The organism is Paraburkholderia sp. BGA-UO-ETr-F21, assembly GCF_059567925.1.
In genome coordinates this window covers 652,258-695,409 of record NZ_JCAQOY010000029.1, presented here as the reverse complement: position 1 = coordinate 695,409, position 43,152 = coordinate 652,258, and the positions used below count along the sequence as shown (strand labels likewise).

At 59.5% G+C, this 43,152-nt stretch carries 44 protein-coding genes and 4 pseudogenes (1 of these 48 only partly in view); 17 read left to right on the top strand and 31 right to left on the bottom strand.

Annotated elements, in window-relative coordinates; all coding sequences use genetic code 11:
- Positions 1-117: 117 nt before the first annotated feature.
- The 7 genes from AC57B1_RS19590 to AC57B1_RS19560 form a co-directional block, all read right to left on the bottom strand.
- On the bottom strand, positions 118-1,149 hold the full coding sequence (locus tag AC57B1_RS19590) for a DUF4331 family protein (RefSeq protein ID WP_007177163.1): 1,032 nt from the start codon (positions 1,147-1,149) through the stop codon (positions 118-120).
- Positions 1,150-1,465: 316 nt separating this feature from the next.
- Positions 1,466-2,749 carry an MFS transporter gene (locus AC57B1_RS19585; protein ID WP_496418349.1) on the bottom strand — a complete coding sequence of 428 codons (1,284 nt, stop codon included), beginning with the start codon at positions 2,747-2,749 and terminating at the stop codon, positions 1,466-1,468.
- Positions 2,750-2,830: 81 nt separating this feature from the next.
- On the bottom strand, positions 2,831-4,144 hold the full coding sequence (locus AC57B1_RS19580; RefSeq protein ID WP_496418348.1) for an ATP-binding protein: 1,314 nt from the start codon (positions 4,142-4,144) through the stop codon (positions 2,831-2,833).
- Between the two features lie 372 nt (positions 4,145-4,516).
- Positions 4,517-5,389, bottom strand: coding sequence for an SDR family oxidoreductase (locus AC57B1_RS19575; RefSeq protein ID WP_496418347.1), 873 nt, complete (start codon positions 5,387-5,389; stop codon positions 4,517-4,519).
- A gap of 46 nt (positions 5,390-5,435) precedes the next feature.
- Entirely contained in the window at positions 5,436-6,329 is an 894-nt protein-coding gene (locus AC57B1_RS19570) for an alpha/beta fold hydrolase (protein ID WP_496418346.1), read from the bottom strand.
- A gap of 47 nt (positions 6,330-6,376) precedes the next feature.
- Positions 6,377-7,231, bottom strand: a complete 855-nt coding sequence (locus AC57B1_RS19565) for a type 1 glutamine amidotransferase domain-containing protein (RefSeq protein ID WP_496418345.1) — start codon at positions 7,229-7,231, stop codon at positions 6,377-6,379.
- Positions 7,232-7,362: 131 nt separating this feature from the next.
- On the bottom strand, positions 7,363-7,551 hold the full coding sequence (locus AC57B1_RS19560) for a hypothetical protein (RefSeq protein WP_496418344.1): 189 nt from the start codon (positions 7,549-7,551) through the stop codon (positions 7,363-7,365).
- Between the two features lie 30 nt (positions 7,552-7,581).
- Here AC57B1_RS19560 and AC57B1_RS19555 point away from each other — a divergent pair, with 30 nt between their 5' ends.
- Positions 7,582-8,169, top strand: coding sequence for a TetR/AcrR family transcriptional regulator (locus AC57B1_RS19555; RefSeq protein ID WP_496418343.1), 588 nt, complete (start codon positions 7,582-7,584; stop codon positions 8,167-8,169).
- 595 nt (positions 8,170-8,764) lie between these two features.
- Here AC57B1_RS19555 and AC57B1_RS19550 read toward each other — a convergent pair.
- Positions 8,765-9,295, bottom strand: coding sequence for a hypothetical protein (locus AC57B1_RS19550; RefSeq protein WP_496418342.1), 531 nt, complete (start codon positions 9,293-9,295; stop codon positions 8,765-8,767).
- 136 nt (positions 9,296-9,431) lie between these two features.
- On the opposite strand from AC57B1_RS19550, the pseudogene AC57B1_RS19545 reads away from it, so the two are divergent.
- Together AC57B1_RS19545 and AC57B1_RS19540 are read left to right on the top strand one after the other, a co-directional pair.
- Positions 9,432-9,689, top strand: a pseudogene (locus tag AC57B1_RS19545) (DUF4158 domain-containing protein); the annotation flags it as partial.
- A gap of 79 nt (positions 9,690-9,768) precedes the next feature.
- Positions 9,769-10,455 carry an IS6 family transposase gene (locus AC57B1_RS19540; RefSeq protein WP_496418356.1) on the top strand — a complete coding sequence of 229 codons (687 nt, stop codon included), beginning with the start codon at positions 9,769-9,771 and terminating at the stop codon, positions 10,453-10,455.
- A gap of 372 nt (positions 10,456-10,827) precedes the next feature.
- Here the strand turns inward: AC57B1_RS19540 and AC57B1_RS19535 are convergent, their stop codons facing one another.
- A complete protein-coding gene (locus tag AC57B1_RS19535) occupies positions 10,828-12,417 on the bottom strand; it encodes an aldehyde dehydrogenase (NADP(+)) (RefSeq protein ID WP_496418341.1) in 1,590 nt (529 codons plus the stop codon).
- 240 nt (positions 12,418-12,657) lie between these two features.
- On the opposite strand from AC57B1_RS19535, the gene AC57B1_RS19530 reads away from it, so the two are divergent.
- A complete protein-coding gene (locus tag AC57B1_RS19530) occupies positions 12,658-12,972 on the top strand; it encodes an NIPSNAP family protein (protein ID WP_009770001.1) in 315 nt (104 codons plus the stop codon).
- A 71-nt stretch (positions 12,973-13,043) separates the two neighbouring features.
- The gene (locus AC57B1_RS19525) at positions 13,044-14,012 is read left to right on the top strand and encodes a cyclase family protein (RefSeq protein ID WP_408351275.1); all 969 of its coding nucleotides are present in this window, start codon (positions 13,044-13,046) and stop codon (positions 14,010-14,012) included.
- Positions 14,013-14,075: 63 nt separating this feature from the next.
- Here the strand turns inward: AC57B1_RS19525 and AC57B1_RS19520 are convergent, their stop codons facing one another.
- The 4 genes from AC57B1_RS19520 to gbd all read right to left on the bottom strand — a co-directional run bounded on the left by AC57B1_RS19520 (position 14,076) and on the right by gbd (position 18,678).
- Positions 14,076-14,864, bottom strand: coding sequence for an SDR family oxidoreductase (locus tag AC57B1_RS19520; RefSeq protein ID WP_496418340.1), 789 nt, complete (start codon positions 14,862-14,864; stop codon positions 14,076-14,078).
- 17 nt (positions 14,865-14,881) lie between these two features.
- Positions 14,882-16,084: an alpha-hydroxy acid oxidase gene (locus AC57B1_RS19515; RefSeq protein WP_496418339.1), complete on the bottom strand. Its 1,203-nt coding sequence runs from the start codon at positions 16,082-16,084 to the stop codon at positions 14,882-14,884.
- 69 nt (positions 16,085-16,153) lie between these two features.
- Positions 16,154-17,470: an MFS transporter gene (locus AC57B1_RS19510; protein WP_496418338.1), complete on the bottom strand. Its 1,317-nt coding sequence runs from the start codon at positions 17,468-17,470 to the stop codon at positions 16,154-16,156.
- Between the two features lie 68 nt (positions 17,471-17,538).
- Positions 17,539-18,678, bottom strand: a complete 1,140-nt coding sequence (gbd, locus tag AC57B1_RS19505; protein ID WP_496418337.1) for a 4-hydroxybutyrate dehydrogenase — start codon at positions 18,676-18,678, stop codon at positions 17,539-17,541.
- Positions 18,679-18,858: 180 nt separating this feature from the next.
- On the opposite strand from gbd, the gene AC57B1_RS19500 reads away from it, so the two are divergent.
- Complete coding sequence (locus AC57B1_RS19500) at positions 18,859-19,794, top strand: LysR family transcriptional regulator (protein ID WP_408351290.1); 936 nt, start codon at positions 18,859-18,861, stop codon at positions 19,792-19,794.
- An 80-nt stretch (positions 19,795-19,874) separates the two neighbouring features.
- Here the strand turns inward: AC57B1_RS19500 and AC57B1_RS19495 are convergent, their stop codons facing one another.
- The 3 genes and pseudogenes from AC57B1_RS19495 to AC57B1_RS19485 all read right to left on the bottom strand — a co-directional run bounded on the left by AC57B1_RS19495 (position 19,875) and on the right by AC57B1_RS19485 (position 20,896).
- Complete coding sequence (locus tag AC57B1_RS19495) at positions 19,875-20,303, bottom strand: SRPBCC family protein (RefSeq protein WP_496418336.1); 429 nt, start codon at positions 20,301-20,303, stop codon at positions 19,875-19,877.
- Positions 20,304-20,313: 10 nt separating this feature from the next.
- A pseudogene (locus tag AC57B1_RS19490) lies at positions 20,314-20,703 on the bottom strand (aldo/keto reductase); the annotation flags it as partial.
- A 34-nt stretch (positions 20,704-20,737) separates the two neighbouring features.
- Positions 20,738-20,896, bottom strand: a complete 159-nt coding sequence (locus AC57B1_RS19485) for a helix-turn-helix domain-containing protein (RefSeq protein ID WP_496418335.1) — start codon at positions 20,894-20,896, stop codon at positions 20,738-20,740.
- On the opposite strand from AC57B1_RS19485, the pseudogene AC57B1_RS19480 reads away from it, so the two are divergent.
- Positions 20,897-21,043, top strand: a pseudogene (locus AC57B1_RS19480) (Tn3 family transposase); the annotation flags it as partial.
- Between the two features lie 102 nt (positions 21,044-21,145).
- Here AC57B1_RS19480 and AC57B1_RS19475 read toward each other — a convergent pair.
- Entirely contained in the window at positions 21,146-21,394 is a 249-nt protein-coding gene (locus AC57B1_RS19475; RefSeq protein WP_496418334.1) for a ribbon-helix-helix protein, CopG family, read from the bottom strand.
- A gap of 34 nt (positions 21,395-21,428) precedes the next feature.
- Positions 21,429-22,067, bottom strand: a complete 639-nt coding sequence (locus AC57B1_RS19470) for an AAA family ATPase (RefSeq protein ID WP_408462238.1) — start codon at positions 22,065-22,067, stop codon at positions 21,429-21,431.
- A gap of 828 nt (positions 22,068-22,895) precedes the next feature.
- Here AC57B1_RS19470 and AC57B1_RS19465 point away from each other — a divergent pair.
- Together AC57B1_RS19465 and AC57B1_RS19460 are read left to right on the top strand one after the other, a co-directional pair.
- The gene (locus tag AC57B1_RS19465) at positions 22,896-23,474 is read left to right on the top strand and encodes a hypothetical protein (protein ID WP_496418333.1); all 579 of its coding nucleotides are present in this window, start codon (positions 22,896-22,898) and stop codon (positions 23,472-23,474) included.
- A 210-nt stretch (positions 23,475-23,684) separates the two neighbouring features.
- Complete coding sequence (locus AC57B1_RS19460) at positions 23,685-23,948, top strand: hypothetical protein (RefSeq protein ID WP_496418332.1); 264 nt, start codon at positions 23,685-23,687, stop codon at positions 23,946-23,948.
- Positions 23,949-23,950: 2 nt separating this feature from the next.
- Here AC57B1_RS19460 and AC57B1_RS19455 read toward each other — a convergent pair whose 3' ends face one another.
- The 3 genes from AC57B1_RS19455 to AC57B1_RS19445 are packed head-to-tail and all read right to left on the bottom strand — an operon-like array spanning position 23,951 to position 24,968.
- A complete protein-coding gene (locus AC57B1_RS19455) occupies positions 23,951-24,166 on the bottom strand; it encodes a DUF7706 family protein (protein WP_496418331.1) in 216 nt (71 codons plus the stop codon).
- A 17-nt stretch (positions 24,167-24,183) separates the two neighbouring features.
- Entirely contained in the window at positions 24,184-24,456 is a 273-nt protein-coding gene (locus tag AC57B1_RS19450; protein ID WP_496418330.1) for a type II toxin-antitoxin system RelE/ParE family toxin, read from the bottom strand.
- On the bottom strand, positions 24,453-24,968 hold the full coding sequence (locus AC57B1_RS19445) for a ParC-related protein (RefSeq protein ID WP_496418329.1): 516 nt from the start codon (positions 24,966-24,968) through the stop codon (positions 24,453-24,455). The genes AC57B1_RS19450 and AC57B1_RS19445 overlap by 4 nt, the downstream gene beginning before the upstream one ends.
- Before the next feature lie 269 nt (positions 24,969-25,237).
- Between AC57B1_RS19445 and AC57B1_RS19440 the strand changes: the two genes are divergently transcribed.
- Positions 25,238-27,181, top strand: coding sequence for a site-specific DNA-methyltransferase (locus AC57B1_RS19440; protein WP_496418328.1), 1,944 nt, complete (start codon positions 25,238-25,240; stop codon positions 27,179-27,181).
- Positions 27,174-29,549 carry a DEAD/DEAH box helicase family protein gene (locus AC57B1_RS19435; protein ID WP_496418327.1) on the top strand — a complete coding sequence of 792 codons (2,376 nt, stop codon included), beginning with the start codon at positions 27,174-27,176 and terminating at the stop codon, positions 29,547-29,549. The genes AC57B1_RS19440 and AC57B1_RS19435 overlap by 8 nt, the downstream gene beginning before the upstream one ends.
- Before the next feature lie 174 nt (positions 29,550-29,723).
- On the opposite strand, the gene mobF is transcribed toward AC57B1_RS19435, so the two are convergent.
- The 10 genes from mobF to AC57B1_RS19385 all read right to left on the bottom strand — a co-directional run bounded on the left by mobF (position 29,724) and on the right by AC57B1_RS19385 (position 39,191).
- Positions 29,724-32,708: a MobF family relaxase gene (gene mobF, locus AC57B1_RS19430; protein ID WP_496418326.1), complete on the bottom strand. Its 2,985-nt coding sequence runs from the start codon at positions 32,706-32,708 to the stop codon at positions 29,724-29,726.
- A gap of 44 nt (positions 32,709-32,752) precedes the next feature.
- On the bottom strand, positions 32,753-34,600 hold the full coding sequence (locus AC57B1_RS19425) for a type IV secretion system DNA-binding domain-containing protein (protein WP_496418325.1): 1,848 nt from the start codon (positions 34,598-34,600) through the stop codon (positions 32,753-32,755).
- 1 nt (position 34,601) lies between these two features.
- Positions 34,602-35,003, bottom strand: a complete 402-nt coding sequence (locus tag AC57B1_RS19420) for a ribbon-helix-helix domain-containing protein (protein ID WP_496418324.1) — start codon at positions 35,001-35,003, stop codon at positions 34,602-34,604.
- A gap of 261 nt (positions 35,004-35,264) precedes the next feature.
- On the bottom strand, positions 35,265-36,326 hold the full coding sequence (locus AC57B1_RS19415) for a hypothetical protein (RefSeq protein ID WP_496418323.1): 1,062 nt from the start codon (positions 36,324-36,326) through the stop codon (positions 35,265-35,267).
- Between the two features lie 81 nt (positions 36,327-36,407).
- Positions 36,408-37,007 (bottom strand): hypothetical protein, encoded by a 600-nt coding sequence (locus AC57B1_RS19410; protein WP_496418322.1) that lies wholly within the window; start codon positions 37,005-37,007, stop codon positions 36,408-36,410.
- An 11-nt stretch (positions 37,008-37,018) separates the two neighbouring features.
- Entirely contained in the window at positions 37,019-37,186 is a 168-nt protein-coding gene (locus AC57B1_RS19405; protein WP_496418321.1) for a hypothetical protein, read from the bottom strand.
- Entirely contained in the window at positions 37,183-37,503 is a 321-nt protein-coding gene (locus tag AC57B1_RS19400) for a hypothetical protein (protein ID WP_496418320.1), read from the bottom strand. Before AC57B1_RS19400 ends, AC57B1_RS19405 begins: the two co-directional genes overlap by 4 nt.
- 11 nt (positions 37,504-37,514) lie before the next feature.
- Entirely contained in the window at positions 37,515-38,258 is a 744-nt protein-coding gene (locus AC57B1_RS19395) for an OmpW/AlkL family protein (protein WP_496418319.1), read from the bottom strand.
- Positions 38,259-38,404: 146 nt separating this feature from the next.
- Positions 38,405-38,626, bottom strand: a complete 222-nt coding sequence (locus AC57B1_RS19390) for a helix-turn-helix domain-containing protein (protein WP_496418355.1) — start codon at positions 38,624-38,626, stop codon at positions 38,405-38,407.
- A gap of 1 nt (position 38,627) precedes the next feature.
- Positions 38,628-39,191 (bottom strand): recombinase family protein, encoded by a 564-nt coding sequence (locus AC57B1_RS19385; protein ID WP_003799980.1) that lies wholly within the window; start codon positions 39,189-39,191, stop codon positions 38,628-38,630.
- A gap of 186 nt (positions 39,192-39,377) precedes the next feature.
- Between AC57B1_RS19385 and AC57B1_RS19380 the strand changes: the two genes are divergently transcribed.
- The 6 genes and pseudogenes from AC57B1_RS19380 to AC57B1_RS19355 form a co-directional block, all read left to right on the top strand.
- A complete protein-coding gene (locus tag AC57B1_RS19380; RefSeq protein ID WP_003799982.1) occupies positions 39,378-39,755 on the top strand; it encodes an ArsR/SmtB family transcription factor in 378 nt (125 codons plus the stop codon).
- Entirely contained in the window at positions 39,752-40,231 is a 480-nt protein-coding gene (locus AC57B1_RS19375; RefSeq protein WP_012387025.1) for an arsenate reductase ArsC, read from the top strand. Before AC57B1_RS19380 ends, AC57B1_RS19375 begins: the two co-directional genes overlap by 4 nt.
- A 40-nt stretch (positions 40,232-40,271) precedes the next feature.
- Entirely contained in the window at positions 40,272-40,637 is a 366-nt protein-coding gene (gene arsD / locus AC57B1_RS19370) for an arsenite efflux transporter metallochaperone ArsD (RefSeq protein ID WP_496418318.1), read from the top strand.
- Between the two features lie 40 nt (positions 40,638-40,677).
- On the top strand, positions 40,678-42,480 hold the full coding sequence (gene arsA, locus AC57B1_RS19365) for an arsenical pump-driving ATPase (protein WP_003799986.1): 1,803 nt from the start codon (positions 40,678-40,680) through the stop codon (positions 42,478-42,480).
- A pseudogene (locus tag AC57B1_RS19360) lies at positions 42,477-43,082 on the top strand (NAD(P)/FAD-dependent oxidoreductase); the annotation flags it as partial. The gene arsA and the pseudogene AC57B1_RS19360, both read left to right, overlap by 4 nt.
- On the top strand, positions 43,078-43,152 hold the 5' end (the start) of the coding sequence (locus AC57B1_RS19355; protein WP_496418317.1) for an FAD-dependent oxidoreductase. Its footprint extends 744 nt past the window's final position; the window shows 75 of its 819 coding nt (coding positions 1-75); its start codon is at positions 43,078-43,080; the stop codon falls past the right edge of the window. The pseudogene AC57B1_RS19360 and the gene AC57B1_RS19355, both read left to right, overlap by 5 nt.

Genomic DNA, 43,152 nt, shown 5'->3' with positions numbered 1-43,152 from the left:
CAGATAGGGTGCTGCGAAGCTCCATTCTTCGTCGGACACATCGGTCGGATACCCTTTGCGATCTGCTCTTTTCATCCCGCCAGGATACTAGGTCTCCCGCAAAGTGCCTAACACGCTCTAGACCTTCGGCACGTACGGAAAAGTCGACGAAGGCTTCGACGTGACCGACTCTTTGCCGATGCCGAGCGCGATCGGCGTGTTCGCGGCAATCGTGAACATCACGTCCGCCACGTTGTCGGTCAGCGACCGTCCGTTCCACCCTGCCATGCCGAATACGGCTTGCGTGCCAATCGTGTAGGGAAGCATGTTGGGCAGAAAGCGATGTGCCACGAGCGTCGCATAGCCCTCAGGATCTTCCGCCGTGCCGTTGGCTTTTATAGCGCCTGCGACCGCCCCGATGATAGTCGGACCGTATGTGTCGAAATCGTCGGCCGGGCGTCCTGCATTCAGGCGATTGCCGAGATCCTCGTTGTACTGCGTGAACAGCGGATGGATCATTGGAAGTCCGACCCGGTTGATCGATCTCCAGTCTCCAGCGTCCGTGGCCAGCGTCGCGACAGCCCACACGCCGACGCGACGGTTGTGGCCGGCGTCTGCCAGCAGATGTGCGTCGGGCACCTCCAATACGATGGAATAGACCGTGTGGCCGGCAAAAAGGTTACGAGCCTGCTTCGGATCCCAGCCTGCCAGATCGAGCGGCGTGCCGTCCTGAAAGACGTGGCCAACCGCGTGCAGGACATCGGGCTCGATCCAGAACGGATCGCCCGCCTTGCCGGCCCATACGCGCACGCCGGAGGGCGTCATGACGATTTCATCCGTGCTGCCTTCGGCAATCTGTTCCCCTTGCGCATGCGGATCCGTCGCATCGGCGCCTGCAATGCGACGCACAACGAAACGCTGCTTGCCTTGCAGGTCGCGCTCGTCGAATGAGATGCGATAGGTCAGTTCCTCCACGGCATTTCCGTCGATATCGATCTTGAATTCGTACATGCCTTCGGGGTGATAGCCTGGAGCGGGTATCTCACCGGCGATGGAATGACAGACGTTGATGACGAAAACCGTACCCGTTTCTCCGCGGAAGCAATACAGATCGGTGATGTCGAGCCGGATATCCTGTCGTGCGAGCGGCGAATCAAGATGGTGGGACATGAGTTGCTCCTTTCGTTGATGTAGCTATCAATGGGCGACGGTTGGTCCGTAAGACGATCATGAAGCCGCCGCGTATGAATCGCTTTCCAGAACGAATGGAATATTTCTGATTCGCACGCCTTGCTTCTTCACACCGTGAAATCATGGCGCAGGCGCGCGGGATGGGAGTGGGATACGCCGTCCGCATGCCTCGAAGGGGGCGTGGCAGAGCCGGTCAGCGCGATGGGTGGCGACGCGAGTCAGGCGATGGTCAGGCGATGATCTGTTGCTCGCTACCGCGTGTGTCGCGAACCCGGACGGTTGACGTTCCTGCCGGTCAACGAGCGAAAGTTCGAATGCCGATGAACCGGATAGCCAGCACCGTGATCATCGAAGAACAAAAGATATACCAGGCGCCGGCGAGATGTCCGCCCGTCCAGAAGTCAAATGAGGCAACGACGAGCGGCGCGGTGCCGCCGAAAAGCGCAACGCCGGTCGCGTACACCAGGGACATCGCGAGAACACGCCCTCGAACCGGAAACATCTCGAGGATTGCGATGATGCCTGGTCCGCCACCGAGCGCGGACAGACCGGCAAACAATGCGACCACACAAAGCAGCGTGGTCGAATCGTTGTGAACGGATGCGAGGTGGAAGGCCGGTAGAACGACGACCATCGTCAGAACACGCGAGACGACGATGATCTTCAGCCGACCCAGGCGATCCGCAAGCCAGCCACCGAAGACTGAAAGTATGAATGTGACGACGCCGACAGCGATGGTCGTCACAAACGCCGCGAACGCAGTTGGACGCGAGCCCGTGACGCCGAAGGTGGCGGTGTAGGTCGCTACGTAGGTAGGAACCGTGCCACCGAAGATCAGCACGATCGCCATCGCCCAATCGCGACGCTGCCTGAAAAACACATCGCGATACGGAGCCTGGCCGGGATCCGCCGTGAGCCGTGTCTCGCGGATATGCCGGCGCAAGAAAATCTGCACGGGGATCAGCGCACTCGCGAGCGCGAACGGCAGTCGCCAGCCCCATTGTTCGATCTGCAGGGGCGACAAAAACTGATACAGCGCAATGCCGCAACCGCCCGCCACAATCAGCGCAAGCCCCTGCCCCGCCATCAGGCAACCTGCATAAAAGCCCTTGCGCGCACGGTCGCCATGCTCAAGCAGCAACGCACCGGACGACCCTATTTCTCCTCCGATAGCCACGCCTTGCGCAACACGGCAGAGTAAGATCAACAATGGTGCGTAGACGCCGAGCACACCGTAACCCGGCATGATGGCCACGCCGAGGGTTCCGGCCGTGACCAACGACGAAGTGAGCAGGAGTGCGGGTTTGCGCCCTACACGATCGGCATATCGTCCAATGAAACAGGCACCGATTGGCCGTGAAAGGAAGCCGGCCGCAAAGGTGCCGAGCGTCAGAAGCGGGCCGAGCTTATGCGCCTCTTGCGGAAAATACGCGCGGGCGATGAACGCGCTAAAGGTCGCGTAGGCGAAGAAATCGAAGAATTCCAGTGCGTTGGCGAGAACGATAGTCGCTAGTGTCCCCGCCTCCAACTTGTGAGACTGGCGGACAATTGTCTCTCCTTCGTCGAATGGAACCTGCATGCTGGCCGATGCTTCTCTTAAGGATTCGAATTTTCGGGCATGAGCTCACGCCCTCGTGCACGGGTACGCGACGGCATTAACTCACAGCTGGTTTTGCCGGGTACGATCCGCACTTGAACTGGCTGAACACCCCATTGCGGAGCGTGCCAATGTGAAACAGAAACGGGTGCCTTTGCTACCCGTCGCCGCGATCCATATCTTCCCGCCATGTGCTTCCACGATCGCTCTCGAGATGGGGAGGCCCATGCCCATGCCATCGTCCTTTGTCGTGGCGAAAGGCTGAAAGATCGTATCCGGCTCGGCCGCCTTGATGCCACTACCCGTATCGCTCACCTCGAAGAGAGTGCGTTCATCACCGCTCGCGCCAGCACGAATGGTCAGGATGCGCTCGCGCCCCTCGCAGGTGGTCGCATCTATTGCGTGTATGCCGTTAATCAACAGATTGGTCAGAACCTGTTGCAACTGAATGCGATCCGCAAACGCCGTGCCATCGGATTCGACCTCTTTGACGATCGTGATCTGTTTCGAATCCGCTTCTGGGGCGATCAAAAGCACCGCGGAATCAACGATGTCACCACAATTGAGTACCGTCGCCTGGATGGGTGCGCTGACGAGAAAACTACGTAGCCGGTGACATATTTCTGACATGTCGTACGTCCACCGCATTGCGTGCCGCAACGAGGAAAGCGCCTCGTCGACCTCGGGTTGCGGACGATCCAGCCAGCGTATGGTTGCATCCAGGGCGGTGCGCACGGCCGCCAATGGCTGACCTATTTCATGTGTGATGGATGCCGCGAGCTGTCCGACCATCGAGACTCGTGCGGTGCGAGCCATCTGGGCACGCAAGGCTTGCAACCTGTTGCTATTCTCCTTGTATTCCGTGACATCGAACGCAAAGAAACGAAGTCGGCGATATTTGTGATTTTCTTCAGGAAGCGAACATCTCCATACAATAGGAACCTTAATTCCACTAAGTGTAGTGAGGATACGCTCGCCCTCGCACGATGTACGTTGCTCGAACATCGCGCCAAGAACTTTGGAATTGCTGAGCCTGTTTGCCGGTAGCAGATCACGCGCCCACGAGAAGAACGTCTGTTTCGACTCCGCACCGAAGAGCGCCAGAGTCGCTTCGTTCGCGTCCACGAACGAATGTAATGAACGAAGTTCCTCAATGACATGAGGATGCTCGTCGAGATACGTTTCGAGATCCTCTACGCCGCTTTGCCTAAGGGAATCAATGCGTTCCTTGATGCCGGACCAATCTTCTACCAGGATGGGGATAGGCGCGGACTGAAATGTTTCGTCAAGGCACGAGGTCAAATTGCTGCGGGGAAGGTGAGCCGAGGTTATATCTATTTCGGCAGAGTCCTCCGGCGTTGCTTTTCGATCTTTCATCGTGAGTGATCCGTGAGGCGGGCGTTGGGCGACTCCCGTGCTACTGGCAACAGGAAGTCTCGGCAAAACGTCCGAACGATTATACAAGCACAATAATTTCCAGGAGGGCCGTTGAACTCGCGTTCGGTGAGTGCAATCCGGCGCCCACGTTCAGCCCTTGCCTTTCCAGTAGAATCCGCCTTCCCTTCACGAACGCCACGCCATCCAGCAACCAGACAGAACCATTGACGCCGATAGAGCGAACAGCGCCGCCGGCCCAGGTTGGAACGATGCGCCGTGTGGCGATCACTGCATCGTCGCGGCGCTTTTGGGGCGATGACCGGCCCGAACCTGTTCCTTCATCGCTGCTGGCACGCGCACTGTGCGGATAGGTTAGCGTTGGCCTGACGGTTGCTGGCGCCAGCTCGCCGCATAGTCCGCCGCGAACTTCTCGAAGGTGTTGGGGGCTCGCCCAAGCAGCTTCTCCACATCGGGGCTGACCGACGCCGGATGGCCGGCCGCGATCACGCGGTTCAGGCTCATGACCGTTTCGATCGACCACTCGCCCATCCCCGCCTCCCGCATTGATGCGACCGCCGCATCATCCGGGACGGCCACGTAACCGATGTTGCGCCCCAGCGCCGCGCCGATGCATTGGGTCACCTCGGTGTTGGAAAGAGCCTTACCGCCCGTCAGCGTATACGTCTTGCCGGCGTGCGCGGCCGGGTGCTGCAGGATCGAAGCGTTGACGGCCGCTACATCGCGAACGTCGACGAACGATGCCTTTCCGTCGCCCTGCGGAAGATAAAGCGTGCCCGCGCGGATCATGTCTCCATAGAACGTCAGATAGTTCTGCATGAAGCAATTAGGCCGCGTCAACGTGTATGGCACACCGGACTGCATCACCAACTGGTCGATCTCGCCCTGGACTCGACCAATCGCGGAAGCGCTTGCCGGATCGGCCTCCGCTCCCGACGAACGAACGATGTGCCTGACGCCGGCCGCGCTGGCCGTGGCGACGGCGTTGCGGGCCAGTTCGACCATGTTGGCCTGCAGCGGGAGCAGCAGGAACAGCGTATCGATGCCGCGGAATGCGCCAGCGAGGCTCGCGGGGTCAGCCAGATCGGCGACCCGGCTTTCGACGCCCTCGATCACCTTGCCTGTGGAAGACATGGCAATGACGTCGGCTCCGGCCACTGTGAGCGCTTTGACGAGTTCGCGGCCGACCGTGCCGGTGGCGCCTGTAACGAGAATGGTGCTGGACATGCGGTACTTCTCCGGGTTAGGACATGAATAAATGTCCACTTCTACCTTAAGCGGCGAAGCGGGCTGTTGACTGGGTCTCGGTGAGAATGCGGGCGAACGCTTCCGGGCTTTCCAGCGAAGAAATGTGACCTGTATCGTTGAGGACGATCATCTTTGCATCCTTGATGAGAGCCCGGTTCGCTTCGCGCTCGGCCGGCCGCGACCAATCGTGATCGCCATAGACCAGTGTCACCGGGGTGTCGATCCGGGCGTAATGCGGTCTTGCCGCGACGTAGCTCGGAAGGGCTCGATAAACGGCACGCGCAACGTTTGAGTAGCCCGGCCGTTTCCCGCCTTTCACCAGTTCATCAACAAAGTCCGGCGGCAAATTGCGCGGATCGCGCAGCCCGCCGCTCAAGATACCGGCGAGCGTGGCCCGGCTTTCCATGGCGGCGAAAGTCGACCCGATTATGGGCGCGCGTACGCTTTTGATAATGATCGACGCGAGCAGGTTCGCCCGCTCCACACCTGGCAAATAGTCATAAGTGTTGAAGGCGACGACCTGTTTCACGCGATCGCCAAGCTCCGCTGCCGCAGTCAATGCCAGAGTGGCGCCCATCGACTCGCCGGCCAGCGTGATGTCGCGCAAATCCAGTCGTCTGATGAAATTGACGACATGCTCGCGCATCGCCGGCTCCCGATAATCGGCGCCTGGCACGATTTCCGACCAGCCAAACCCCGGGTAGTCGAACACGTACACGGTAAAGTGATCGACGAGTTTTGGGATCACCCGTTGAAACAGGTCCAGTTGGGTACGGATGCTATGCAGCAGGACCAGCGCCGGGCCGTGGCCAGCCCGCAGATAGCGGACCTTTGGACCGCCGTTGGCTAACGTCAGAAACTCCGGCTTCTGATCGGGCCACCAGCGGTGCGTATAGCTGACTGCATTCTGACTCACCATGTTTTCCTCGGTCGTTATGTCTGGAAGTTGAGCGGAAGGATGCTGCGTCATTGCTCGAGTACCGCGGCGAATGTGCGAGCAAAGCTATGGACGTCGCCGGGCCAGCGCGCCGAGACGTAATTCTCATCTCGCACCACCCAGGCGGGGCGATCATCCGTCGCCGTATCGCGCACTGTGCCGCTCGTCTTGCGCCTGAATTCGGGATCGCTCTCGCGAACGTCGATGAAATCCGCAGAGCTGGCGAGTGCGCGCGTGACCTCCTGCTGCACGGACATGTATCCCGTAGGTTGGTCCGCTGCCTCTGTATACGTGCGGTAATAGTTGCGGTCCCAAAAGCGCCCGACATGAGCGAGCTTGCTGGCCTTGCGTTCCAGCGCCCAGGTCAGCGCCGTGGTTTTCCGGCCATGCAGCACGGACAGGCCGTCGGCACGCGTGCTGCGGGCGGCCAGCAGCACGCCATGGCAGATCGCTGCCACAGGCTTTTCCGCAGCGAAAAATTCGGCGGTGATCCGCTGAAGAACCGTGCTTTCGAGATATTCGCGCATGCCGCGCGCCCAGTGCCCACCACCTAACAGCAGGCCGTCGAAGTCCGTGGACTCGATCCGGTCCCAGCGCAGCGGGCTCCCAAAGGCCGGATCCCGCAGCATCTCGGCATAGGCGCTCCGGGCGTCGGTATTGGCGCTGAGCAGGAGGCCCAGGACACGGACATTGCGAAGCACCGGGATGCCGCTCCAGGGGTCGAGCCCAATGCCAGAGAGCATGATCGGGTCGCAAGCGCCTTGCTTGCCGTCGGGCGTCGCAAAAACTACCCGATGACCGCGCTGCGTCAATATCTTCCAACTCACCGCGACTTCGGAGGGATCGAAATCGCGACTGGGGATCGGTAACAGAACGAGGCTCATGGCGAGAGTCACTTTGATGGAAAACGGTTGTCTTTGGTTACGCCGACGATCAGGTTTGGGCCCGTTATCGATGTGATGGCATATAACATATAGGCGCTTTGGCCGGCCGTCAAGCAAAATGTTATACATCATCACATTGGTGCAAACTCAAACGGAAAGACCTCTACCGAGCCGGTGAGCATCACGGCGATCTTCGGAGAACGCTGGTGCGGATCGCACGCCGCCAAACCGGTGCTGACTGGGGCATTTTGTTGATTGCCCGCAATGTGATGAGCTATCATTTCACTAACCTGTGAAACCCGGAGCCAAGCAAACGTCATGACCTGTCACATTCACTTCGATACACATCGATGAGCAAAGGCACGGCAATAAAGACGCCCGAAAAGCAGTCGCACGGCCGGAAGAGCTATCACCACGGCGATTTACGACGTGCGCTGCTCGACGCCGCGCGGGAAGAGATCGCAGCGAACGGCGCCCAAAGTCTGACCCTTGCTTCGCTTGCGCGGCGTGCCGGCGTTGCTCAGTCGGCGCCGTACCGTCACTTTGCGGACCGGGATGACCTACTGTTTGCCGTGGGGGAAGAGGGATTCAGGGAGCTTTCGGCGGCACTGAGCACCGCGGCGGAATCGGGAGGCGAAGAGGGTTACGTAAGGCGCATGGCGGCAGCATATCTTCAGTTCGGAGAACGAAACGTGGAACGTTATCGCTTGATGTTTGCCTCGCGTCTGGTTCCTGACGCTCTACAGGATAGCCCGCTGAGCAAAGCGGCAAAGGAAAGCTACGACCTCCTCCTCGCGGGCATCTCGGCTCGTGGTCGGAGCGGGCCATATGGGTCCGCCACGGCGGTGTGGGCTCAGTTGCACGGGCTGGTGATGCTGAAGGCCGACGGCTTCGTGACCGAACCGCTCGACGCATTGCTTTCGGAGCTTGCACTTTAAGCTTTCCAGGCAAATGCCTGCCCGACTGTCGGTGCGTGTCCGAAGGGCTCGTAAAGAGTGAAGAATTCGGGATTGACGTGCGAGCGGCCGTCCCGCCAATGCCAGTTCAAGCAGCTCCAGCAGATTCATTTCCCCTGCTCTCTTTCGCACGGACTCCTCCATCGCTTCACGAGACTTATGTGCAGACCCGTGCCTTTCCGAACGGCTGTCAATGGTCCTATTTCTGTGTCGAAAAAAAATGGCGCTGCCGGCATTCAGCCAGCAGCGCCATTCTTGTAGCGGCTACGACCAGATCAACACGCCGTAGCCCGACAGCACGCTTACATCTCTACAGTGCCCGCCACTTCCTTGAAGTCTTCGATCTGATCGAAGTTCATGTATTGGGATCTGACCAAGATCCGGTCAAATTGCGATCATAAGCTTGAAAGTTATGAAATGACGGATCTCTATGCTATGGCCGAATAAGGAACTTGGGCCGTGAATGCGTCCCTGAACTATCGCGTCCGCTTGAGTCGTCGGCATGCAGACAGGTCAACGCGGTCAGCCAGCGAGGGACGATCGCGTCCTTAGCCGACTGGTCTGAATGTGTGGTCTCTTAGGCGGACATCGTTCGCAGCAAAGCGCGCATGACATCCTCCGGGATGTCGTGCCGGGGACTGTCGGACGCCGCCGCTACGACCCGAAGTACGTCACCTTCGAGTTGCGCCTCCCACGAGACGATACGGCGGCGGTCATGGGGAAAGCGGGCCAGTTTTTCGCCAATCAGGCGCTCGATGCCCTGTATGCTCTCGCGCCGCATTTCGGGTGGAACACTTTTGTCGAATCCGATCTGATCACGTAGCGCTTCAGCACGCTCGCTCTCGGGCAGGACGCTGGTATTCCACGCCGCAACTATCGCCGTCCGTGCGCTCTGATATTCCTCCAGTGTTGGATGATCGGATACCTCATCCTGAAGCAGTTGGGCGAGGGGCCAGGAGATTTTCTGCTCCGGCGGCAGGTCATTACGATCGAGAACGATAGCGTCGGGGATCCCTGACTGGACCGCTCCCCGTCGCAATGCCTCCAGGTCGCGCGTGCCCAGCTTGCGGGCACGCGCCGATTTTTTGTGCTGGCTGGCTTTGCCCATGTTTCTGCCCCCTTCGCTGTGTTCTGAATCCGAAAATTATAGCGGCCAGCTGGTTGCACAGACTGGCACAGGTGTGACGGCTTTGCCGGATTCTTTACGCTACACTGGCGAGCCCATTCGAGATCCGGAATCCGGCATGGCGACCATCGAACGTACCGCGTATCCGAGGTTTCCCAAGGGTTTTTCATCTGCGGAACTGCAGGCGTTCTATACGCCAGACGTTGAGGAGCTTGAGTGGGCGCGGCGCAACGCGCGTGGCCAGTCCTCGAGACTGGGCCTGCTGGTTCTGCTGAAGGTCTTTCAGCAGATGCACCACTTTCCCTTCGTTGACGCCATTCCCCACGTTGTCATCGAGCACATCCGGGCGAGCGCGAACATCGATGCCGAGGGCTCTGTCAAGTTGATGGCGAGGCAGCGGTAGAATGAAGTGATGAAGAAAACGAAATCGCTTATCACGGTCACCGTTTCCTGCCATCGTCATCAGCTGCGCGGTTCGCTGGTATTTCCGATTCAGCCTGAGCCTGCGCGATATCGAGGAGTTGTTGCTCGAGCGTGGTGTCATGGTCACATACGAAACGATCCGTTGCTGGTGCGACAAGTTTGGCGCCGCTTTCGCCCATTGCGCGAAAGCGGCGCGGCGCAAGCCGGCCAGCACTTGGCATGTGAACGAAATGTTTGTGACGCTGCGCGGTGAGCCGTATCTATTGTGGCGAGCGGTCGATGAGCATGGTGCTGAACTCGACGTGCTGGTACAGAAGCGACGCGACAAGGCCACGGCCAAGCGATTCTTCCGGCGGGTGCTGCGATCAAACCCGGTGCCGCGCAAGATCGTTACCGACCAGTTGCGCAGTTATCCGGCGGCGAAGGCTGATATCCCTGAACTCGCTCAGGTAAAGCACGTCTTTGTCAAAGCGGCTGCTCGCGTGAACAACCGCGCCGAAAATAGCCACCAGCCAACCCGCAGGCGCGAACGCCAGATGTGTGGCTTTCGCGATGCGCGTCGTACGCAGGCGTTTCTCTCATGCTTCGGCCCGATCCGGCAGCACTTCGCGTTGCCCAGACATCAGATGAACGCGGCATGTCATCGCGCCACTCTAAAGGAACGCCTCGCCACATGGCAAGAATGGACTGTCTCAACCGCAGCCAATCGAGCTATCTGATAAGGATAACTACTCTTTAATCATACACGTAGCCTACGCTCGTCAACTTGACAGTGCCTGGGAGGCGACATCATGTCCAGCCGGAGACGATGGTTCCTGCCGGTGGCCATCGCGGTCAACCTCACAGTGGCGGAGCTTCTGGTCGGCACCGGCGGACGGAAGTGTGCAACCGTGCTCCCGACATTGCTGATTGGCTTGATGCATCGTCGTTGTCCTTGCGGTTAGATCAGAACCGTTCGCCTAGGCTGGCATCGATCAGGCAGTCGCTTACCCCGACCGAGCGTGTTCCTTTAAACCAGTACGTCTTGCCCTTCTCATGACCTCGCCGCCGCAAAGGCGGTGGTGTAATCGCGCCGACCTGGGCAACGACGATCAAGCGCGCTGCGCCAATGCGATCTTCCCGTCGACGAGACGATTGATTCGCCACGGGTTGCCCGTTTTCAACGACTCGGGCAGCAGCGCCTCCGGCATGTCCTGATAGCTCACCGGCCGCAGAAAGCGGTGGATCGCGAGGCTGCCGACCGAAGTCGAACGACCGTCGGCGGTGGACGGATAAGGACCGCCGTGGGCCATCGCATGCGCGACTTCTACGCCCGTACCAAAGCCATTGACGAGCACGCGGCCCACGCGTCGCTCCAGTGACGGAAGGAACGAACGCGCCGCTGCGTAATCGGCTTCATCGATCTGCAACGCCGCCGTCAGCTGTCCTTCCAGCGACTCGATCAGTTCACGCATCGTGTGCAGATCTGGGCAACGCACGATCAATGACGCCGCGCCGAAAATCTCTTCCTGTAATTCCGTTTTCTCACGAAACGCGGCGGCGCTTGTCACAAAGAGCGCGCCTTGTCCCTTGTTCGCGCCGGTCGCAGGCTGCGCGCGCGCCACCGTCTGCACCTGCGCATGTTCGGCGAACTTCGACACCGCCGTTTCAAACGCCCGATGAATGCCGGGCGTGAGCATCGTTGCGGCCGGCGCCCGTCTCAGCGCCTCCGAAGCCGCAGCCACGAAGCGATCGAGTGCGGGACCTTCCACCGCGAGAATCAAACCCGGGTTCGTGCAGAGCTGCCCGGCACCGAGCGTCAACGATTGCACGAAGGCCTGAGCGATCGCTTCGCCGCGCTGCTCAAGCGCATGCGGAAACAGCAACACCGGATTGATACTGCTCATTTCCGCATAGACCGGTACCGGCTCGGGACGCGCGGCGGCGACTGCCATCAACTCCGTTCCCGCATGGCGAGAGCCGGTGAATCCGACCGCCTTGATGCGGGGATCGCGAACCAGCCCCTGGCCGATTTCACGGCCGCTTCCGAACAGCAACGAGAAAGTCCCCTCTGGCATTTCGCAGTCCTTCACCGCTTTCTGCACGGCCATGCCGACCAGTTCCGACGTGCCGGGATGTGCGGCATGGGCCTTGACGATCACCGGGCACCCAGCGGCCAGTGCGGAAGCGGTGTCGCCCCCTGCCACCGAGAACGCCAGCGGAAAATTGCTGGCACCGAACACCGCGATGGGGCCGAGCCCGATGTGCCGCAAACGCAGATCGACGCGCGGTGCCGGTTTGCGCTCGGGCTGGGCCGGATCGATGCGCGCTTCGAGAAAGTCGCCTGCACGCACGACGCCCGCGAACATCCGCAACTGGCCCACCGTTCGCGCGCGTTCACCTTCGATTCGCGCGCGCGGCAAGCCCGACTCCGCGACGCAGCGCTCGATCAACGCATCGCCTGCTGCGAGGATGTTGGCCGCGATTGTCTCCAGAAAATCCGCGCGGGCTTCGAGCGTGGTTTCGCGGAAGATATCGAAAGCGGCCCATGCCAATGCACACGCTGCATCGACGTCTTCGAGCGTCGCGCCACCGAAGCCCGGCTCCAATCGTTCGCCGCTCGCTGCGTCGATGGCATACGACACGCCGTTCGTTCCGCGTCGCACGCTCTGGCCAATCAACAAGTTCCCTGCGATGTTCATTTTCATTTCCTTGATGGGATAAGTCGACGCCCTGTCCCGGGCGTCGTTATTCACTCGACTGTGCTCGCGTCGCTGCAATTTCGACCTCGCAGCACCTTCACGGAATGATTTCAAACCGGCTGGCAAGCGTCAACGCTTTGGACATGACAGCTCGTTATAGCGCTATAAGAAGCTCTCAATTTAAAGGCTATTGGATGATTTCTATACTGACCTTCTGCTTAGTTTGGAAAGTACTCGTTCATGTTTTATGAAATGCGAACCTATACGGTTCAACCAGGAAAGCTGAAGGAATATCTTCAGAACTTCGAAGCGGAAGGCTTGCCCATCATTTCGCGTCACGCGAAGCTGATCGGCTGGTGGTACACGGAAGTCGGCACATTGAATCAGGTCGTGCACATCTGGGCATGGGAAAGCCTCGACGAGCGCGTTAAGCGCCGTGCTGCGCTGCTCGAAGATCCGAACTGGATGAACAGGTTCATCGCAAAGGCCACGCCGCTGCTCATCGATCAGGAATCCCGCATCATGCTGGCCGCCTCCTTCTCGCCGATCCGCTAGGCAAGCATCCGTCAGGCAACAACTCAAAGGCAAGCCACTTCGTGCTTGCTTCAACAACCAAGGAGACAATCATGTGTGTGCCGAACCCCAAAGGCAATCCAGACGTCAAGCAACTGCTCGAAGGCTTGCCCAGAAACTGGGGCAAGTGGGGACCCGACGATGAAGTCGGCGCGCTGAACTATCTTCAATCGGCGGAGATTCTGCGCGGCATCGCCGCGGTGCGACAGGGCAAGACATTCACGCTGCAAGTCGATATCGGTCATGCTAAAGGCGAGCCGCTATTTCCTGGCCGGCGCCCTTCGATGCGCATGAACGTGCTCGATAAAGGCCATTTTCTGGCAGGCAAGGCACACTTCGACGGTAACGTCGAATATGCCGACGATGTGATCTTCATGCATGTTCAAGGATCGACGCAATGCGACGCACTCGGCCACGTCTGGTACGACGACACCCTCTGGAACGGCTATGACGCGATGAGTACCGTCGGTGGCCTGGCGCGCGCCAGCATTCTGCCGATCGCCGAGCGCGGCATTGCCGGCCGCGCCGTGCTGATCGATATGGCGCGTCACCGCAACAAGGCCGTGCTCGACAAGGGCGAAACGTTCGACCATCGGGATCTGCTCGATGCCGCGCGCGCGCAGGGCGTGACCATCGAGCCACGGGACATCCTGCTGATCCGCACCGGCTGGATCGGCTCGTTCTACGAGCGCGACGCGGATGAGTTCTATCAGGACTATATGGAGCCGGGCTTGACGTTCAGCCGTGAACTCGTCGAGTGGTTTCGGGAGATGGAAATTCCTTGTCTCGTGACGGATACGATGGGCAACGAAGTCACTGTCGATCCCGTGTCGGGCGTTATGATTCCGCTGCATAACGCGCTGATGCGCAACCTGGGCGTCGTATTCACCGAGGTCGTGCTGCTCGACGAACTCGCAGGCGACTGCGAACGCGACGGTCAATGGCAATTCCTCTATACGGCTGCACCGCTGAAGATCGTTGGCGGCACGGGTGCTCCCGTCAATCCTCTCGTCATCAAATAAGCACGCGTAGCGCGCATGCCTCGGTTGTCGGGCATGCGCGCTACGTCAGCCGCAGTCCGTGCGTTAGAAGGTGCCCGGATAGGCGCCGCCGTCCAGCAGAACATTCTGACCTGTCAGATATCCGGCCTGCGTGCTGCACAAGAAGGCGCAGAACGCCCCGAACTCCTCAGGCGTTCCGAAGCGCCCAGCCGGAACGATCTGGCGCTTCGCTTCCAGCGCCGTGTCGTAGCTCTGACCATGCGCATCGGCCGCTGCTCGCGTCGACTGACGTAAACGGTCGGTTTCGAACAGCCCCGGCAGCAGATTGTTGATGGTCACATTGGCCTGCGCAATACGCTTTTGCCGCGCCAGTCCCGCGACAAAACCCGTCAGCCCCGAACGCGCACCGTTCGATAGTCCCAACACGTCGATCGGCGCCTTCACCGCGCCCGAAGTGATATTGACGATGCGGCCGAAGCCCCGCTCGGCCATCCCGTCCACGGTTGCCTTGATCAACTCGATCGGCGTCAGCATGTTCGCATCGACTGCGGCGATCCAGTCCTCTCGCGACCAGTTGCGAAAATCGCCCGGCGGCGGGCCACCCGCGTTGTTCACGAGAATGTCGATGTGAGGCGCCGCCGCCACTGCAGCGGCGCGCCCTTCACTCGTCGTGATGTCACCGGTCACGGTCTTGACCGTGACCGCGGGATTGAGCATACGCAGCGCGTGTGCGGTCGCCTCGAGCGCGTCACTGCCGCGTGCCGTGATGACGACGTTTACACCCTCCGCGACCAGCGCTTGTGCGCAACCTTTTCCCAGACCCTTGCTTGCGGCGCACACTAGCGCCCACCGACCTTTGATGTTCAGATCCATCCAGCTTGCTCCTTGATTTAAACGATTGCCGTCTCAGCGCGATCCTGCGACTCGCGCAGGCTGCCGCGCGACAACAGATCATGACGACGCTGAAAAAGATTGTGCTGGCCGATTTCGCCGATCGTTCGCACGCCCGACAAGGCCATGCTGACGTCGAGTTCGCTTTGCAGTATCTGCAGCATTCTCGTGACGCCGGTCTCGCCCATTGCGCCGAGTGCGTACATGAATGCACGTCCGACCATGGTGCCTTTCGCGCCCAGCGCGAGCGCCTTCATTACGTCCTGCCCGCTGCGAATGCCGCCATCCACCCATATTTCGATCTTGTCGCCGACAGCCTCGACGATCGCCGGCAACGCTTCGATGCTGGGCGGCGCGCCATCCAGTTGCCGTCCGCCGTGATTGCTCACGACGATGGCATCGGCGCCGATCGATGCGGCCATGCGCGCGTCCTCGACGCTCAGGATGCCCTTCAGCACGAGCTTGCGATCCCAGGCGCGCCGGATGGCGACGAGATCGTCCCAGCCGAGCGTCGGGTCGAATTGTTGCGCCACCCACTTGCTGATCGCGATGACGTCGTCGCCGCCCTTGATGTAGCCCGCCAGATTGCCGAACGTTTTGGCGCCGCGCAGCGCACGCATCATCCAGCCTGGCTTCGACGCGAAATCGAGCAGGTTGGAAGCCGTGAGACGCGGCGGAACAGTCATGCCGTTCTTCAGGTCCTTGTGCCGCTGGCCGTTGATCTGCAGATCCAGCGTGACGACGAGCGCCGAACAGCCAGCCAGCTTCGCGCGCTCGATCAGCGACGCATTGAAGCCGCGGTCGCGCATCACATAGAGTTGAAACCAGAACGGTGCGGCGGTATGACGAGCGACATCTTCGATCGAGCATATGCTGACCGTCGACAAGGTGAACGGCACGCCGAAGCGCTTTGCGGCAAGCGCGCCGAGCATCTCGCCGTTCGCCCACAGCATGCCGGCGAGGCCGGTTGGCGCGATGGCAACGGGCATGGTCACTGGCTGACCGATCATCGTGCTGGCTGTGTTCCGACCTTCGACATTCACGGCCACTCGCTGCTGCAGCTTCAGGTCGTCGAACGCGCGGCTGTTCTCGCGGTACGTCGATTCCGAATAGGAGCCGCTATCGACATAATCGTAAAACGCCTTCGGCACGCGCTTCTTCGCCATCAGACGCAAATCCTCAACACACGTAATGACTGACATTCGATCCCTGCACCTTGACTGTCTATCGGTTTGAAACTGCCGTGATGTGGCTGCCGCGCTCGCTGCCGTTCAGTCGGCCGCCTGCACGGTTGCAAGCACGGCACCCTCTTCGTGCTCTTGCGTGACGCTCACGGGCCTGCGCACCATGACCATGTAAGCAACGGCGGAAAGCAGTGCGACGGCGGCGCTCACGATCAGCGCGTTCACGAACGAATGCGTGCGATCCACCACAAGGCCGGTGACGATCGGCGCAGCCGATCCCGCCAGGAAGCCGCCGAAGTTCTGGATGCCGCCGAGCGACGCCACGGCGTGACGGGGCGCGGCGACACGCACGAGCGACCATGCGCCGCCGGATGCCATGTTGAGGAAGAACATCGCCACCGAGATGTACACGACGGCCATCGAGGCGGAAGGCGTCAATGCAGCTGGGATGGTGGCCGCCGCCGCGCCGACGAGCCCCACACAGATCGGCCACTTGCGACTCGTGATCGGCGCCATGCCTTTGCTGTAGAGCCAGTCGGCGATATAGCCGCTTCCCACCATGCCGAGCGTGCCGACCAGGTACGGAATCGCCACGACCCAGCCCGCGCGCGCGATGCTCATGCCGCGTTCGTGCTCCAGATACGCGGGCAGCCAGGTCAGATACAGCCACACCATGTAGATGACGCCCATGAAGCCGAACAGCATGCCCCACGTCGTGCGTTGCGCGAAAAGATTGCGCCACTGCGCGCCGTTCAGCGGTGCTGCGTTGGGTTCTTCCTGCGCACCTTCGGCGAGATGGGCCTGCTCGTCGGGTGTCAGCTCCACTTCACTGCGGTTGCGATACACCGCGTACCAGCCTAGCGCCACCAATATGCCGAACACACCCGTGACGATGAACATCTCGCGCCAGCTGAGGGTCAACATGAGCGCAGTGAGGATCGGGGGCGCAATCGCGGGGCCAATTGTCGAAGAGGCCACGAAAATTCCCGTTGGAGCGCCGCGATCACGCAGCGCGAACCATTCGCCGATCACCTTCGCGCCGGCAGGAAACTGCGGCGCTTCGCCGATGCCAAGGCACACCCGTGCGAGGAAAAACTGCTGGATGCCATGTACGAAGCCAGTGCACAGCTGCGCGACCGACCAGAGCAGCATGCCTGCGCCGAGCATCAGTCGTGCGCCCAGACGATCCAGCAGGACGCCGACCGGCAACTGCGCGAATGCATAGGACATCGAAAACGCGGAAAGCAACAGACCCATTTGTGACGCGCTAAGCCCCATTTCGCCGCTAATGGTGCTGTTGGCTACTGATAGCGCGCTACGGTCAAGATAGTTGACGCAGCCCGCCAGGGTCAAAAAGAAAATGGAAATGCGCTGGATACGACGCAGCTTTTTGCTCGCCTGCATGATGAGTGTCTCCGGTTGATTTGTTGGAGTGCCGTCTGCGCGGCATTGAGTCAGTCAGATGCGATGCATCAGAGCGATGCTTCCAGCATGGCGCGGTAATCGCCATCGGACGCTTCGAGGGGATTGGTCTTGTGGCTGTGGTCCTTGAGTGCGCCCCTGATGATGTCGGGGAACATCGCGGGCGTGACGCCCAGTTGCGCGAGGCCGGTCGGCAAGCCGAGCCGCTGCGTCATGGTCCGCACTGACGGCGCCACCTCCGCACCGTTGCCAAGCCCCATAGCGGTTGCCATGCGGTTGAGCTTGTCCTCGTCGCGCACGGATGGCGCGTGCTGATTGAATTCGAGCACCGCGGGCAGAAAGATCGCGTTGAGCGTGCCGTGATGCAGGCGCGGATTGATGCCGCCAAGCGAATGACTCAAGCTGTGCACGCAGCCCAGGCCTTTCTGGAACGCGAGCGCGCCTTGCATCGATGCGCTCATCATGTTGAGTCGCGCCACACGGTCGCCCGGTTCACGCGTCGCGCGCTCGATGTGACGCCATGCGCGCCACAGTCCGTCCAGCGCGATGCCGTCGGCGGGTGGATTGAACGCGCTCGCGAGGAAGGTCTCGATGCAATGTGCGATCGCGTCCATGCCGGTCGCCGCCGTCAACGCGGGCGGCAAGCCCAGCGTCAGATCCGGATCGCAGATCGCCGCGCGCGGTACCACGAACGGCGAGATCACGCCGACCTTGCGGCCGTCGTCGAGAATCAGAATGGCGCCACGCCCCACTTCGCTGCCGGTGCCCGCTGTCGTGGGCACGGCAATCACGGGCGCGGTTTTCGTGGTGATGTTCGTCGCGCCGCCTTCGATCACGGCGAATCGTTGCAGCGGCCCTTCGTGAGTCGCGCAAACGGCAACACCCTTGGCCAGATCGATCGCCGAACCGCCGCCCACGGCGACGATGCCGTCGCAGTCGCCCGCGCGATAGACCGCCACCGCGTCGCGCACCGCAGCCTCATTGGGGTTCGGCGGCGTGCCGTCATAGATCGGGACGGGCGCCGTGCCAGCGAGCGCGTCGAGCACGGTATCGATGATGCCTGCTGCCCGGATACCTCTGTCCGTGACGATCAACGGCCGCCTGATACCCACTCGCTCGCATTCGCTGCTAAGCAAACGGATCGCACCGTAGTCAAACTGAATCTGCGTGATGTAGTTGATGAGAGACATGGGAATGAGCGTAAGTTATAGTGGCTGTGGCGCCTCGGCGCCGGACTCCAACGACCCATAACCGGGCCGTCGCGTTGATGCTGGCGCTTTTTAGACGCCGTGTGTGGGCCAGTATAAGGAGGCGCCCATTTCTCAGTAATTGAGAAGATTTGATGCAGATATAACTTTCCCTCAACCTTCATGACACCGCCGCTCAACTCCATCATTTCCCGCCTGCATCTGAAGCAACTGCGACTCCTGATCGCCCTCGGGGATCACGGGTCATTGCTGAAGGCGGCGCAGCAGGTCGCGCTCACGCAGCCGGGCGCCAGCAAGGCCTTGCAGGAAATCGAAACGACATTCGGGACACCGCTGTTCAATCGCACGAACCGGGGACTCGAGCCCAACGAAGCGGGACGCTGCGTGATTCGCTACGCACGCCTGATCCACACCGATCTGTCGCACATGCGTGAAGAGATCGTCGGGATCATGCGCGGCCAGGGCGGCCGTGTAGCGGTCGGTGTAATCATGGGCGCCGTGCCGCTGCTCACCGATGCGATTACTTCGCTGATCGCGCGAAACCCCGAAATCTCAGTCGAAATCGTCGAAGACACGAGCGCAACATTGCTCAGCCAGATCGACGAAGGCCGGCTGGATCTGGCGATCTGTCGGACGACGATCAGTCAGACGCCGCAGCACTACGAAACCACGCGGATGCAGGAGGAAACGCTCGCCGTCGTGGCCAATGTGCAGCATCCGCTGCGGCGCGCGAAGAAAGTCAGGCTTCAGGACGTCGCGCAATACCGCTGGGTGGTGTATCGCGCGAACATGCCGATGCGGCTATTGCTGGAGCGGGAGTTTCGCGAAGCCGATATTCGCTTCCCCATGCATCTGCTCGAAACGACGTCTGCATTCGCCACGCTCGCGCTGCTGCAGAGCAATCCGTCGTTCGTCGCGCTGGTGTCGATCGACGTCGCGCAGTTTTTCGCCAGTCACGAGATGACGTGCATCCTTCCGCTGCATCTTGCTTCGCGTAGCGAGCCTTATGAACTCGTCACCCGAAAAGGCGCGCAGCTCTCGCCGGGCGCGCGACAGCTGATCGAGGAGCTGAACGCCAAACATGGCGGCGAAGTGTAATGCCGTCGGTTGCCCTGCGTCCCGCGTGATCACGGGCCCGGATGCCTGATAGTGCGTCATCGGGCCCGAATCCACGCAAGTTACGCGATGCCTTTGTCGGCGAACGATGCCGCCAGCGCGTGCAGACCGTCGCGATAGATACCTTCGAAAAGCCTCGATGCTTCGTCGTCGCTCACACCGGTCGGCGTGAACTCACCGCTCCAGTCGACCAGCGATGCACCCGCCTCTTCGCTCTCACGCACGTGCAGCGTCGAGCGATAGCCCGTGACGGGAAACGGCGCTTCGAGAATCGAATAGGTATAGCTGCGCGCGCGGTTGTCGAAGGCTTCCAGACGCTCGACGATCACATCTCCGGCCGGCGTGGCAAGACGCCGCACACGTCCGCCTTCGCTCAATTCGCTCGACGGAATGTAGGGCAGCCAGTCCGGCAGCGAGTCGAAGCCGCCGATCAGTTGCCACACCTTGTCGGGCGAAACGGGAATGCGGATCGACGCATTGGCTTGGGCCATGTCAGTCTCCTTAAGCCATGAGGGGCAGCGGTGCATTGGCGGCGACCAGACCTTGCTCGCGCAACTCGCGCCAGAAGTCTGCGGGAATCGCTTCCTTGACGGCAGCGTGGTCTTCCGCGATGCGCTCCGGCTTGCTCGCACCGGGGATCACTGCGGCGACAACCGGATTGGCCAGCACGAACTGCAGCGCGGCGGCCTTGACGCTCACGTTGTGACGCGCGGCGATCGCCTTGATACGTTCAACCTTCGCGAGAATCTCAGGCGACGCCTTCTGGTATTCGAAGTGTGCGCCGCCCGCAAGCACGCCCGAGCTATACGGACCGCCGACGACAATCTCCACGTTTTTCGCGGCAGCGGCCGGCAGCAGCCGCTGCAATGCACGCTCGTGATCGAGCAACGAAGGGGTCGTCTCAGAAAACGGAAAATTAAGCACGTTAAGCTCCAATTTCGCGCAGGTACTGGTACAACGTTTCGCGGCTGATGCCAAATTCACGGGCCAGCTTTGCCTTTTGTTCGCCGGCCTTGACGCGTTGCAGAAGTTCAGCGGCGCGTTCGGGCGAAAGCGCTTTCTTGCGGCCCCTGTAAGNGGCCACGGCAAGCCCGTTGATGATTCTCTATTGCAGTATCTGTCGCCGCTGGGTTGGGAGCACATCAACCTGACTGGCGATTACCTCTGGCGCAGCAACGCCAAGATCGGCGCGGGCAAGTTCAGGTCGCTACGGCCGCTGCAACCAGCTTAACGTGCTTTATTTTCCGTTTTCTGAGACGACCCCTTATCAGGTCCGGATACGCGTAAAAAAGCCTCCGGATGGAGGCTCATTTTCGGCAGGGGGGAAGCTGTCTTACTCGATGCCTAACCACCTCGACACGGCGACGGCCAGCGCGCTAGATCGACTAATGCCCATGCGTTTCGCCGCAGCGTCGAGCTGGGCCAGTAGCGCGGGGTCAAACGTGATGGTGATGGGCTTCTTGTTCTGCGACGCCTCGGGCGCTGACTCCTTGCTCGCACCGGCTGTAGCATCCGGCGCGCGATTGATGAACGCGGCGGCCGCATCAGGAGCCGGCTTTTTGGGTGCCTTGGTTAGTGCCATAGAAAATACCTTATCTATATGTTGTCTATACGTATCAACTACGCTCAAAAAGCGTAGATATTAAAGCCTCGACTTCGGCGCACGCAGCGGCGTCACGAGGCTTGTATTCCTCGATATGCAGGCCCGCGCCTGACGCGTGCGCGATTGCTTTACGCCGGGTGATCCGCACCGGTAGCAGGTCGATGCCGTCCAGCTCGCGAATCGCTTCCTCGGCCTCGGCGTTATCGCCGCCCTGTGCGTCGGCCGCGTTCAGTACCGCCCAAGCCTTAATGTCGTTGACCGTTCGCGCCTCGGCCAGAATAGTTGCCGCATCGTTAAGTGCCCACACGTCGAAGCTACGGGGCAAAAAGGGGATCAAAACAATATCGGAAACCGCGAGCGCTGCGCGCAACGCCGTAGAGTCGCGGCCGCCGGCATCGATAATGATGTGATCGTGTAAATGCCGTTGCTGCTTTACCTGGCTGCGCAGTGTCGCACCGTCCGGGTAAGCCGCTGCCGCTATCGGCGCACGGCCACTTTCTGCCCGCACGGTAATCGCGCCGATACTGGTAGCTTGTCGATCGCCGTCAATTAGCCAGACGCGCTGACCGCGAGCGGCAAGCCCTAGCGAAAGCTGTACAGCGATGGTCGATTTACCGACACCGCCTTTTGGGTTTCCTACGGTGACAATCATGCGTTTACCCCCTGTAAATACGTATAGGCTACGTAGAGTATAACTATAGCATTCGTACTCATTTTTCCCGAAAATTTTAAAAATCCGGCTTCGCCGGAGCCAAAAAACCCAAAAACAGACCGCTTCGCGGTCAATGTGGACACGGCCCCTTACGGGGCCGTGCGTGGTCTACAAGGGAATGTGGTCGATCCCGCGCCCGCCCGTGGATATCTCGGCTGTGCACAGCACAAGGCTGTGCACAGCCCCTCCAGCGGCCTCGCCGCTTTCGGGGTACCCGAGATACCCACCGGCTTCCCCGCGAGCGCGCCCTACGGGCCTGACGCGGCCTGTGGCCTTGCCCCAAGTAGAAAGAGAACCTAACCCCTTAATCCCGCGAGGAAGGCAGGGTCAAGGCTCGCGAAGCGACCGCGTAAGCGGCTTGGCCTTGACGCTGACTGGATCGCGTAACGCTCCCGCAAGGGGCAGGGGAGCGGTTTTACCCCCTGTCCCCGCCGCGTCGCAAGCGAGACCGGGGTGTGGGGCAGCGCCCCACGGTGTTGGGGGCCGTCAAGCCGCGAAGCGGCGTTTCAGCCCCTCCGGGGGCCTGATGTAAAAGCTGTTCTGCAGCATATAAAACAGATAAAAGAGAGACGACAATCGAAAATCGTCGGTAAACCTTGCCGGCATTGGGGTTTGGCGTTTTTGATAGGGCTCATCTAGGGTGAGCCCTATTGGGATCATCCAGTGTGAGCCATAAGCTCATTGACGATCCCTCATAGCTCACATAGAATGAGCCTTAAGGGATCAAATAAGATCCCTCTTGACAAATCCATGAGCCTAGAGGCATCCATGAATGAGCCCGATAGGGATCAACTGACGCAGGAAAATGAAAGTCTCCGCACAGAGCTGGCGAAACTTAAGCGCGGGGCGGTGAACCACGGATTTGTGCAAGTCAGCAGGAAGTATCTCGATGAGCTGGACGAACTGGCTTTCCGTTCGCCAGCGGCGCGGAAGCTGCTCACTAGTCTAGTTAAGGCGATGAACAAGCAAAACGCCGTCATGGTGTCGCAGGAATCACTAATAAAGCTGACAGGCCTTAGCAGCGCCACGATCAAGCGGGCCGTGGCACTGCTGCGCGAACAGAAGTGGATCGAGATATTGAAGGTAGGCACGTCGAACGTATACCGTGTGAATTCTGGGGTGTTCTGGCAGGCTCGCGCGGATGGTCGTTGGGCCTCGTTTTCTGCCGAAGTTGTGGTGAATTTGGATGAACAGGACAGCATCACCAAAGCGCAGCTCGACGGGCCAAAGACAACCCTACGGCACATCCCATTAGTGCGTCCGGAAGAGGACGTTATTATCACCGGCACGAATCTAGGCTCCGACGATCCACCGGAGCAAGCGCAGATTGATTTTCATAAGGGGTAACGCATGCTGGCCGGTCTAAAAAAACTATGGAAGGCTGTAAAGGCGCTGCCGTGGGCCAGATCCGATGCCGGTGAAGTGTGGCGTCATGGTTATGGCGGGCGTTACCAGGGCGCGAGTTACGGCGCTCGCCCTCGGCGGCACCAGCCCATACGCGGCCCGAAAAACGGCTATGGCACGCGGCCGGGGCCGGGGTTCTGAATGGGAGAAACGATGAATCACCACGATCCGGCCGCCGACAGCGCGGGCGTATGGGTTGTCACCGAACTGCCGCTGGCGCAGAGCCAACCATCGGACTCGCTGCTATTTCCTGACGGCTTCGCATGGCCCGCATCCGACAGGAAATTCACGCCCCTATTTCCAGAGGATAACGAACTATCTCCGGCCACCGACTGGATTCAGCGAGCCATGCGGGGCATCAGGGAAATGCATCAGGACGAAGACGCACGCAAGGAATTCGCTGACAAACTGTTCTAGCGCTATCTCGGCGCAACGCCCGCGCCGGCCAGCGCGCTCTGTAGCTTCTCGACCGCGCTGCGCATCAGGGCCGCTTCATCATCATCGATCGCGTTGCCGCGCATCTCGGACCAGCCGATGCGCTTGACGAGCTGCGCGAGCGCCCGCGTCTCGGCGTCGTCCAGCTCGGCGTACCCTTGTCGCTTGTCGGCTTCACGCGATAGCGTCATCACAAACATGGCGTCTCCGTTCGGCCTCACGGCCACTGCTGGCGCGCGTGCAGCACGCGCAGGATCTGCACATCATCGCCCTGCAGGCGATAGACGAACAGATAGTTTTCCGTCACCACACACTCGCGCGTGCCGCGCACGCGGCCGGCCTTGTAGAGCTTCGGATGGGTCTCCAGTCGTGCGGTCCTGCTCTGGATCTCGGCGGCCAGCGTCGCGGCCCCCTGTGGGCTTTCCTCGCCTACGGCGTCCAGAATATCAGCCAGATTAATCAGCGCTTCGGCCAGCCATTGCACCGTCATGCGCGGGCCTTGCGTCGGCTCTTGCTGGCCGACCCGCCGGCGGGCTTACCGGCCAGCGCACGCAGCGCGGCCGTGTCCCCCGACTGGAGCGCGGCGGCCACGTCGGCGTGCGCCACCTTCACGGTGGCAGGGTCGTCGGCCTCGGCCAGCGCCGCGCCGATCTCGGCACGAAACCACTTGTCATAGGCGGCGGCCTGGTGCGCAGCCTTCATCTGCTCGCGGGCGCGTTCGGCGTTGCTCTGCGAGCGGGCCGACAGCGGCGCGTCCGGATCGTACTGCGCGGCGTCCACGTCGAACTGCACGATGCCCATTTCACGCAGGTAGGACACGATGGTCTCAAACCGCTTGAACACGCGCACGTTGCCCCGCTGCGCGGCCAGCGGCCGCTCAGTCAGGCCGTACCTGAACAGCACACCCCAGCCGCCTTTCTGGCCGACCACGTGGGCCGCGCGGATCGCGCCGGCCTCCACGAGCTGCGAGACGGTTTCGTGGGTAATCGCGTCGGTTGCCATTTCGACCCCTATTGATGGTTCAGAGAACAGGTTTCAGTATCGCACTGAAACAGGACTTCGACAATCACACAACAGGACTTTGATTCATGAATTTGACGTAACGCCCGTTCTCAGATTGGCGCAGAACGCACGGCTGCGTTATTCCGCCCCCCAAAGGCGCGCGGCTCTGGTAGCGTCCGGTCGTGCAAAGTGCCGGTAAGATAACGCGCTTTCTAAATATTCATTCCGACGCGTCCTCCCAGCCGGGCGCGTTTTCAGCTAGGGGCATCATGGACTTTGAATCGCTGCCAAAGACAACGCTTGTGCGGATGCTTCAAGAGCACGAAGCGGCGCTGGCCGACGCAGGTAAAAACGGCATCGTTTTGAGCTACACAGGTCGGGCTGCCCCTTGGCAGATAATCCGGCAGGTTAAACCCAAGCTGCACAAAATCGTCAAGAAGCTTTCCACCGGCGACGAATCATTGCAGGCCGAGAATGAGGTATGGGACGGTGAAAATCTGTCCGCGATGGTGACGCTCTATAAGTATCGCGGTCAGGTTGATCTTGTGCTGACAGACCCTCCCTATAACACCGGGGAAGATTTCCGCTACAACGACAAGTGGGATCGCGATCCGAACGATCCCGATCTAGGCGATGTGGTTCCGAAGGACGACGGATCGCGACACAGCAAATGGCTCCGATTCATGACTCCACGCGTCTGGATGATGCGCGAAATGCTCAAGCCGGCAGGGGTCATGGCTATTTGCATAGACCACCGCGAGCTGTTCCGCCTCGGTATGTTGATGGACGAAATATTCGGAGAAGAAAATCGCCTTGCCATCATCAACTGGCAGAAGTCGGCGGCCGCACGGCCGGACAACAACCACGTGTCGACTTCGACCGAGTACGTGCTGGTTTATGGAAAAGATATCTCCAGAGTGCGCACGGCTTCTTTGGCGCGAGCCGAGTCCGACAACACGCGATATTCAAATGTTGACAATGACCCGGGCGGACTATGGCGAGAAGGCAATCTCACAGCCAAGACGTACTCTGCCAAGGATGACTATGGTATTCAGTCGCCGTTCACGGGTCTTGTCCACTACCCGGCCGGTAACGGCGCGTGGAGGCATCCGAAACGCAATGTCAAGGAGTGGCTAGCCGGGTGGGGAACGGACTACGAGGAACGCGATATCGGTGACGGTCGTGGCAAGGCACTGATGGTCAAAAGGCAGCATCCTGGATCGGTCACATCTGCTGTGTCCAAAAAGGCGCTCACGCGCCTGCAGAAAGACAACTGGCCCTTCGTGTGGTTTGGGCGTGAAGGTGACGGCAGGCCTCGGGTTAAAACCTACCTTGAGAAAATCAAGAAGGGAAAGGTACCCGTAACTTATTGGTCCGACGCTGATCTCAGTGCTGACACTGTGACGGATATCGAGCTTGACGCGACGTCTTGGGATTACGAAGAGTCCGGTAGATCAGCTGACGGCGTTAAGGAGCTGACAGCGGTCGTCGGTCCGGGTCACGGCTTCACGACCGTAAAACCCCTCAAGCTCATGACGAAGATCATCCAGCTTTGGTGCAAGCCGGACGGCATCGTTATGGACCCGTTCGCTGGATCGGGAACTACCGGGCACGCTGTCCTTGAACTGAATCGCGACGCCGTGGCGTCCCGACGCTTCATCTTGATTGAGCAAGGCAATACCGAGAAGGGAGACCATTACGCGAAGACGCTTACCGCTGAGCGAATCCGCAGAGTGATTTCTGGCGAATTGGCGGCTGGCAAGAGCGATCCAATTCTGGGAGGGTTCAGGTTTGTAGAACTCAAACGGGAGCGAATTGATGCAGAGGCTGTCATCGCTCTTGCCCGAGAGGAGATGATCGACCTATTGCTTACTACCTATTGGGATCGTACCGAACAGGCTAAGTCGTACCTTCGCCGGCTTCCCGCTGGGTCACATGCGCACCTGTTTGCGGTCAACTCAAAGAACGAAGGCTTTTTCCTTATCTGGGAAACTTCCGAGAAACCGTCCGTGCTAGACAAGGCAGCATTCCGTGCCATCGCCGAAGAAGGCCGGCACGCTGGCCTTGCTCCGCGCTACCACGTATATGCATCGATGGCTCCTTACACGGGCGGTAGCGTCGAATTTTACAAGATCCCCGACAAAGTTCTCGAACATATCGGTTTTAGCCCGCGTCAAGATTCTTACAATAACGAGGTTGCGGTCAATGCCTGATTTTGAACTCAAGGTTTTTCAGTCCGACGCCGCCAAGACCATTGCGCAACGCTATGCGTTTTTTGCGTCCCATCCATATCGTCCCCGCAAAGGACCCAAGCCACGACCTTTCTTCCAAGCTCTGTCAGCTCTGACTGGGGCTGGTAAGACGCCAATTTTGGCGCAAGCCGTGTCGCTCACTCGCGCTCACTTCGCTTGCGAGCCAATCGTATTCTGGATGTCGAAAGCAAAGTCGGTGGTCGCCCAAACGTACTCCAACTTCAGTTCAGGCGGGAAATACGCCGAGTTAGCAGACGGGTTTTGCGTCATCTCGGTGGGACAGCTCACGCCTATGCATATCGAGGATGACGGAACACCGCTGATGGTCCTCGCGACAACCGGGCTGTTCAACAATCGAGACCAATCCGAAGGCAATCTGAGTATCTATAAAAAGGATGCTGACCTGTTCGGGGACAGATCTCCGTGGGAAAGATTGATCGAGCGCAAGGCAGGGGAACGCCGGCGACCACTCGTTATTGTTTATGATGAAGGCCATAACCTCTCGGAGCAACAGTCGGAGATTCTGGCAGAGCTGGAGCCGGACGCCTACTTGCTCGCTAGCGCGACGCTCAAACTGCCCGCCAACTTCAACAAGGCTGTCATCCATCCCATTAGACTTTGGGTCGATGAAGCTAGCGAGGACTCGAAAGCGTTTGGCGAGCTAGGGGCCAACGACGATAGCGGTGCGCCTGATGCTCAACGCTTCATAACTACGGCCGTGGATAGTGCGAAGGTCGTAGGCGCGGAACTGGTAAAGAAGGCGATTCAGTTCGACGGCACAACGGCTCCCATGGAGAAGTGCCTAGACGACTTGCACGACCGACTTGCTTTAATCGAGGCGGAGATTGCTTCGCGCGGCATCGACTTCAAGCCCAAGGCTATCTACGTCTGCAAAACCAACATCACTGATGATGGTGAGAAGGACGATCATGCCAAGCCATTCGAGCTGCGCAACGCACCTCCCATCCGAATCTGGCGTTATCTGGTAGAGGAGAAAGGGATTGACCCATCGGAGATCGCTATTTATGCGAACTTGGCGTTTGTCGAAGGTAACAAGCCTGACGCGGTTAATCTCTATTCGAAAGGGGAAAATGATTTCGATGATTTTCGCGCTGCTAATCACAGGCACATTATCTTCAACCTGTCACTCCAGGAGGGGTGGGACGACCCGGCTTGTTATCTAGCATACATCGACAAGAGCATGGGATCGTCGATCCAAGTCGAGCAGGTTATCGGCCGAGTTCTCCGCCAGTACGGCGCTAAGTATTACGACAGCCCTCTGTTGAACGCAGCGCATTTCTTCCTTCGCGTTGACGATCAGAGCGTGTTCTCCGATGCGATCGGAGCTGTAAAAGCAAAGCTCAAGGCTGAAGGGGCCCCGATCGAAATTACCGAAAACTTTGGGCCGGCCGGTGGTAGCGCAGAAGATCTGATGCCGAAAGACGATATTGACGTCTCTCTTCACCACGTACACGTAGACGCAAGCGATGCGTGTTCGCGCATTGCGGAGATCGTTGCTGACTTCCCAATTTTCAGCGAGGGCGGGGTGGATACCCAAGGCCAAGCCCACACTACTTCCCACATCGTTGAGCTGGATGCAACAGCCAAGGAAAACGGTGCAGCCGAGTGGAAGCTTGACGGACATACCAATCCCGTCCGCTTAAGATGGCTCGTCAATACGGCCATTAGATCACGGTCGAACCGAGCTCTGGCGGTAACAGACCTGAATGCCCACAAGTTCGATGTTCGGGTGCAGATGCAAAGCCCGGCAGAGAGGCACGCGTCCAAACTCGCGGCGGAAATCGTCGCGGCTTATTACTCACACTCGGAGCTTGCGTACGAAAGTGAGGCTTCATTCCAATTCGGTGTCATCCGAACACCGAAGAACGGCACGCTGTTCCAAAACGGCCTTTACGAAAAATACGCCGGCATGAACAAGTTCGAGGCTCCTTTTGCTGAGGCACTTGACGGGACCGGTCATGTTTGGCATCGAAACTTGAGTAGCGGTGGATTTCATATTCCGCTGCTTTCAGAGGGCGACACGGCGTCCTTTTATCCAGATTTCATTGTCTGGAAAGGTAGTCTCGTTTATTGCCTCGACACAAAAGGCGGGCATCTTTTGACGGACGCCGTGGCGCGTAAGCTGTTCGACATTCAGCAGGACGGCAAAACGAAACTCCATGTTCGTTTCATTACTGAGGGCAAACAGACCGAACTGCGGGGCAAGGCGATTAAGGGGGGATACACTGTATGGAAAATGAAGTCTGGCACCCCAACTCCCATCCATGTACCAGACTTGGACAAGGCCGTTAAAGAGTGCCTCAAATAGTCCGCTACACTGCATCGTTAGCCTCTAGCAGTTTTCCCGTTTCCCGGCGAAGCTGCTGGCCGTCACCATGCCTGCGGTGGTGCGATAGACGCGCGAAGGAGAAAACCGACCGGGTTAGCGGCCGGCTAAATGCCAAAATCTGAGAGGCGAGTATTTCCGCACTCGATTAGATCATCAGTCCCGCGTCAGCTCTATCCCGTTGTTCCGGCTGCGCTCCTGCGTGCGTTCCTGTTGCGCCGGCTTGACCTCGGCGGCTTTGGTCGACGTGTGGCGAATCGTCTGTTCCTTGGTCGCATTCGGCCGGCTCGGCCGGTAGTCAGCATAGGTGGCGTGACGAAGCTCCAGCCCTTCGCCATGTGCCTGCCTCTGACTGGTCGGCGCAGCCTGCATGTCATTGGATTTCGCTTTAGCGTGCGGGTTGGCCACACTCTTATCGACAGCCTTCGATGCCTGCTGCGCTGCCAGCTCGCGATCCTGCGTATAGGTCTTGACGACGTGTTGATGCCGCGTCGTGTTCACGTAGGTCTCGCGCTGACCGTGGCGGCCGGCGTCGGTGTTATGGTGAACTAGCGCGCGGCTCACCGTCTCGCCCTGCGCCTTATGGCTGGTCAGCACGTACCCGTGGTCCATCTGCTTGTATCTGGACAGGTCGATTTCCTTCCGGCTGCCGTTGTCCAGCAGCACGGTCATCCGGCCGTCGTGGGCCGCGATGAACGTGCCGGCATGTCCGTTCTTGATCCCGGTTGCCCGGTCGTTTTCAAGGAACGCAATGCGGTCGCCAGACGCGAACTCGCGCACGTCCGCCGTGTACGCCTGCATCCTGCCGGCCTGCCTGGCGTCGATACGCTGCGTCTCGCGAGACTCCCCCTCGACTATCAGCCGGTTGGCTTGGGCATCGATGCCGCGCACCGTCACGTACGACACGGAGCCATCGCGGCCGGTCTGCTTCAGCACATCGCCCGGCTGGTAACTGCTCGCGTGTCCGCCCTGCGCACGCGTGAGGTCTTTTTGCCGAAGCGTGCCAACTTGCACGGCCTCGGCGGACAGGCCGCCGGCCGTCTTTAACTCTGCGCGGATGGCAAGGTTAAGCGCCCTGCGATCGTCATTCGTTGCGGTGACAACCACCGTTTTAGCCCGCTCGTCTGGCGTCAAGGCGGCATAGTCAGCCGCAATCGCTTTGATTGCGCTCTGGTTGTCAAGCTGCCGTGCGGCCTTGATCTCGTCGCGGCGTTGCTGCACCTGCGCTTTCGTTAGCGCCTGGTCGCCCTGCTGCTCCACGGCTTTCCACTTCGCCTCCACTGCGGCCCGCGCGTTCGATGACTCGAAGGCGGTATGCCGGATGGCGTCACCATAATTCCCCTCGAGGATGGAACGCACCGGCGCTCGAGCTTCTTCTGTCTTCTGACGGCTGATCTGTTTCAGCTCCGACATGCTCATGTTGGCCTGTGCCCGTTCGAATGCGCCGCCGGCACTCACCGACTGGTGCTGCGCCTTGTCGCCAACGAACACCGTTTTAGCACCCGCGCGCACGGTCGCATCGATCACGCCGTTAAACTCCTTCTGGCCGGCCATCGATGCTTCATCATTCACGTACAGGATTTTTGCCTGTCCGGTCGCGGTGTCCTGCGCGGCTCTCGCTTTGGCCAGAAACGATGCCGTGGTGCCTGACTCGATTTTCGAATCGGCTTGCAACTTCTCCGCCTGAGCTGCGCCGGTCGAAAAACCGTGAACCGTCCAGCCCTTGCTCTCTGCCGCCTCGCGCACGAATTCCAGCATGGTTGTCTTGCCGGTGCCGGCGGCCCCCTGCACACCTGAGAACTGGTCCCGGCCGGTCAGGATCTGGCCGGCCGCGTCGCGCTGCTCGTCCTTCAGCTCGAATCCCTTGCGGCGCTCGAAAGCCCCCAGGCTCGCGCGGAACTCGGCCCCGCTCATGATCGCGGTGTGGGCGTCCCGGCCGGCCGTGATGGTGTTGTCGGCCCATCGCTCGCCGGCAATCGCGCCCTGCGTCGTATAGCGTGCCCCTGCCCTGTCAGGATCGCGCTGCACCAGCTCGCCCTTGTGAGCGGCGGCGTCGATCGCGGCAACCAGCTCCGCGCTCGATGCTCGGCCCGAACTCTGGAGCATGCTCTCTTTCACCAGGTCTTTGCGCGAAAACTCCTGCTCGCGCTCGGCCAGCGACGCCACTGCCCCGCGCACGATCTCACGGGCGCTCGGCAGTTCCGCGGCAAGCCCCGCGTTCCGCTCGGCTGGCTGAATGCCCGCGGCGCCGGCCTCGGCCTGCCAGCGGTCGCGGTGCGCTTCCGCGCTCTCGCTGTGCCCCTCGGCCTTATCAACGCGCGTGGCCAGCACGGCCGCTTGCCGTGCCTCATAGCTGGCTGAATCCTTGTCGATTCCACGGCTCTCCAGGGAGGCGTCTCGTTCGTCAGTGCGTTTGCTGAATTCCTCCACATGCGCCCTGCTGTAACCCGCAATCTCGAACTCGCCGCGCCCGTCATATCGGAGCGAATAGCCTTGTTCACGCAGTTGGCTGGCCAGCTCGTTGAGGTAAACAGCATCCACCGTCGTGCGGAGCTGCATCATCTTTTCGTTGCTGAGCGAATAAGCCTTGCCCTCGTGATAGGTGATGTTGGCCACCAGCACGTGCGTATGGGTATGTGGATCTCCCGCCCGACTCGTCGCATGCGAAAAGCTGGCGTAGGTCAGATTGCCCGTCCCGACAAATCGCCCGTTTACACGGGTCTGCGCGCCATCGGCCTCCAGCCACTTCATGCCGGCCTGCACAGCCGCTTCGTGAGCGTCGCGCACACCGGCTTGCCCGTAGATCTCGGACTCGATGCTGACGCTCTTCGGCGGCGCAAAGGTCATGTCCCAGCCGGCGCGATGCTCGGTGGTCTTCTGTCCGGTCTCCGGGTCGATCACGGTGCGCCCGAGCTGCACCCGCTGCACATCGCCGTCCGGACTAACCTCATTGACGTGGCCGGCCAGAACCCGGCTCAGGTCGCTGGCCTCCACGTGGCCTGCCAATCCGTTGATTTCGGCCCCCTTGCCGCCCCACGCGGACGGCACGACCTCGCCGGCGTAATACTCAATCTTGGCCTGCTCGGTCGTGTAGTACGACGCCGCGCCGGCTGCGCTGCCGATGGCACTCATTGAAATCATGTTTTCGATGCCCGAAAATTAGCGGTGGGTGGTGCGATAGACACTCAGAAAAGACCTCGATCAGCGGCATCCGGCTCGGAGGCCGGCATCTGATCCCACTCGGGATTCCACCCCGGCACGTCCTCGCCGGCCGCCTCCACCGGTTCGGCCCGCTCGACCCGTTTGATGGTCGCCAGCGACCGCAGCTCGTAGTCGCGCGCAATGCTCGGCCGCTTGATATAGGGAATCCTGACCTGAGCAACCGGATAGCCCCCCGCCACCTTCAGATAGGCGGTCAGATCCGGCAACGTGAGGATCTGCGACGGCATCACCAGCGTGGTTTCGGTGCGCTTCCGGCTGATCTGGCTGCTGTCCTTCGCCGCGTCCGTGCCGTGCGTGTTGCCGGCCGTGGCCTCGTCTACCTCCTGTGCCCCCAGGAAATCCGCGAACGCCTTGGCGCTCTCGAATTCCTCGGTGCGGAAAATGGCCTTGGTCTGCGCGTTGGCCATCACCGTCTGGAACAGGTCCGGGCCGTAGATCTCCCGTCCCTGTGCGACGTTCTGGAACCCCAAGATGGTGCTGATCCCGTATTTCCTCCCCTCGGTCATGGCCGGCTTCAGGACGGCCAGTCTCGGCAGGTTCGCCAGCTCGTCAATCGATAGCACCACGCGCGTGGTGTCGATTTTCGGCATGGACATGGCCGCCATCACGGCCAACTCCAGCCACGTCGCCACAAACGGGTTAATCACTGCCCGCTGCTTCGGATGGCTCGTCAGGAACAGCCAGCCGGTTGAATCTGACTCGATAAAATCCGTAATCGAAAATCCTTCACTGTCGAACAGCTTGAAAAACCGCAGCGCCGGAGCTGCCGTTAATTCCATCCGGAATGAAGCGCTTGCCTTGAGATTTTCCGGCGTCATCAGGCCAGCGGCCGGCAATCCATGCTTCACGAAGTATTTATGCAACTCCTCCACTGGCATTAACATCGCAACGCGGGCGACTTCGTGCATGGTCTTTTTCAGAGTCGGTTCTATTTGAACCAGTTTCATCACGTCTTCGAGGATGACTCTCGCACCCTTTACGAAAATCGCGTTCTGCCCGTCTCCGCCTTCCGCCTCCGGTATGAAATAGCCTGCGACCGTCGTATAGTCAATATCATCCTTTAGATCACTGAAAATCGACCATGCGGCGCATCGCTGATCCAGAGGATTTAATATAATGTCGCCACGCGATGGGTCATAAAAACGCTCAACGAAATCCCCGGTTGAGTCATATATGACCGCTTTCGTATGACGGCGCGGTGCATCCAGCAGACTAAAAATGGCCTGCGATTTCCCCGCGCCCATACTCCCGATAAACGCAAAGCACCTTGCGATGAGCCTGTCTGGAATACCCACCGAACCAATCTGATAGCCTTGCTTCGATTCTTCCTTTGTTAATGCAGCAAGCTCTTTAACATCAACAACCTGTTGCCCACGCAAAAATGTGTCGCTTGCCTCATCAGCACCGATTTTCATCTGGCGTTTCCCGATCCAGCGTGCGACCTTGATTCCTGCGTAAATCGATCCGGCCGCTATCAGTAAAACGAGTAACCCATGCCAGCCGATGACATTTCCCGTTATCGCTGCGGCCTGCGATGCAGGCATTTTCACCGGCCCGGACGGCGTCGGCAGAATGATTTCCATATCCAGACCCAGCAAAACATAAAACTCGGCCAGATAGTGCTTGAATATAATTTCCCGCTCTGCGCTCCCCGTGACCTCCAATATCACCACAGCAAACAACAATACCGCAACGCCGCTGGCAACAATCACCAACCGCTGCACGCCCGCGAGAGCCATATGAACCGAATGCCAAAGCGCATCGCTCCCGCGCGTGAAATCATCAATACGCGATCGTTTGTTGATGGCCATGCTAGTACCCAAATTGATCGACCAACGCCTCGGTAAGCTGATTGGCCGCTTCCTCGAATATCTTCGCGCGCCGTTCCTTGTTAAGACCAGCAGTTTTATTTGTACCTCCCTGCCCGTTCGTTACGCCACCATCCTGACCGTGCAATATCGAAGCGTCATTCAGAACGCGGGCATTCAGATACGAAAGTTGATATGTTTTTTCAATGACGACCATCATTCTGGCAATGGAGGTTTCGAGTGCCGAAACCCGGTTATCCAGATGGCTCTTTTCCAGTCCCGCCTCAATCAGCGAACGCAACATAACTGACCGATTGGCTTCCCCGCCGACCCGTTCGGCGTACTCGTCAACCTGCTCCAGCAACTCGGCCGGCAGCCTGAGGCTCAGAATTTTGAATGGCTCCATGTGTTCCCCGTCCTTTCCTTTCTCACCAATGGTTTGACTTCTATTTTTCGACTCAACGTATCACACGAAATCCGATCATCGTATTACGTGTGATACGCCCGCTCGCGCTCGCGCTCTGGCGGTTTTACACATGCACCGTAGGTGCGTAATGTGTGCTGCTTCTTAAGTTCAGCCCCGGCTGAACGACCTCCCCATACCCGCCAAGCTAGATCCATACATTCTGGTCATGGAGAACTAGCCCCATGACCCATGCATCAGCTATTACTTGACTCCAACCGAACTCTTATCCGACTGATCGGTTCCGAAAGACTGGCTTTCCCGATCCGTGCGTTCCTTCTTATTGCTGACTTCAAGAGCGCTTGCCACTTCAACCTCATACAACTGGCTATTGATATAGCCCTGTCCGAACACGGTTTGACCGCCTATCCGGTACACCCAGCCGGTGGGCGGTCCGTCGTATTCGAAAACTCCGCTTGTCCATGAAGGATCGCCCTGACCAACAACAATATTGGTTGCCTTTCCGGCTTCATCCGCTGCCTGCTTGAACATTGCATAATACGCTGAATCCGGAATTTTAATTACGGCCTCTAGAAAATCATGTCTTAAGTCCGTTGGATTTTGGAAATTTTGTGGCATTACCCTTGCGACCTCAGCGGCAAACAGGTTCGCAAAGTTAAGCTCGCGCATTACACGATTCATGTAAATCCTCATGCTCTGCTCTTGGTTGAGATCGTTGTATGTCACCCAGCCTCGACTAGGCGATACACCTTCCAGAAATGTTTCAATAGCCAGCCTTCTCAAAAGAAATTTCTCACCGGCTTTCGCATTACCTTTTACAAATCGGCTTATTAATTCGTCCATCGGCTTGGCCCAATCTTCATACTGCGCCGGCAGTTTCATCGCCTTACTGAATGCAGCCACTCCGGCCTGATCTTTGAAAACTGTCCCATCGAATGGCGCACCACCCGGACCAAAATGAAGACCCGCGCCATTTTCCCACGCTGTTTTTGCGTCTGTCAGCCTTCCGTTAAAATCCGTGCCCGCCTTGTATTTACTCGCGTCTTTCTCATCCCACGAAACATAGTAGTTGTTTCCAATATAGTCCCGTGCATCCTGAGCGGATACAACGATTTCTGTTAGCAACTGCTGTTTCGCGACAACCTTGTTCGTCTTGGCTGCGCTTTCCGATTTTGAATCCGACCTGCTGAATTCCCCTTTGAAGCCTGTACTTTGTGCAGATTCTGCGGAAACGCCAGCCTCCTTGTTGCAGGCAGTCAACAATATGGTGAGCATGCTCACCGCGAAAAAATGTGTGATTCTCATTCTGTTGGTCTCTGTGGTTTCCAGATATTCCCCGGAAACCTGCCGTTTCCGGGGAAACTACGTGCGCCGCTTTAAATCAGGCTAGCCCTTATTTGTGTCCTGTCCATTCAAGGCGTGAACTGTTTGCCGAATCGTCACTTCCTCTTGATCGGTCCAAAACCAATCAAGCCCAAAAAACATGTGTGATTTCTCCACGATGGCTCTGGAATAGGAAATGGTTTGCTCGGTTTCAGCATTGATGATGCTGCACTCCATTGCGCGGTCTGACTTGCTGGTAAGCGTGCCTTTCGCGTCAATGCATTCCTTTACAGCATCCGCAATGCTTTCCGCCTTGCCCGGTTTGACGATGGCTGAATAGGAAATAACCCAGCCAATATCCCGGCCGTCCGTGGCCCGCTCAGGTGCGGATAGGACAACCCAAGGGCCGCACGCCCACGAACGCGCAGCGCCTACATCTGTTGTGCGCGGAAGCTCGCCGGATGGACAGAGAGCGCCTTGCAGGGCATCCAGCTCGGCCTCGATGCCGACGCCTACCAAGGGCGCGGCTACCCGCCAGAATGGGCCGTCGATGACTTGCCCAACGGCCGGGCTGTCCGCAGCGTGGGTGATGCCGGCATAAGACGTAAGAAAGGCTGCCAGAGTGGCCATCATCAATGAGACTATCGAGTTTTTATATTTCATAGTGGTTTCCTTTATTTCAGCATGCGCGCGGCGAGCGCGATCAGGACGCCGTTGATAACAAACCCGGCTGCCCCCTGCCCTACGGCGGCATGGCACATGCCGCCCTGAAAAATGGCGAGGCCCGCCAGCGTGGCCATCAACACGGGAACGTTTCCCCATTGCATGGTGGTTTCCTTCATTTCGTCATCATCTGGCCGACTGACTGTTGCAGGCTGTCGGTTGACTGGTTGCGTTCGACCTGGCGAACCTCGGCCGTGGCCCGCTGGTGCTGGAATTCGCTGCACTCGGCCTGTGCCGCCGATGCGTCCTGCTGGAGCCTGGCCGGCTGGTCCTGCCACCGTCTGTCCATTTCCTCGTCGTCGCGGGCAAAGTGACAGCGCAATTCCGCCGTGTGCACGTTGTTCGTGTCCTGCACTTGAGCTGCGTGCTGGGTGTACAGCACGAAGCCCGCGAGGCCGACCGCGCTGAGCGCGCCCCATCCGACAAGACTGTTCATGGTTTTCCTCGTTATCTAAAGCGATAGCTGGCGCTCAGGAACGCCACGATCGGGTTGAGCTTGACCTTGGTTTGGGACTGGATCGGAACGACCCCCACGGGCGTGGGCGCAGCCGTGTTCAGCTTTGCGGTCACGCTCAGGGGGACGTACAACAGCGAAAAACCTGCGAACCAATGCTGTGTAACGGCGTAGTTGAGGCCGAGCTTGAACACGGGTGCCCACGATCGGTCCGTGGAAACCGTGGTCGGGCCGTGTAGCGCCCCTTGCTCGAAGGCGCTGTTGGTAATGCGCGCGCCGGTAAACCATGCGCGCGTCACGCCGACGCCGACATACGGGCGCAGCTTCTCCTGCGGATCTCGAAAGTAATAGTTGAGCACCAGCGCCGGACTCCACTGCTTCGCCGTTCCCAGCTTGCCGTAGCTGGCCAGCGCTCCCCTTCCCTCCAGATCGAACTTCGACGGGATGCCGAACACCAGCTCCGGCGCAACGTGATCGGTATAGAAGTAGATGACGGACAGGCCCAGCGTATCGGAGCTACCAGCTCTCGCGCCCGTGTTGGGAAGGCTGGTATCAACCTGCGCCCCGCCGATGCTGGTTATCGTCAGTGGGTCACTGCTGGACTGCGGAGCGAGGTGCATCCATCCAGCGCCGCCGATCACGCTGCCGGCAGTCTGCGCGTAGGCGGCCTCGGAGAAAGGGACCACGGCCAGAATGGCGGCCAGCAGTCGGAGAAGGGAAATCAGACGTTTTTTCATGCTCACGGCTCCTTTAGTTACTACGTATAAGAGCCATCATTATTATTCATACAATACGTGTTGTCTACGTATTTTATACGTATGTTTTTAGTGACTGATTTGGGGCCTTATCAGGGGTCGTCTCAGAAAACGGAAAATTAAGCACGTTAAGCTCCAATTTCGCGCAGGTACTGGTACAACGTTTCGCGGCTGATGCCAAATTCACGGGCCAGCTTTGCCTTTTGTTCGCCGGCCTTGACGCGTTGCAGAAGTTCAGCGGCGCGTTCGGGCGANACGTTTTTCGCGGCAGCGGCCGGCAGCAGCCGCTGCAATGCACGCTCGTGATCGAGCAACGAAGGGGTCGTCTCAGAAAACGGAAAATTAAGCACGTTAAGCTCCAATTTCGCGCAGGTACTGGTACAACGTTTCGCGGCTGATGCCAAATTCACGGGCCAGCTTTGCCTTTTGTTCGCCGGCCTTGACGCGTTGCAGAAGTTCAGCGGCGCGTTCGGGCGAAAGCGCTTTCTTGCGGCCCCTGTAAGCTCCGCGCTGTTTGGCGAGCGCGATGCCTTCCCTCTGCCGTTCGCGGATCAATGCTCGCTCGAACTCGGCGAACGCGCCCATGACCGACAACATCAAGTTCGCCATCGGCGAATCCTCACCGGTGAAGGTCAGGCATTCTTTGACGAACTCGATGCGCACACCGCGCCTGGTCAGCTTTTGCACAAGGCGGCGCAGGTCATCGAGGTTGCGGGCCAAGCGATCCATGCTGTGCACCACCACCGTATCTCCTTCGCGCACGAAGGCCAGCAGCGAGTCAAGTTCCGGGCGCTGGGTGTCCTTGCCCGATGCCTTGTCGGTGAATACCTTTCCGACTTCGACCTGTTCCAGTTGCCGCTCCGGGTTTTGGTCGAAGCTGCTGACCCGGACGTAGCCGATACGTTGACCTTGCAAGATGCCCCCAAACAGAAAAGTGTCAGGAATAAATCTATGACCTTGCGCAGCTTGTGTCAATAAATTAAGCGATGGAGTCTATCCGGACGTTTCTGGGTAGGCTGTCCTGACGTCCGGTTAGGGCATAGTCTAAGCAGACAGGTCAACGCACTTGCATCATTTTGATGGTTGTAGTATTATTTAAATATGGAAAAGCAAGCCGCAACATCAATTTTCGAATCCCTCTCATCGGGCCTGCGCTTGGACGTGTTCAGGCTGTTGGTCAAGAAGGGGCCGGACGGCATGGTGGCAGGCGCGATTGCTAACGCGCTGGATATACCGCCGGCCAACCTCTCCTTTCACCTGAAGGCGTTGTCACAAGCTCGCCTGGTGACGGTTGAGCAAGAGGGCCGTTTCCAGCGTTACCGAGCGGACATCCCGTTGATGTTGGATCTGATCGCGTACCTCACGGATGAGTGTTGCACTGGCAGTCCCGCTAAATGCGTAGAAATGGTTGCTGCCTCGAACTGCGCCAAGGAACTGTTGCCCGCCCTGTCACCCACTCCAACGAAAGCGATAACATGAATATCCTGTTTCTTTGTACCGGTAACTCCTGCCGTTCTATATTGGCGGAAGCGACCTTTAACCACTTGGCTCCGACAGGATGGAAAGCGATGAGTGCGGGAAGTCAGCCGACCGGGACCGTCCATCCGCGTTCCCTGGCGCTCTTGGCGCGTGAAGGTATCGACACGAACGGACTGCACAGTAAATCGTGGGACAACCTGCCGCTGGCTCCGGATGTGGTCATCACCGTGTGCTCGAATGCTGCTGGGGAAACCTGTCCGGCGTATCTTGGCTCGGTACTGCGTGCGCATTGGGGTGTTGACGATCCCGCTCATGCCACAGGGACCGAAGCGGAAATCGAAGCCGCGTTCACGACGGCCTACCGTATCTTGCGGCGTCGCATCGAAGCCTTCCACGCGCTGCCGTTGGCGCAACTTGCGCACGACCGGACACGCTTGAAGGCGGAACTGGATCGGATTGGGGTGCTTTCGGCGTAGTTTTTTTGACTTATATTTGAATACTTGATGGAGAGTTTAAATGAAGAAGATCGAAGTGTTTGACCCATCGCTGTGTTGCAGCACCGGCGTCTGCGGCGTGGAGGTTGACCAAGCCTCGGTGACTTTTGCTGCTGATGTTGATTGGGCGAAGCAGAACGGCGCGCACATCGAACGCTACAACCTGGCGCAGCAGCCACAGATGTTTGCCGAAAATGCGACCGTAAAAGGTTTTTTGCAGCGCTCCGGTCAGGATGCGCTGCCACTGATCCTGGTCGATGGTGAAGTGGCCCTCGCAGGGCGTTACCCCACCCGCGATGAGCTGGTCCGCTGGGCTGGGTTGGCGGCTGCGCCGTCCATGAAAACCCCGTCTGGCGGCTGCTGCGGTGGCGGCAGCCGCACCTGCTGACCCCGTTCATCATTGGTTCATTATTTAAAAGGACTTCATCATGCTTTTTCTACAAAACCCACCCGCTTTCCTGTTTTTTACTGGCAAAGGCGGCGTCGGCAAGACCTCGCTGTCCTGCGCCACCGCCATTCATCTGGCCGGGCAGGGCAAGAAAATACTGCTGGTCAGCACTGATCCGGCGTCCAACGTCGGTCAGGTATTCAGCCAGGAAATCGGCAACAAAATCACCACCATTTCCACCGTAGCGGGGCTATCAGCCCTGGAAATCGACCCACAGCAGGCAGCGCAGCAATACCGCGAACGCATCGTTGGCCCGGTGCGCGGCGCTCTGCCAGACGACGTGGTCAAAGGTATCGAAGAACAGCTCTCCGGAGCCTGCACCACCGAAATCGCGGCCTTCGACGAGTTCACCGCGTTGCTGACCGATGCGACACTGATTGCCGACTACGATCACATCATCTTCGACACGGCGCCGACCGGTCATACCATCCGTCTGCTGCAACTTCCGGGCGCGTGGAGCGGCTTCATCGAGAAGAATCCGGAAGGAGCGTCCTGCCTGGGACCGCTGGCAGGTCTTGAAAAGCAACGCCAGCGTTACGCTGAAGCGGTCAAGGCGCTGTCCGACCCTGAGCGCACGCGCCTGATATTGGTCGCCCGCGCGCAGAAAACCACGCTGGACGAGGTCGCACGCACGCACGAGGAACTGGCCGCCATCGGCCTGTCCAGGCAGAACCTGGTCATCAACGGTGTGCTGCCGGAAAGCGAAGCCGTTCACGACGCGCTGGCCGCTGCCATCCATCGCCGTGAACAGGAGGCCATCGCCAACATGCCCGCCGTGCTGCGCGACCTGCCCCTCGATCAACTGCCGCTCAAGGCATTCAACCTGGTCGGTGTCGAGGCGCTGAGCAGCCTCTTCTCCGATCGAGACGAGGCTGCGCCCGTCGTCGCCGGTGCGCCTGCCAAACCCGTTGACCTTCCGCCGTTGTCGACGCTGGTTGATGAGATCGCTGAAACGGGCCATGGCCTGATCATGATGATGGGCAAGGGCGGCGTCGGCAAAACCACCCTGGCGGCTGCGGTGGCGGTGGCGCTGGCCGAACGCGGCCTGCCCGTGCATCTGACAACCTCTGACCCCGCCGCACACCTGACCGACACGCTGGCCGGTTCGCTGGACAACCTGGAAGTCAGCCGCATCGACCCCCAGGCGGAGACCGAACGTTATCGCCAGCATGTGCTGGTCACCAAAGGCAAGGATCTCGATGCCGAAGGCCGTGCCATGCTGGAAGAAGACTTGCGCTCGCCCTGCACCGAAGAAATCGCGGTGTTCCAGGCGTTCTCGCGCGTCATCCGCGAGGCCGGTAAAAAGTTCGTGGTGATGGACACCGCACCAACCGGCCACACCCTGCTACTGCTCGACGCCACCGGGGCTTATCACCGCGAAGTGGCCCGTCACGCCGAGTCGAACGTGCGCTACACCACGCCGATGATGCAGTTGCAGGACCCGGCGCGCACCAAGGTGATGATTGTGACCTTGGCGGAAACCACGCCGGTGCTGGAAGCAGCCAATTTACAGGAAGACCTGCGCCGCGCTGGCATTGAGCCGTGGGCCTGGCTGATCAACAACAGCCTGTCCGCCGCACCAACCGCGTCACCCTTGCTGAAGCGGCGGGCCGCGTTTGAGCTGACCCAGATCGAGGCGGTTCGCACCCGCTACACCAAACGCGTCGCCCTGGTGCCGATGCAGGCGGAAGAACCGATTGGCATCGAACCCTTGCTAGCCTTGGTCGAGCCGCGGAACGGGTTCGGCCTTGGCGGCGCGAAACATCAAAAGGTGGCGCTATGACGCGTCTGCTCATCATCGGCGGCAGCGATGCGGGCATCAGCGCGGCGCTGCGGGCTCACGAGCTCGATCCCCAAACCGAGGTATCGGTTCTACTGGCCGACGAGTACCCGAATTACAGCATCTGCGGCCTGCCCTTTTACCTCAGCGGCGAGACGCCGGATCACCGGCAGCTTGCCCATCGCACCGCGTTCGACGGAATCGAAATCCTGACGAACCATCGGGCCGTATCGGTTCATCCAGCGGCCAAGACGGTCGATGTCGTGCGCGGGGCGAACGGCAGTGTGAAGACGTTGCGCTATGACCACCTGGTCATCGCGACCGGTGCCGTCCCAGTCCGTCCCCAAGGGTTGCCCGGCCTCGATCTCCCCGGCGTTTATCTCCTGCACACCATGGGAGATGGCTTCGCTGTCCATAGCCGTCTCATGGGCGGCGAGACACGCTCGGCCATCATTATTGGCGCTGGCTACATCGGCGTGGAGATGGCCGACGCGCTGCGGCATCGAGGGATCGATGTCACACTCGTAAGCCATACCGATCCCGTGTTCCCAAGCGTCGATCCGTCGTTCGGTAGGCTGATCGGGGAGGAGCTGTCACGGCATGGCGTGCGCGTCGTGGTCGGTTGCACCGTGGAACGAATCGAAGCCGCCGATAACCGGCGTGGTCTCACGGTAT

Excerpts from the sequence above, each read along its gene's own strand:
- AC57B1_RS19590 (WP_007177163.1), bottom strand. The coding sequence starts at position 1,149 with ATGTCCCACCATCTTGATTCGCCGCTCGCACGACAGGATATCCGGCTC.
- AC57B1_RS19455 (WP_496418331.1), bottom strand. The coding sequence starts at position 24,166 with ATGTTTGTGATGACGCTATCGCGTGAAGCCGACAAGCGACAAGGGTAC.
- AC57B1_RS19530 (WP_009770001.1), top strand. The coding sequence starts at position 12,658 with ATGTTTTATGAAATGCGAACCTATACGGTTCAACCAGGAAAGCTGAAG.
- AC57B1_RS19405 (WP_496418321.1), bottom strand. The coding sequence starts at position 37,186 with ATGAAGGAAACCACCATGCAATGGGGAAACGTTCCCGTGTTGATGGCC.
- AC57B1_RS19570 (WP_496418346.1), bottom strand. The coding sequence starts at position 6,329 with ATGGTGAGTCAGAATGCAGTCAGCTATACGCACCGCTGGTGGCCCGAT.
- AC57B1_RS19510 (WP_496418338.1), bottom strand. The coding sequence starts at position 17,470 with ATGCAGGCGAGCAAAAAGCTGCGTCGTATCCAGCGCATTTCCATTTTC.
- AC57B1_RS19450 (WP_496418330.1), bottom strand. The coding sequence starts at position 24,456 with ATGACGGTGCAATGGCTGGCCGAAGCGCTGATTAATCTGGCTGATATT.
- AC57B1_RS19535 (WP_496418341.1), bottom strand. The coding sequence starts at position 12,417 with ATGAACATCGCAGGGAACTTGTTGATTGGCCAGAGCGTGCGACGCGGA.
- AC57B1_RS19400 (WP_496418320.1), bottom strand. The coding sequence starts at position 37,503 with ATGAACAGTCTTGTCGGATGGGGCGCGCTCAGCGCGGTCGGCCTCGCG.
- AC57B1_RS19520 (WP_496418340.1), bottom strand. The coding sequence starts at position 14,864 with ATGGATCTGAACATCAAAGGTCGGTGGGCGCTAGTGTGCGCCGCAAGC.
- AC57B1_RS19465 (WP_496418333.1), top strand. The coding sequence starts at position 22,896 with ATGAATGAGCCCGATAGGGATCAACTGACGCAGGAAAATGAAAGTCTC.
- AC57B1_RS19435 (WP_496418327.1), top strand. The coding sequence starts at position 27,174 with ATGCCTGATTTTGAACTCAAGGTTTTTCAGTCCGACGCCGCCAAGACC.
- AC57B1_RS19525 (WP_408351275.1), top strand. The coding sequence starts at position 13,044 with ATGTGTGTGCCGAACCCCAAAGGCAATCCAGACGTCAAGCAACTGCTC.
- AC57B1_RS19395 (WP_496418319.1), bottom strand. The coding sequence starts at position 38,258 with ATGAAAAAACGTCTGATTTCCCTTCTCCGACTGCTGGCCGCCATTCTG.
- AC57B1_RS19515 (WP_496418339.1), bottom strand. The coding sequence starts at position 16,084 with ATGTCAGTCATTACGTGTGTTGAGGATTTGCGTCTGATGGCGAAGAAG.
- AC57B1_RS19585 (WP_496418349.1), bottom strand. The coding sequence starts at position 2,749 with ATGCAGGTTCCATTCGACGAAGGAGAGACAATTGTCCGCCAGTCTCAC.
- AC57B1_RS19575 (WP_496418347.1), bottom strand. The coding sequence starts at position 5,389 with ATGTCCAGCACCATTCTCGTTACAGGCGCCACCGGCACGGTCGGCCGC.
- AC57B1_RS19500 (WP_408351290.1), top strand. The coding sequence starts at position 18,859 with ATGACACCGCCGCTCAACTCCATCATTTCCCGCCTGCATCTGAAGCAA.
- AC57B1_RS19375 (WP_012387025.1), top strand. The coding sequence starts at position 39,752 with ATGAATATCCTGTTTCTTTGTACCGGTAACTCCTGCCGTTCTATATTG.
- arsD (WP_496418318.1), top strand. The coding sequence starts at position 40,272 with ATGAAGAAGATCGAAGTGTTTGACCCATCGCTGTGTTGCAGCACCGGC.
- mobF (WP_496418326.1), bottom strand. The coding sequence starts at position 32,708 with ATGATTTCAATGAGTGCCATCGGCAGCGCAGCCGGCGCGGCGTCGTAC.
- AC57B1_RS19410 (WP_496418322.1), bottom strand. The coding sequence starts at position 37,007 with ATGAAATATAAAAACTCGATAGTCTCATTGATGATGGCCACTCTGGCA.
- AC57B1_RS19565 (WP_496418345.1), bottom strand. The coding sequence starts at position 7,231 with ATGAGCCTCGTTCTGTTACCGATCCCCAGTCGCGATTTCGATCCCTCC.
- gbd (WP_496418337.1), bottom strand. The coding sequence starts at position 18,678 with ATGTCTCTCATCAACTACATCACGCAGATTCAGTTTGACTACGGTGCG.
- AC57B1_RS19380 (WP_003799982.1), top strand. The coding sequence starts at position 39,378 with ATGGAAAAGCAAGCCGCAACATCAATTTTCGAATCCCTCTCATCGGGC.
- AC57B1_RS19470 (WP_408462238.1), bottom strand. The coding sequence starts at position 22,067 with ATGATTGTCACCGTAGGAAACCCAAAAGGCGGTGTCGGTAAATCGACC.
- AC57B1_RS19580 (WP_496418348.1), bottom strand. The coding sequence starts at position 4,144 with ATGAAAGATCGAAAAGCAACGCCGGAGGACTCTGCCGAAATAGATATA.
- AC57B1_RS19495 (WP_496418336.1), bottom strand. The coding sequence starts at position 20,303 with ATGGCCCAAGCCAATGCGTCGATCCGCATTCCCGTTTCGCCCGACAAG.
- AC57B1_RS19415 (WP_496418323.1), bottom strand. The coding sequence starts at position 36,326 with ATGAGAATCACACATTTTTTCGCGGTGAGCATGCTCACCATATTGTTG.
- AC57B1_RS19440 (WP_496418328.1), top strand. The coding sequence starts at position 25,238 with ATGGACTTTGAATCGCTGCCAAAGACAACGCTTGTGCGGATGCTTCAA.
- AC57B1_RS19550 (WP_496418342.1), bottom strand. The coding sequence starts at position 9,295 with ATGGGCAAAGCCAGCCAGCACAAAAAATCGGCGCGTGCCCGCAAGCTG.
- AC57B1_RS19555 (WP_496418343.1), top strand. The coding sequence starts at position 7,582 with ATGAGCAAAGGCACGGCAATAAAGACGCCCGAAAAGCAGTCGCACGGC.
- arsA (WP_003799986.1), top strand. The coding sequence starts at position 40,678 with ATGCTTTTTCTACAAAACCCACCCGCTTTCCTGTTTTTTACTGGCAAA.
- AC57B1_RS19475 (WP_496418334.1), bottom strand. The coding sequence starts at position 21,394 with ATGGCACTAACCAAGGCACCCAAAAAGCCGGCTCCTGATGCGGCCGCC.
- AC57B1_RS19425 (WP_496418325.1), bottom strand. The coding sequence starts at position 34,600 with ATGGCCATCAACAAACGATCGCGTATTGATGATTTCACGCGCGGGAGC.
- AC57B1_RS19445 (WP_496418329.1), bottom strand. The coding sequence starts at position 24,968 with ATGGCAACCGACGCGATTACCCACGAAACCGTCTCGCAGCTCGTGGAG.
- AC57B1_RS19420 (WP_496418324.1), bottom strand. The coding sequence starts at position 35,003 with ATGGAGCCATTCAAAATTCTGAGCCTCAGGCTGCCGGCCGAGTTGCTG.
- AC57B1_RS19460 (WP_496418332.1), top strand. The coding sequence starts at position 23,685 with ATGAATCACCACGATCCGGCCGCCGACAGCGCGGGCGTATGGGTTGTC.
- AC57B1_RS19560 (WP_496418344.1), bottom strand. The coding sequence starts at position 7,551 with ATGACGTTTGCTTGGCTCCGGGTTTCACAGGTTAGTGAAATGATAGCT.